The 57,671-nt window shown below is 28.2% G+C and carries 55 protein-coding genes and 1 riboswitch (2 of these 56 running past the window's edge); of the genes, 5 read left to right on the top strand and 50 right to left on the bottom strand.

Annotation, left to right across the window (positions count from 1 at the left end):
* The 5 genes from CSBG_RS03025 to CSBG_RS03005 all read right to left on the bottom strand — a co-directional run.
* A protein-coding gene (locus CSBG_RS03025; RefSeq protein WP_008676949.1) for an HsmA family protein crosses the window boundary here: on the bottom strand, positions 1–133 show its 5' end (the start). It extends 260 nt beyond the left edge of the window; the window shows 133 of its 393 coding nt (coding positions 1–133); its start codon is at positions 131–133; its stop codon lies beyond the left edge, outside the window.
* 111 nt (positions 134–244) lie between these two features.
* Complete coding sequence (locus CSBG_RS03020; protein ID WP_008676948.1) at positions 245–682, bottom strand: MarR family transcriptional regulator; 438 nt, start codon at positions 680–682, stop codon at positions 245–247.
* Positions 683–810: 128 nt separating this feature from the next.
* Positions 811–1,362 (bottom strand): GNAT family N-acetyltransferase, encoded by a 552-nt coding sequence (locus CSBG_RS03015; protein ID WP_008676947.1) that lies wholly within the window; start codon positions 1,360–1,362, stop codon positions 811–813.
* Between the two features lie 280 nt (positions 1,363–1,642).
* Entirely contained in the window at positions 1,643–2,626 is a 984-nt protein-coding gene (locus tag CSBG_RS03010; protein ID WP_008676945.1) for an alpha/beta hydrolase, read from the bottom strand.
* Positions 2,627–2,712: 86 nt separating this feature from the next.
* A complete protein-coding gene (locus CSBG_RS03005) occupies positions 2,713–3,303 on the bottom strand; it encodes an NUDIX hydrolase (protein ID WP_008676943.1) in 591 nt (196 codons plus the stop codon).
* Between the two features lie 209 nt (positions 3,304–3,512).
* On the opposite strand from CSBG_RS03005, the gene CSBG_RS03000 reads away from it, so the two are divergent.
* Positions 3,513–4,649: an AI-2E family transporter gene (locus tag CSBG_RS03000; protein WP_008676941.1), complete on the top strand. Its 1,137-nt coding sequence runs from the start codon at positions 3,513–3,515 to the stop codon at positions 4,647–4,649.
* A 247-nt stretch (positions 4,650–4,896) separates the two neighbouring features.
* Here the strand turns inward: CSBG_RS03000 and CSBG_RS02995 are convergent, their stop codons facing one another.
* The 25 genes from CSBG_RS02995 to CSBG_RS02875 form a co-directional block, all read right to left on the bottom strand.
* A complete protein-coding gene (locus CSBG_RS02995) occupies positions 4,897–5,586 on the bottom strand; it encodes a Gfo/Idh/MocA family oxidoreductase (protein ID WP_242825264.1) in 690 nt (229 codons plus the stop codon).
* Positions 5,587–5,662: 76 nt separating this feature from the next.
* Entirely contained in the window at positions 5,663–7,363 is a 1,701-nt protein-coding gene (locus CSBG_RS02990; protein ID WP_008676940.1) for a diguanylate cyclase, read from the bottom strand.
* 56 nt (positions 7,364–7,419) lie between these two features.
* On the bottom strand, positions 7,420–7,554 hold the full coding sequence (locus CSBG_RS02985) for a cyclic lactone autoinducer peptide (RefSeq protein WP_008676938.1): 135 nt from the start codon (positions 7,552–7,554) through the stop codon (positions 7,420–7,422).
* Positions 7,535–8,212: an accessory gene regulator B family protein gene (locus CSBG_RS02980; RefSeq protein WP_008676937.1), complete on the bottom strand. Its 678-nt coding sequence runs from the start codon at positions 8,210–8,212 to the stop codon at positions 7,535–7,537. The genes CSBG_RS02985 and CSBG_RS02980 overlap by 20 nt, the downstream gene beginning before the upstream one ends.
* A complete protein-coding gene (locus tag CSBG_RS02975) occupies positions 8,209–8,670 on the bottom strand; it encodes a hypothetical protein (protein WP_008676936.1) in 462 nt (153 codons plus the stop codon). Before CSBG_RS02975 ends, CSBG_RS02980 begins: the two co-directional genes overlap by 4 nt.
* 29 nt (positions 8,671–8,699) lie before the next feature.
* Entirely contained in the window at positions 8,700–9,251 is a 552-nt protein-coding gene (locus CSBG_RS02970) for a DUF5317 family protein (protein ID WP_008676935.1), read from the bottom strand.
* A 267-nt stretch (positions 9,252–9,518) separates the two neighbouring features.
* On the bottom strand, positions 9,519–11,246 hold the full coding sequence (locus CSBG_RS02965) for an NADH-dependent [FeFe] hydrogenase, group A6 (protein WP_008676934.1): 1,728 nt from the start codon (positions 11,244–11,246) through the stop codon (positions 9,519–9,521).
* Positions 11,247–13,151, bottom strand: coding sequence for an NADH-ubiquinone oxidoreductase-F iron-sulfur binding region domain-containing protein (locus tag CSBG_RS02960; RefSeq protein ID WP_008676933.1), 1,905 nt, complete (start codon positions 13,149–13,151; stop codon positions 11,247–11,249). It lies immediately after the preceding gene.
* Between the two features lies 1 nt (position 13,152).
* Positions 13,153–13,629 carry an NAD(P)H-dependent oxidoreductase subunit E gene (locus CSBG_RS02955; RefSeq protein WP_035284950.1) on the bottom strand — a complete coding sequence of 159 codons (477 nt, stop codon included), beginning with the start codon at positions 13,627–13,629 and terminating at the stop codon, positions 13,153–13,155.
* A gap of 281 nt (positions 13,630–13,910) precedes the next feature.
* The gene (locus CSBG_RS02950; RefSeq protein WP_008676931.1) at positions 13,911–14,369 is read right to left on the bottom strand and encodes an S-ribosylhomocysteine lyase; all 459 of its coding nucleotides are present in this window, start codon (positions 14,367–14,369) and stop codon (positions 13,911–13,913) included.
* A 62-nt stretch (positions 14,370–14,431) separates the two neighbouring features.
* Entirely contained in the window at positions 14,432–15,325 is an 894-nt protein-coding gene (gene metF / locus CSBG_RS02945) for a methylenetetrahydrofolate reductase [NAD(P)H] (RefSeq protein WP_008676929.1), read from the bottom strand.
* 167 nt (positions 15,326–15,492) lie between these two features.
* A riboswitch (SAM riboswitch) is annotated at positions 15,493–15,616 on the bottom strand.
* A gap of 162 nt (positions 15,617–15,778) precedes the next feature.
* Positions 15,779–16,312 carry a GNAT family protein gene (locus tag CSBG_RS02940; RefSeq protein WP_008676928.1) on the bottom strand — a complete coding sequence of 178 codons (534 nt, stop codon included), beginning with the start codon at positions 16,310–16,312 and terminating at the stop codon, positions 15,779–15,781.
* Positions 16,313–16,517: 205 nt separating this feature from the next.
* The gene (locus CSBG_RS02935; protein WP_008676927.1) at positions 16,518–17,471 is read right to left on the bottom strand and encodes an MraY family glycosyltransferase; all 954 of its coding nucleotides are present in this window, start codon (positions 17,469–17,471) and stop codon (positions 16,518–16,520) included.
* A 244-nt stretch (positions 17,472–17,715) separates the two neighbouring features.
* Positions 17,716–18,357 (bottom strand): V-type ATP synthase subunit D, encoded by a 642-nt coding sequence (locus CSBG_RS02930; protein ID WP_008676926.1) that lies wholly within the window; start codon positions 18,355–18,357, stop codon positions 17,716–17,718.
* Between the two features lie 2 nt (positions 18,358–18,359).
* Complete coding sequence (locus CSBG_RS02925; RefSeq protein ID WP_008676925.1) at positions 18,360–19,742, bottom strand: V-type ATP synthase subunit B; 1,383 nt, start codon at positions 19,740–19,742, stop codon at positions 18,360–18,362.
* A complete protein-coding gene (locus CSBG_RS02920; RefSeq protein ID WP_008676924.1) occupies positions 19,735–21,516 on the bottom strand; it encodes a V-type ATP synthase subunit A in 1,782 nt (593 codons plus the stop codon). The genes CSBG_RS02925 and CSBG_RS02920 overlap by 8 nt, the downstream gene beginning before the upstream one ends.
* Before the next feature lie 17 nt (positions 21,517–21,533).
* On the bottom strand, positions 21,534–21,845 hold the full coding sequence (locus tag CSBG_RS02915; protein ID WP_035285596.1) for a V-type ATP synthase subunit F: 312 nt from the start codon (positions 21,843–21,845) through the stop codon (positions 21,534–21,536).
* Positions 21,838–22,839 (bottom strand): V-type ATP synthase subunit C, encoded by a 1,002-nt coding sequence (locus tag CSBG_RS02910; RefSeq protein ID WP_008676922.1) that lies wholly within the window; start codon positions 22,837–22,839, stop codon positions 21,838–21,840. Before CSBG_RS02910 ends, CSBG_RS02915 begins: the two co-directional genes overlap by 8 nt.
* A gap of 12 nt (positions 22,840–22,851) precedes the next feature.
* Positions 22,852–23,442, bottom strand: coding sequence for a V-type ATP synthase subunit E (locus tag CSBG_RS02905; protein WP_008676921.1), 591 nt, complete (start codon positions 23,440–23,442; stop codon positions 22,852–22,854).
* An 18-nt stretch (positions 23,443–23,460) separates the two neighbouring features.
* Positions 23,461–23,946 carry a V-type ATP synthase subunit K gene (locus CSBG_RS02900; RefSeq protein WP_008676919.1) on the bottom strand — a complete coding sequence of 162 codons (486 nt, stop codon included), beginning with the start codon at positions 23,944–23,946 and terminating at the stop codon, positions 23,461–23,463.
* A gap of 13 nt (positions 23,947–23,959) precedes the next feature.
* Positions 23,960–25,915, bottom strand: a complete 1,956-nt coding sequence (locus CSBG_RS02895) for a V-type ATP synthase subunit I (protein ID WP_008676917.1) — start codon at positions 25,913–25,915, stop codon at positions 23,960–23,962.
* Positions 25,902–26,228, bottom strand: a complete 327-nt coding sequence (locus CSBG_RS02890) for an ATPase (protein ID WP_008676916.1) — start codon at positions 26,226–26,228, stop codon at positions 25,902–25,904. Before CSBG_RS02890 ends, CSBG_RS02895 begins: the two co-directional genes overlap by 14 nt.
* A gap of 188 nt (positions 26,229–26,416) precedes the next feature.
* Positions 26,417–28,102 carry a B12-binding domain-containing radical SAM protein gene (locus CSBG_RS02885; RefSeq protein WP_008676913.1) on the bottom strand — a complete coding sequence of 562 codons (1,686 nt, stop codon included), beginning with the start codon at positions 28,100–28,102 and terminating at the stop codon, positions 26,417–26,419.
* A gap of 22 nt (positions 28,103–28,124) precedes the next feature.
* Positions 28,125–28,622: a hypothetical protein gene (locus CSBG_RS02880; protein ID WP_008676911.1), complete on the bottom strand. Its 498-nt coding sequence runs from the start codon at positions 28,620–28,622 to the stop codon at positions 28,125–28,127.
* Between the two features lie 156 nt (positions 28,623–28,778).
* Complete coding sequence (locus CSBG_RS02875) at positions 28,779–30,071, bottom strand: hypothetical protein (RefSeq protein ID WP_008676909.1); 1,293 nt, start codon at positions 30,069–30,071, stop codon at positions 28,779–28,781.
* 173 nt (positions 30,072–30,244) lie between these two features.
* Between CSBG_RS02875 and spoVB the strand changes: the two genes are divergently transcribed.
* Positions 30,245–31,744 (top strand): stage V sporulation protein B, encoded by a 1,500-nt coding sequence (spoVB, locus tag CSBG_RS02870; RefSeq protein WP_008676906.1) that lies wholly within the window; start codon positions 30,245–30,247, stop codon positions 31,742–31,744.
* Between the two features lie 127 nt (positions 31,745–31,871).
* Here the strand turns inward: spoVB and CSBG_RS02865 are convergent, their stop codons facing one another.
* From CSBG_RS02865 to CSBG_RS02835, 8 genes are all read right to left on the bottom strand, one after another.
* The gene (locus tag CSBG_RS02865; protein WP_008676904.1) at positions 31,872–32,948 is read right to left on the bottom strand and encodes a DUF4179 domain-containing protein; all 1,077 of its coding nucleotides are present in this window, start codon (positions 32,946–32,948) and stop codon (positions 31,872–31,874) included.
* The gene (locus tag CSBG_RS02860) at positions 32,945–33,505 is read right to left on the bottom strand and encodes a sigma-70 family RNA polymerase sigma factor (RefSeq protein ID WP_008676901.1); all 561 of its coding nucleotides are present in this window, start codon (positions 33,503–33,505) and stop codon (positions 32,945–32,947) included. Before CSBG_RS02860 ends, CSBG_RS02865 begins: the two co-directional genes overlap by 4 nt.
* A gap of 497 nt (positions 33,506–34,002) precedes the next feature.
* The gene (locus CSBG_RS02855) at positions 34,003–35,622 is read right to left on the bottom strand and encodes a polysaccharide biosynthesis protein (RefSeq protein ID WP_008676898.1); all 1,620 of its coding nucleotides are present in this window, start codon (positions 35,620–35,622) and stop codon (positions 34,003–34,005) included.
* A gap of 13 nt (positions 35,623–35,635) precedes the next feature.
* Positions 35,636–36,607 carry an RluA family pseudouridine synthase gene (locus CSBG_RS02850; protein ID WP_008676895.1) on the bottom strand — a complete coding sequence of 324 codons (972 nt, stop codon included), beginning with the start codon at positions 36,605–36,607 and terminating at the stop codon, positions 35,636–35,638.
* A gap of 67 nt (positions 36,608–36,674) precedes the next feature.
* Positions 36,675–37,865 carry a M20 family metallopeptidase gene (locus tag CSBG_RS02845; protein ID WP_008676893.1) on the bottom strand — a complete coding sequence of 397 codons (1,191 nt, stop codon included), beginning with the start codon at positions 37,863–37,865 and terminating at the stop codon, positions 36,675–36,677.
* 37 nt (positions 37,866–37,902) lie between these two features.
* On the bottom strand, positions 37,903–39,927 hold the full coding sequence (locus CSBG_RS02840) for a cell division FtsA domain-containing protein (protein WP_008676891.1): 2,025 nt from the start codon (positions 39,925–39,927) through the stop codon (positions 37,903–37,905).
* Positions 39,928–39,963: 36 nt separating this feature from the next.
* Positions 39,964–40,128, bottom strand: coding sequence for a hypothetical protein (locus CSBG_RS18185; RefSeq protein ID WP_008676888.1), 165 nt, complete (start codon positions 40,126–40,128; stop codon positions 39,964–39,966).
* 63 nt (positions 40,129–40,191) lie between these two features.
* Positions 40,192–42,183 (bottom strand): ATP-dependent helicase, encoded by a 1,992-nt coding sequence (locus CSBG_RS02835; protein WP_008676886.1) that lies wholly within the window; start codon positions 42,181–42,183, stop codon positions 40,192–40,194.
* A gap of 358 nt (positions 42,184–42,541) precedes the next feature.
* Between CSBG_RS02835 and CSBG_RS02830 the strand changes: the two genes are divergently transcribed.
* A complete protein-coding gene (locus tag CSBG_RS02830; RefSeq protein ID WP_008676884.1) occupies positions 42,542–44,008 on the top strand; it encodes a nicotinate phosphoribosyltransferase in 1,467 nt (488 codons plus the stop codon).
* 34 nt (positions 44,009–44,042) lie between these two features.
* Here CSBG_RS02830 and CSBG_RS02825 read toward each other — a convergent pair whose 3' ends face one another.
* The 3 genes from CSBG_RS02825 to CSBG_RS02815 all read right to left on the bottom strand — a co-directional run bounded on the left by CSBG_RS02825 (position 44,043) and on the right by CSBG_RS02815 (position 46,081).
* Positions 44,043–44,264, bottom strand: a complete 222-nt coding sequence (locus tag CSBG_RS02825) for a hypothetical protein (protein WP_008676882.1) — start codon at positions 44,262–44,264, stop codon at positions 44,043–44,045.
* Positions 44,265–44,380: 116 nt separating this feature from the next.
* Entirely contained in the window at positions 44,381–45,586 is a 1,206-nt protein-coding gene (locus tag CSBG_RS02820) for an HDOD domain-containing protein (protein ID WP_008676880.1), read from the bottom strand.
* A gap of 162 nt (positions 45,587–45,748) precedes the next feature.
* Positions 45,749–46,081: a hypothetical protein gene (locus CSBG_RS02815; RefSeq protein ID WP_008676878.1), complete on the bottom strand. Its 333-nt coding sequence runs from the start codon at positions 46,079–46,081 to the stop codon at positions 45,749–45,751.
* 308 nt (positions 46,082–46,389) lie between these two features.
* On the opposite strand from CSBG_RS02815, the gene CSBG_RS02810 reads away from it, so the two are divergent.
* Positions 46,390–46,797 (top strand): Fur family transcriptional regulator, encoded by a 408-nt coding sequence (locus CSBG_RS02810; protein WP_008676876.1) that lies wholly within the window; start codon positions 46,390–46,392, stop codon positions 46,795–46,797.
* A 93-nt stretch (positions 46,798–46,890) separates the two neighbouring features.
* Positions 46,891–47,820: a hypothetical protein gene (locus CSBG_RS02805; RefSeq protein ID WP_008676875.1), complete on the top strand. Its 930-nt coding sequence runs from the start codon at positions 46,891–46,893 to the stop codon at positions 47,818–47,820.
* 168 nt (positions 47,821–47,988) lie between these two features.
* Here CSBG_RS02805 and CSBG_RS02800 read toward each other — a convergent pair whose 3' ends face one another.
* The 9 genes from CSBG_RS02800 to tig form a co-directional block, all read right to left on the bottom strand.
* A complete protein-coding gene (locus CSBG_RS02800) occupies positions 47,989–48,543 on the bottom strand; it encodes a hypothetical protein (RefSeq protein WP_008676873.1) in 555 nt (184 codons plus the stop codon).
* Between the two features lie 108 nt (positions 48,544–48,651).
* Positions 48,652–48,897, bottom strand: coding sequence for a hypothetical protein (locus CSBG_RS02795; RefSeq protein ID WP_008676871.1), 246 nt, complete (start codon positions 48,895–48,897; stop codon positions 48,652–48,654).
* Between the two features lie 25 nt (positions 48,898–48,922).
* Positions 48,923–49,279, bottom strand: coding sequence for a hypothetical protein (locus tag CSBG_RS02790; RefSeq protein ID WP_008676870.1), 357 nt, complete (start codon positions 49,277–49,279; stop codon positions 48,923–48,925).
* A 154-nt stretch (positions 49,280–49,433) separates the two neighbouring features.
* Complete coding sequence (gene yihA, locus CSBG_RS02785) at positions 49,434–50,036, bottom strand: ribosome biogenesis GTP-binding protein YihA/YsxC (protein WP_035285595.1); 603 nt, start codon at positions 50,034–50,036, stop codon at positions 49,434–49,436.
* Complete coding sequence (lon, locus tag CSBG_RS02780; RefSeq protein WP_008676865.1) at positions 50,032–52,362, bottom strand: endopeptidase La; 2,331 nt, start codon at positions 52,360–52,362, stop codon at positions 50,032–50,034. Before lon ends, yihA begins: the two co-directional genes overlap by 5 nt.
* Before the next feature lie 326 nt (positions 52,363–52,688).
* Positions 52,689–54,362, bottom strand: coding sequence for an ATP-dependent protease LonB (gene lonB, locus CSBG_RS02775; RefSeq protein WP_008676863.1), 1,674 nt, complete (start codon positions 54,360–54,362; stop codon positions 52,689–52,691).
* 195 nt (positions 54,363–54,557) lie between these two features.
* Positions 54,558–55,853 (bottom strand): ATP-dependent Clp protease ATP-binding subunit ClpX, encoded by a 1,296-nt coding sequence (gene clpX / locus CSBG_RS02770; protein WP_008676861.1) that lies wholly within the window; start codon positions 55,851–55,853, stop codon positions 54,558–54,560.
* A gap of 35 nt (positions 55,854–55,888) precedes the next feature.
* The gene (gene clpP / locus CSBG_RS02765) at positions 55,889–56,485 is read right to left on the bottom strand and encodes an ATP-dependent Clp endopeptidase proteolytic subunit ClpP (protein ID WP_008676860.1); all 597 of its coding nucleotides are present in this window, start codon (positions 56,483–56,485) and stop codon (positions 55,889–55,891) included.
* 156 nt (positions 56,486–56,641) lie between these two features.
* Positions 56,642–57,671 carry the 3' portion of a trigger factor gene (tig, locus tag CSBG_RS02760; protein WP_008676858.1) on the bottom strand. Its footprint extends 254 nt past the window's final position, so 1,030 of the gene's 1,284 nt are visible here — the last part of the coding sequence; the start codon falls outside the window, past its right edge; the stop codon is at positions 56,642–56,644.

The following is a 57,671-nucleotide window of genomic DNA, read 5'->3' as shown; positions in this document are numbered from 1 at the left end:
TTAAACCTAACCAAAATATAATTACATGTTTTTTGTTTAAGCTCTTAGCCTTTCTTTCTCCAAATACACCTATTGTGTAAAATACTAGTGCTAATGTTATAGTTACAATAGCTAAAATTAATTCTGAATTCATCTTTCATCCCTCCAAATAAGTTTGCATACAAACTATTTAGTTCGTATGCAAACTATTATACTTTTCAATATTCCTTATGTCAAGACTAAAAAGAGATTAAATTTAAAATCTCTAATTAATCTTTTTTATCTTATCTTTTATTCTTCTGAGCTCTTCTATTGCACGTTCCCCCTCTTCATTAGTAAACTTATCAAAAACTATATCAAAGCTATTATTTATTTTCATTCTGAATTCCTTTGAAAACTCTAATCCCTTATCAGAAAACCTAACATATGTATTACGTTTATCACTATCATATTTTATTTTTTCTAAATAGCCTATACTTTCTAACCTTTGTACAATCCCTGATACTGTTCCCTTTGCAAGGTGCATTTCTTCACAAAGCTTTGATATCGTTACCTCTTTATTGTGACCTATTATCTTTATAACCATTATTTGTTGATGAGTTAATCCACTTTCCTTCAAACTACTACTTAAAATATTCATAGTACTTGAATATATCTCTTTTATAAGCATCGCCATTTCAAATGAATCAAATTTATTTTTCATATTTTCTCCTTTAAATATATTTTTCTAATTAATATAGTTTAATAATATTATAACTTATATTTATATTACAATACATATAACTTAATGAATTTAAAATAGCTACTGCAAAACTCAGTAGCTACATTAATTTATAATTCTTTAGCTAATACATATCTTCTTAATCCTCCATACTTAATTTTATCTTTTTTAATTTTATATCCTAAGTTTTCAAATGTACTAACACTATACTTATTATATGGTGATGCTGTCGATGTTAATAATTTAACATTATCTTCTTTAGCTATATCTTCAATCTTTTCACAAAGTATTCTTTGAAGCCCATTTCCCCTATAATCACTTCTAACTACAGTTGATTCAACTTGACCAACTTTAAGTAGCTTTTCTCCTTCTAAATCTAGATCATAACCATAATTGCCTTTTTCATAACCTTTTTTTATATAAACAGCCATAGCAATTAGCTCTTCTTTTTCATTTAAATAACCTATTATTTTAGCACCCTTTTTGAAATACTCTATAAATTCATTTTTTTCTGTAGGAGCATATAATTGCTTATCTTCTAGTCCGTCCATTATTATATCTTGTAGACCCATTATTTGATCTATATAACTTAAATCTAATTCTCTATATTTAGCATCAACCAAATTTCCACTTTTATCTTTTAACCTTAGTATCTCCTGCATTTTAATATACCTCCTTATTTACTATATATATTATTTAAATTTTTATATAAGTTACTAAATTACTAACTTTATTTTTACACTATCAATTCCTTAGATATTTTATTTAAATGTTAAGTTTTCTTGTAACTTATATAATATCATATTTTTATAATAATATTATTGTTAATACTAAAAGCAGGCATATATTTATATATATCCTGCTTAATATTAATAATCATAATAATTACATATTTTCTAATAATTATATTAATTAATTAAATAATATTTTTTTATTATTATTTCAGCTTTCTAAAAAAATAAATATTTTTTCTAAATACGGTACTAATACATCATCATTTTCTAAATAAAGTTCATGTTTCGCATTTTCAAATCTAACTAATTCACATTTATCACATTTTTTTGAAAATCTTTTTTCTCCCTTTTCACCAACTAAAGTATCATTGCCAGCTTGAAATATTAAAACTGGTATCTTTATCTTCTCTATATTTTTCTTCTTAAATATATACTTAATTGCTTTTAAAGATTCATATAGCCATCTAAAGGATCCCCCACCTCTTTGTATCTTTTCATTGCATACTATTTCTTTATAATAAGCTCTATACCTACTTTCATTTGATGTTGATGCTAACATAAAATCGTATGTACTTTCATAAGGTATATTACCAAATATAAATTCATCACCTTTTCCAAATAATATACTTATTTTTGCTATACTTCTAGCAAGAAAACATGGAACTTTTCCTATTGCTATCTCTAGCATAGGACATGATAAAATAGCTTTATTAAAATAATCTGGATATTTTTCTATAAACATAGCACCTATTGCTCCACCCATAGAGTGAGAAAATAAATATAAACTTTTATTATTTTTAATTACTATTTTATCAATAAATTTTTTCAAATCTTCTATATAATAATTAAAATTTTCTACATTTACTTGTGTATTATCTTTCACTCCTAATTTCCCAGATCTCCCATGTCCTCTATGCTCCATTATATAAACAGAATATCCTTCTCTTGTGAAATAGTATATTATCTCTTTATACTTTTCTATACATTCTGTAAATCCGTGAGAAATAACTATTTTAGCTATTTCTTTTTTTACTTTATATTTTTCATAATATATTTTTATATTATTTTCTCCAGTAAAACATCCTGATTGTTTTATATATGAAAGCTCTTTTTTAACCTTTTCTACTATATCTTCATCCATCCCAAAATTATTAAAATATTCTCTTTTATTGCTTATAATTTCGTCTCTCATTTTAGCACTCCTATACACAATAGTCCTTAATATTTTATCTCATTTTAGAAAATTTATTAAAAAAGGTAGGGATATTCCCTACCTTTTTAGCTTAATATAAAGTTTTGCATTGCAAGCAGTGCTTTAACATCTATATTTTCATTAGAATCTATAAGTTGTCTAGCTTCTTCTTTTGAAACCATTATCACTTCTATATCTTCATCATCCTCTAAGTTATCTGATGATATATCTCCATCACATGTACATTGAACTAGAGCTACAGACTCATCAGTCATACCTACTGAAACATAAACTCTCTCTTTAGTATTTTTATAATCTATGCTAATAAGGTCTAAACCTGTTTCTTCTTTTAATTCCCTCTTCACTGCATCTTCAAAACTTTCATTATTATCTATAAGTCCAGCTGGTAATTCAATCACATAGCCATTTATAGGAACTCTAAATTGTCTTATTACAACCAACTTATCTTCTGTTATATGCTTTGCAACTATTACAACTGCATCTATTTTATCTTCTTCTCCACGAAAAAATTTATTCTTTATAGTTTCTAAATCCTTTCTTGATGCTATACTCCAATTTCTTAAATCACCCTTTTTATTTATGTAATCTGCATTATACAACTTTAAATATTTTGTATCTGCTAATGTTGTTATATTACTTATCCTTACCTTACTCATACCCTCAACTCCATTACAATTTTAATTTACAGTTATTATTATATATATTTCATATTTATTTTACAAATGATTTAACTTTTATTACTGGTATTAATTCACTTATTGATTTAAAATTATATTATATTTTCTATATAGTACTAAAAAATAATCTAACTTAAACTTGGTTCTAATTTTTTATTATATTTTAAGCAATTGGAGGATGTATAAATTTGAAAGAAATAAACAACAAATTTAAACAAAATATCTTACTTGGAACATATTTGATCGTTTTATATTTTGTACTTTTAAATATAAAATATGTAGTTGTTTCATTTGGAAATGTTATAGGAATTTTAAGTCCATTTATCATAGCCTTTGCAATGGCATTTGTATTGAATTTACCTATGAAATTCTTTGAAAAAAACGTATTTTATTTTTTAGATAAAGAAAAATCAAGTTTTGTAAGAGGCTTAAAGAGACCTCTATCTATTTTAACAACATTTATTACTGTTATTGGGCTTATAATAGCTTTAGCTTTATTTGTTATTCCACAATTAGTATCAAGTGTTTCAACACTGCTAGATACTGTTCCTGAATATATAAAATCTTTCGAAGCATTAATAAATGAATTTGTTTCATCAACTGAAATTTTACAAAATTTATATAATACTTTAATGAGCACATGGAAAGAATTACTTCAATTCTTTGGAGGATTATTAACTACTTCTCTCACTGGTATATTGAATACTACAATGAATATCACTAGTGGTGTTGTTAATTTTGTTCTTTCTATAGTATTAACAATTTATATGTTAGCTAGCAAGGAAACTCTAATATATCATTTTAAAAAAATATTATATGCTTTTTCAAAGAAATCTATAGCAGATAAAATAATAGAGATTGGTAGACTTGCTAATGTTACTTTTGCAAAATTTATAACAGGTCAGTGCATAGAAGCTGTTATATTAGGAGCACTTTGCTTTGTAGGAATGAATATATTCTCAATGCCTTATTCATTACTTATTAGTGTTCTTATTGGAGTAACAGCATTAATTCCAGTATTCGGGGCATTTATTGGTACTATTCCAGCTGTATTCTTAATACTTATAATAAATCCTATACAAGCTTTATGGTTTATTGTATTTATTTTATGCTTACAACAATTTGAAGGTAATATCATTTATCCTAAAGTAGTTGGAAACTCCGTTGGACTATCTGCAATATGGGTTATGCTTGCCATGTTAGTTGGCGGTAGTACGCTGGGATTAATAGGTATGTTAATTGGAATACCAACATTTAGCGTAGCTTATCAACTTATTAAAGAATATACTAATAAAAGATTAATTAATAAAAATATAAAGATTTAATAAGGAAGTGAGATTAATCTCACTTCCTTATTAAATTTCATTTATCTTGTTTAAAATTTCATCACATATTTTATGAGTCTTTAATGCATCTTCTATTGTTGGAGTTGCCTGAACTCCTAACTTTACAGAATTAATAAACTCATTTATTATATTTTCAAATCCTCTTCTATATAAAATGGTATCCCAATCTTTAAAAGATTTATTTTCTTCTACATTTTTTATTAGTACCTTTGAATCTATTAAATTTCTAACTATTACTTTTTTTCCTTGATGATGTATATTCTAGCTCCTCTTCATTAGCTCCACTATCTCTATTCATCATTGCTATACACGTTGTATTTTTACTTGTCATTGTAACAACAACATTATAAATTAACCCATCCCTCTTTAGCCCATTTACGTTTATACTTTCTATCTCTTCATCCATTAAAAATCTTAATGTATCTATAACATGAATGAAATCATCTAAAACAAAAACTACTGGATCTTTTGGACTATTTACTCTATTTTTTTCTAGCTTTATAACAGAAGGTGTACCATAGTTTTTTAAGTTTGAATACATTGGTGCAAATCTTCTATTAAATCCCACCATTAATATTTTATTAACTTCCTTAGCTAAATTAGAAACTCTTATACTATCCTCATAACTATAACTTATAGGCTTATCTACATAAACATGAATATTATTATTTAAAAGCTTTTCTATTATTTCTATATGACTTTCGGTAGCTGTATGAACAAAGGCCGCATCAATATTCATATTAATTAACTCATCTATAGTAGATACTGCTTCATTTATCCTATATTTTTTTGATAAACTATTTAATCTTTCTTTATTACGAGTACAAAATACTATTTCTATTCCCTCTATAGCTGTAATAACAGGTAAATAAGCCTTTTCACATATATTTCCTAAACCAATTATTCCTATTCTCATTAAATTCACCTCTTTAAAATATATTTTGATTCAATTTTATCATAAAATAAAAGCGAGAAGATACCAATCCCCTCACTTAAATAAGATTATCTAACCTATCTTTATTTTCTTTTATTACTTCTATAAATTTATCTGCAATAACTGGATCAAATTGACTTCCACTAAATTTTCTTAGTTCTATTATAGCTTCATCATATGTTTTTCTTTGATTATAAGGTCTGTTTGAAGTCATTGCATCAAAACTATCCACAACAGTAAGAACTCTCGATAAGTAAGGAATTTCCTCGCCCTTCAATCCATCTGGATAACCAGTTCCATTATATTTTTCGTGATGATGCAATATAATTGGAACCATCTTTTCTAATGATTTTACAGGTTTTATTATTTCAGCTCCACTTTCTGGATGCTGCTTTAATAACTCCCATTCTTCTGTCGTTAATGGCATTTTCTTCATCAATACATCTTGAGCTATATTTATTTTTCCAATATCATGCATATAAGCTCCATATATCAAAGTATCTGTATCAACTTTATTTAGCTTTAGCTTTTCTGCTAACAATCTACTATATAAGACTACCCTCTCAGAGTGTCCATATGTATATCTATCCTTAGCATTAATTACACTTATTAAAGTTTTAATTGATGTAACTAATTCTATATCTTTTTCATCTATGTCATTCTTAAGCTCATCTAATATAGAAGTATATGTCTCAACTCTATTTTTATTAAAAAACTTTGCTCTATATAACGCATCATCTGCGCTCTTTATAAGTTCTACATCACTTTTAGCTTTGTCTGGATAAACAGAAACCCCCATAGAAGCTGTCAAAACTCCTCTTGGTTGATTTTCCTCTCCATAAAATTTAGTTTTCTCTATAGTGGACCTTAATTTGTCTGCTAGGGACAAAGCTTCTTCTTCTTTCGTATTTGGTAATATCACTGCAAATTCTTCTCCCCCGTATCTCGCTGCAATATCACCTTCTCTTATATTATTTTTTAATATATCGCCTATAGATCTTAAGACTTCATCTCCCTTTTGATGTCCATATAGGTCGTTATAATGCTTAAAATAATCTATATCAACAAATATCATAGAAGTATGTTCTTTATCCTTCTCTGATAATATTATTTTCTCTTTCAATGCATCATGGAAATACCTATGATTATATACCCCTGTTAATCCGTCCTTATTTACTAATTCCTCCAACTTGTTAATATGCTCATCTTCAATTTTAACATAAAATCCCAAAGGCCAAGCTGTAAGAAGAAAAATACCTGATAGTATTAAATCATTTTGAAAATATTTATTAACTGCTCCTGCATTTGGAAAACAAAAAATATCAATTCCTAATATTAAAACGGAAGAAATAAAAGCAACTGTTATTCCATCCTTTAATCCCAACTGTATAGTTGAGCTAGTTATTATAAATAAAAATATATATTTATACTCACTTGCATAAGCCCCCGAAAGTGTTATTGCTAAAAAGAATATTGCAATAAAAAACAAGTTCTCAATAAATATAATCTTTCTATATTTACTTTTGTTTATTCTGTCATTTAATGAAAATGACCATACAAGATATATTCCTAATAATAATAACATTACAATCCCTAATGCCATAAACATAATTTGTTGATATACTAAATTATTTAAAAATTCATTATCATTAAAAATATATTGAAAAAATATAATAGCTGTGAACATTAATGATGCTAATTTTACTATTGAAACCATATCATTTATTTGTTTTCTTTTATCTTTATTTATTTTGTTCAAATTGTCCACCTCTTAGTAACTTAAATAAAGATCGGATAACTCCGATCTTTATTTAATTATTCATCTCTTAAAGCCTTTGGCTCTTCTGGTTGATATACAGCCCAGAAACATGCTGAAGTAGCTACTACTGATGCAATTACTGTAGCGAAAGTTGCAACTGCCATTAAAATTTTATTGTTTAATCTTTTCATTTTTTTCAACTCCTATCATTTTCATAATTTTTATTAATAAAGAGTCTAATATACCTACTAAAATATGACCATATCTGGTTAAAGTAAATACCTGCCATAATATACCAGCATATATACAAACAGAGTAAATTAAAAAAATCTGACTATTGCTGATATAATACATTACTATATTATAACATACTATAATCATATAAATAGATAATACTATTAAAGAGCTCTTTTTTAACTTTTTTATTTTTTGTTCTTTTTTTATTGGTTTATTTGGACTATCTACAGGAGCTAACTTATAAATAATAATTAATGAAATTATATATGTAATAGCTCCAATAAAAACTATATAATTAATATTTAAATTAATACTTTTAATTAAATATCCTGGTAATACCGCTACTATTATACCTATTAATATACAGTTAAATGGCGTACTTGCATGAACTCCCCCAGAATATTTTCTTAATATAGCTTCAACGAATGATATAATTAAAGCTTCATACATTACTCCAAATATTTTTCCAAATATGGCTACTGTTAATATTGATATAGCCATATGTATAACAGCATATAAACCATATTCTATGATACTTCTTTTATCATCATCCAAATTTAATTCTTTTTTTAAATTATAAGATATATTTTTACATAATAGCTCTAAATTCATTTTTTAAGCTTCCCTCTTTTTTTATTTATTAAATAAAATATAATAATTATTATTAATGTAATTAATAATGATGGCAATCCTAAAATTGATTTTTTTATTGGATCTTTAAATAACTTATCCAAATCAAGATTCATTAAATTAAGTCCTAAAACATTAACTGCTTCTGATATTAGTTGAATTAAATATAAGATTATAATACTTTTTATTGCACGAATTACATCAATTTTGTTATATACTATAGATATAAACAATAAAAATAGTACTGATAAAGTCATATGTACCCCATAATTTATTGGAAGCAATCTTATTATATACACTGAGCTAGAAAATAATAAGCTAGATATTATATAATTTTTTCTAGTTATATTAATTTGTGAAAATACATAAATAGCAAATATAAAAAGAAATCCTTCTGGTATTACTCTTAAGAAAAATTCTATCGGTTGTAATTTTAACATGTCATATCTCCCTTTTTTATATGAATTAACTAATTCATCTTATCATTTGTTACATTCAAAGACTTTACTACATTATAAATTATAAGAAATGCATAAAATCTAATGAAAATATCGCCTATACTAAGTACACTAAATCCAATATCAAATATATCTGTTAAAATCTTCAATTTAGTCGTTTCGTCCCCCAATATATGTATATCGTTTACCTTACTAAAAGCATCTAATTTTGCGTACCCAGTTAAATATGATAATGTTGGAAAAACAGGCATAAATCCATTATTAGCTGCAATTGCTATATCATTTAATATTCCTCCAATTATAACAAAAATAGAACCAATAATAGCAACTATATACTGCCTAAAGATAAAAACTAATGGTAAATATGAACATAAATATATAGTTTTTAGTACATTTGCATACTTAATAACTTCATAATTTTCCATAAATATATTAGCTTGTACAATAAAATAAACTACCTCCATAAATAATACTGGATATATAGCCCAACTTTTAAATAAAGGTTTTATTTTTAACTTCTTTATTTTACAAAATATTAGCGAAATTAATATAGTTTCAATCATATATTGTCCTTTCAATAATCTCTTTAATAAATCAATATACTCCAAAAAGATTTTATATTCTTGTTTACGTAGTAATTATACTATTATATGTTATTGTTTTCCATAGTTTTTTTGAATTAAAACGTTTTATTTGATATTTTTCCCAATATTTTATTTTTTTTGATTAATTTTATTAGAATAAAAGGGAAACTTGATGTTTCCCTTTATATATAACTAAATTTTAATATATTTTTTATAATATAATTAATCTTATTATATATTATTTAGCTAGATTCTTTTATAATTAACGTGTAAAATATGGTGCGCAATATAGCTATTTGGCTTTTGTAAATAATCTTTATATAGCTTCTGTATCATAGGATTTTCATGAGATTTTCTAATAACTTTATTTTTATCTTCATTATATATTGAATTCATTCTCTTTTTTAGCACATCTCTATTTGACTTTATAAAAGGCTGACCACCTCCATCAATACATCCTCCAGGGCAAGCCATTACCTCAATAAAGTGATATTTTGAATTTCCATATTTAATTTCATCCATTATTTTTTTTGCATTTCCTAATGAACTAACAACTGCTACATTAACTTCTTTTCCATTTAAATCCACTTTAGCTTCCTTAATGCCTTCTAGTCCTCTTACATTTTCAAAATCTATTTTCTCTAATTCTTTACCGGTTATCCATTCATAAGCGGTTCTAAGCGCTGCTTCCATTACCCCTCCACTAGTTCCAAAAATAGTACCTGCACCACTTGACATTCCTAAAGGATTATCAAATTCTGAATCATGTAAATTAACTATATCTATTCCAGCTTCTTTTATAATTTTAGCAAGCTCTCTTGTAGTTATAACTAAATCTACATCCTTTATACCATCAATGTCTTGCATTTCTTTTCTATTTGCTTCATGCTTTTTTGCTATACATGGCATAATAGATACTACCGCTAAATTTTCTCTTTTTATAGATAACTCCTGTGGAAGGTAATTTTTAGCTATAGCTCCAAACATTTGTTGAGGTGATTTACAGCTAGATACTAAGTTTAAGTTATCATAATAATTAGATTCAGAATAATTTATCCAAGCTGGACAACAACTAGTTATAAGCGGCAAGTTCTCACCCAAAGTAAATCTCTCTATAAATTCATTTGCTTCTTCCATTATAGTTAAATCTGCTGCAAAATTAGTATCAAAAACAGAATCAAAAGATAGCAATTTTAGTGCAGTTACAATTTTTCCTGTTGATAATTCACCTGATTCTAACCCAAATTCTTCAGCAAGTGCTGACCTAACAGCAGGTGCAATTTGAACTACAACATACTTATTATTATCATCTAAAATTTCCCATACTTTTTTATAATCGCTTTTTTCTCTTAAGGCACCTGTAGGACAGACAGCTACACATTGTCCACAATAAGTGCAATTAGTCTCATTTATTGAGTCATTTGAAAATGTCGATATATTTGTCTCAAAACCTCTATTAGCTACTGTTATTGCATGAACTTTTTGAATATCATTACAAGAAGTTACGCATCTTCTACATAAAATACACTTTTCTCTATCCCTAACAAAACCATCTGAAACATCTAGATCGAATTTTACTTTTTCGCCCTCATATTTATTCTCTTCTACCCCTAAATCTGATGCTAATTTTTGCAACTCACAATTCATATTTTTATCACAATTTAAGCAATCTTTTGGATGATTTGATAATAATAGCTCAACTATAGTCCTTCTTGCTCTAATAGCTTTTAAAGAATTTGTTTTTATTGACATCCCTTCGCTTACTTCAGTTGCACATGCTGGTACCAATCCATGCCAACCTTCTACTTCAACAACACATACCCTACAAGTTCCCTTGCAATTTCTTGTTTTTCCATCCACCATATACATATGACATAATGTAGGTAAATTTATATTAAGTTTTTTTGCAGCATCTAAAATACTAGTTCCTTTTTCTACCTCTACATTAACTCCATTTATCTTAACACTTATCATCTAGAATTCACCTCCTAAGCTAGTTTTTATAATAGCTTTAGTCGGACATGCTTCGTAGCATAAACCACATCTTATACATTTATCAATATTAATAATATGTTTTTCTCTAATTTTACCTTTAATAGCTAATACAGGACATGCCCTTAAACATTTAGTACATCCAATACAACTATCTGTAACCTCATATTTCACTAATCCTTTACATACTCCTGCAGTACATTTTTTATCTATTACATGCTCTTTATACTCATTGTTAAAAAACTTTAAAGTACTTAATACAGGATTGGGAGCTGCTTCTCCAAGTCCACAAAGAGATGCGTCTCTAACAACTTCACATAATTCATTAATTTTTTCTAAATCTTCTTCTACTGCCGTACCATCAGTAATTTTCTTTAATAATTCTAATATTCTTTTATTCCCTATCCTACAAGGAGTACATTTGCCACAAGATTCATCAACACTAAATTCTAAATAAAACTTGGCTATATCAACCATACAGTTATCTTCATCCATTACTATCATCCCTCCAGAGCCCATCATTGATCCAATTGATGTTAAAGTATCATACTCTATAGGTAAATCTAGGTACTCTACTGGTATACAACCACCTGAAGGTCCTCCTGTTTGTATAGCTTTTAACGCTTTATTGTTAATAATTCCTCCGCCTATCTCATAAACTATATCTCTTAATGGCATTCCCATTGGGATTTCTACTAAACCTACATTATTAATGTTTCCTGCTAAAGCAAAAACCTTAGTTCCAGCAGATTTTTCTGCTCCTATTGAACTATACCATTTAGCACCATTGTTAATTATTTGACTAACATTTGCAAAAGTTTCCACATTATTAACACAAGTTGGTCTTTGCCATAATCCTTTTTCTGAAGTCCTTGGTGGCTTCATTGTTGGCTCTCCTCTTAGTCCTTCAATTGAATGAATTAGCGCTGTAGCTTCACCACAAACAAAAGCTCCTGCTCCATACTTTATTTCAATATCAAAATTGAATCCTGTATTTAATATATTGCTTCCTAAAAGTCCTATATCTTTCGCTTGCTTTAATGCTACTTTTAATCTATGAACAGCTAATGGATATTCCGCTCTTATATAAATATATCCTTTACTAGCTCCAATTGCATAACCACAAATAGCCATTGCTTCTAATACTAAATTAGGGTCTCCCTCTAATATTGCTCTATCCATAAAAGCTCCCGGATCTCCTTCATCAGCATTACAAATTACATATTTTACATCTCCATTTGCTCTTCTAGCAGCTTCCCACTTTCTTCCCGTTGGAAAACCTCCACCGCCTCTTCCTCTAAGTCCAGATTCACTTACTTCTTTTATAACTTCTTCTTGAGTCATAGTTGTTAATACTTTGCCTAGCGCTGTGTAAGCTCCTACACCTAAAGCATCCTCCATATTTTCAGGATCTATCACTCCACAATTTTTTAATGCTATTTTCACTTGTTTTTTATAAAAAGGTATCTCTTCTTTTACTTTTATTTTTTCCTTAGTTTCTTCATTTTCATAAAGCAGCCTGTCTACAACTCTACCTTCAAGAATATGACTTTCTATTATCTCTTTAACATCTTCTTCTGTTACCTTTATATAAAATACTTTATCTGGCATAATTTCTATTACAGGACCTTTTGCACAAAATCCAAAGCATCCTGTCATTATAACTTTTACATCTTCTTGCAAATTTAATCTTGTTATTTCTTCATTAAATGCCTTTAAGATATTGTCAGAATTTGATGCTTTGCATCCTGGTCCTCCACAAATTAATATATGCCTTTCTTTTATTTCATCATTATTAAATTTTTCTGGATTTTCTCTAACCTCTATTTTCTTTTTACATTCTTTATATTTTTTTAATAAAGCATTATAAGTACTTATTTTCTCCATATTAACCTTGCTCCCTTAAATTATTTATTAATTCGTTTACTTGAGGCTTAGTAAAATATCCATAAACTTTATCGTTTACAAGTACAACGGGTGCTATAGCACATGATCCAACACATCTTAATGTATCTAAAGTGAATAATCCATCATTGGTTGTTTCCCCTTCTTTTATTCCAAGTATCTTTTTAAAATCCTCTAATATATCACATGCCCCTCTAACAAAGCATGCTGTACCAGTACATATACTTATTACATACTTTCCTTTTGGTTCTGTAGAAAAATATGAATAAAAAGTTATTACCCCATATACCTTAGATACTGGTATATTTAATCTATAAGCTATATACTCCTGAACCTCTCTTCCTAAATACCCATATAATCCTTGGGCATGATGTAATACAGAAATTAATGAACTTTCATCATCATTCCCTTCTTGGATAAATAGTTCTAAATCTTTAAATTTACCACATTTATCTCTCAAATTATCTCCCCCATCTTTAACTGAATTTTTAAAATATTCTAACAATTAAATAGTATCATATTTCTATTTTTTTTAAAATATATAAAATACCTGCCACTATTGATTTATTTTACTGGCTATTAAATCTCATTTCATTTATACTTACATAGGAAATAAAAAAGTTGTATTCTAATCCTTTCATATTAGAATACAACTCCTATATCTTATAGTATATTTTTATTCATTAATAAATTATTATATGTCTTATACTTAAAATCAACTTATAATTCTGCATAAAACACTTATTTTTCTCCATATATATTTAATGAAAAACCTTTTTCTAGAGCTTCCTTAGCATACTCTTTTGCTCCAAATAATGATAAGTCTCTGTAGTTTCCACATTGAATTTCATTAGCAGCAGGTATTTCTGTCGCCTTTAAAACTTCTCTTAAAGATAATTCTAATGCTTCTTTTATTTCATAAGCTTCTCTATCTCCCCATATACTTAAATAGAATCCAGTTCTACATCCCATTGGTGATAAATCTATTATTCCTTCTAATCTACTTCTTAATTCATGTGCCAAAAGATGCTCTAGTCCGTGCATCGCAGCTGTTCCAAAGGCTTCTTTATTTGGTTGTAAAAATCTAATATCAAACTTTGTTACATTATCTCCCTTTTTACCTGTTAGCAAACAACACTTTCTTATATATGGTGCCTTAACTATTCTATGATCTAATTCAAAACTTTCTACTTTTTCCATATTACATCCTCCACATAACTATCTTATTTATCTTTAAATATCTACCCTCATTAATATATCAACTAGTTTATTAATCTTTCACAATTATTTATAGTATCTAATATAGAAAATATACTTGTGCTTATTCTTTTAGCAACATACGAATTATTCATAGTATATAAATGAATTCCATCTACTCCATTTGATATCAAATCTACTATCTGCTCTGTAGCATATGCGATTCCAGCATCTCTTAATGCCTCAGGATTAAATTCGTATTTATTCATTATCCTAATAAATTTCTTTGGTAGCTTAGCTCCACATAATGAAACAATTCTATTTATTTGTTTAGTATTTATAACTGGCATTATTCCTGCTTGTACTGGAATATCTATATTGTACTTTTCTTTTTCTTCTAAAAAACTATAAAAGTACTCATTATCAAAGAATAATTGTGAAATTAAGTGTGTAGCACCAGCTTTTTGTTTTTTCTTTAGATTAATTATATCTTCCTCTAAGTTTTTACTATCTAAATGTCCTTCAGGATAACATGCCCCAACTATATTAAAATCTCCCCTTTGCTTTATATGCTTTATAAGATCACTTGCATGATCAAATTCATTACTTCCCTTATAACCTAACGGAATATCACCTCTTAAAGCCAATATATTTTCTATTCCTGACTGCTTTAAGTTATCTAAAATGGAATTTACTTGGTTTTTATTTGAGTTTATACATGTTAAATGAGCTAATGGTTCTATTTTATATTTATTTTTTACTATTGATGAAATCTCACATGTCATGTTCTTAGATAAGCTTCCACCTGCCCCGTATGTTACACTTATAAAATCTGGCTTTAAATCTTTTAATTCCTCTAAAGTATTGTAAATAGTATCAATTTTTGATTCTTGTTTTGGTGGAAATATCTCAAAAGAAAAAACCACCTCTTTTTTATCAAATAAATTATTTATATTCATGTTTTGCCCCCTTTTTTCAATGAATAATTGATAATATATAGATAATTTACAATTTCTATTGATAGTTTATATTTAACAATGGATATTGATAGCTGAAAGTTATTCTTTATACATAAAAAAATACCTAAAGGATAACCTTTAGGTATTAATATACAGCCTATGAATTACCCTTATCTAACAGGAATTAGCACCACACAATGAGGTTATATAAGTGAAAATCATTCATTATAATTAACCTACGTAGGTTGCTGGGTTTCTTAGGGCCAGTCCCTCCACCACTCTTGATAAGTTTTAAATATTCTTTTTCTATATTATATTTTATTTACAAACATTTGTAAATATATATTGAAATTATATATTTTAAATTAAAATTTATAAATACACTTCTTTAGCTATTAAATTATATAGACAAATTCACAAAAGAATTATCTATAAGTTTCATATTTGATGATTTCAACTATCAAAGTCATCTTTAAAAATTGCCATTGGTATTACATCGTAATATTTTCCACTTCTATATAATTCTTTTTTCAATATACCTTCTTCTTTAAAACCAACTTTCTTGTAGCATGCAATAGCTCTATTATTAAAAGAAAAAACTTTAAGCTTTATCTTATTCATATTTACTTCTTCAAATATAAACTTTATTAGCAATTTTAGTGCATCGCTTCCATATCCCTTGCTCCAGTATTCTTTATCCCCAATCATTATTCCTATTTCACAAGTTCTATTTTTCACATTACATTCATTAATGCTACATCCACCTATATACTTTCCAGTTTTTAAATCCTCAATTGCAAAATCATAAGTAAAATCGGTATTTGCTTTTCTACTTTTTACCCACTCTTCTTCTTGCCATTTAGTCATTGGAAATGGAATGTTAGAATCTAATAGTTTTTTCACTTCTTCATCATTTATAAACTCTACTGCTTTTTCTATATCCGCTTCCTTATACGCCCTTAATTTTACTAATTTACCACTATACATGATAATACCCCCCTTTTACAATTTATAATGGATAATTGAAACTGGATAGTTGATGATCTCTTTTTGAATCTTCAAACTATTTTTCTTTAAAAGAAATTCAGCCTTTTGGCTGAATTTTCTAATTAATTATTTTATTTCAGTAATTATATACTTATTTTATATATAAATCAAATCCTTTTATTATTTTTATAATAAATATTTTATTCTAGTTTTTTATTAAAAGTAATATTATAGAAATTATACTAAAGGCTAAACTAACCATATTTATGTACGTTACAACTTGCTTTGGAGTAAACCCCTTAGCTTCCAATCTATAATGTATTTGGCTTCTATCCGCTTGATATACTGGTTTTCCATCCATAAATCTTTTTATTATAACAAACAAATTATCAAATATAGGAATTGCTAGAGCTAGTATTGGAATAAATAAGCTCATTAAAGTTGCTTGCTTAAAGGCACCATCTAAAGCTATTATACTCAATATAAATCCTAAAAAATTTGCTCCTGAATCTCCCATAAAAATCTTTGCTGGATATTTATTATACATTAAAAATCCTAAAGTTACTCCTGTTACTATTAGTGACATACTTATAGATTCACTTTGTCCTAGAATAATTGCAGCTGCTGCAAATGTTATTGATGAAATCAATGATAATCCACCGGCAAGTCCATCCATACCATCTGACCAATTTATAACCGTTGTTACTCCAAATATCCATGTAATTGTAAGTATAAATTGTATTACTCCTGATAACTGTATATAAACCCCTGTAAACGGATTTGTAAATCCTCTAAAAACTATTCCTGATTTAAATATAATAAATGCAGCCAATAATTGAATTATTAATCTTGGATATATAGGAAATTCCTTTCCTCTAGTTTTGAAACTATCATCTATTAATCCTATTAATAATATTAAAGCTGAGCCTAGTAATATCCATGATTTTTCTTTAATCGATGTATAATTGTTAACTGTAAAATATACTGTAAAAAATCCTATAAACATAGCTAATCCGCCACAAAGTGGAGTTTCACCTTTATGTTTTTTTCTTTTTGTAGGTTTGTCTGTAAAGCTATATTTAAAAGATAATTTAATCAAAATTGGTGTTATTAAATATACTATTAAAAATGCTAATATAAAAGATAATATATATCGCATAATTTCTCCTTAACCTCTTAACTGTAATATTATTCAAATTCATTATGTCTCTTAAATTCATTATCTTATTATACTATTTATAAATATTATTATCAATGACAAAACTATGACGATTTCTATCTCCTACTTTAAAATAAAAAATATAAAAACATATAATAGATTTACTTATTGTATAAATCTCATTTAAAGCCAACGTACCTATTTCTGCTTTAATATAAAAAAAGTCCCCAAAAGGGGACATTTTTTAATTTCTTGCTTGTATCATATCTTTAACTTTCATTAATCTAGTTAAAGCTCCTCTTTCATTTTCATCAAGTTTCATTCTTATATACTTGATAGTTTCTTGCAGAGAAGGAATTGTCATATATTCAAGAGCATTAACTCTTCTTCTAGTCTTCTCTATTTCATCTGCCATAAGTTGAGTTGACTTTTCAACTTCTGCAAGTTCCAATAACTTTGGTAAGATTCCATAAAGCTTAGCAATTGAATCATCTAATTCAGATGACGTACTTGCAAAACCATAAGGGAATATACTTCCTTCATCTCCTTCAAGCTGTCTATGGAAATTCATCTCCGGAACATTAACACTCATTATATTTTTAGTTCCTACTTCAACAGATATACTTTCTTTAGGATAAGCTACTGCTTCCTCTAGAAATTCTGAGCTCATAACAGCTCTAGCCATAACAAAGTCCTTAAGAGATCCTTGAAGCTCTGCTTCTACAGACTTTCTCAATTCATTATTATATTTGACAAGATTAACGAATTGTCTCATAAGCTCATCTTGCTTATCCTTTAAAAGTTTATGTCCTCTTGTAGCTGTTGCTAATCTCTTTTTTAGCTTAGACATCTCCATTCTAGTAGGATTGACATTTAATCTTGCCATGGCTATTCTTCATCTCCCTTTGGCATATACTTTTCAAGATACTCATCTCTTATTCTCTTAAGCTCTGTTCTTGGAAGTATCTTTAAAAGCTTCCATCCTAATTGTAATGTTTCTTCTATACTTCTGTTTGTTGTAAAACCTTGAGATACATATTGTTCTTCAAATGCTTCTGCAAACTTAGCATATTGCTTATCTATATCTGATAAAGCTGATTCCCCTAAGATTGCTGATAATTCTTTAGCTTGCTTACCTTGTGCATAAGCTGAGAATAATTGGTTCATTGTATCAGCATGATCTTCTCTAGTCTTATTTTTACCAATCCCTTTATCTTTAAGTCTTGAAAGTGATGGTAATACATCTATTGGAGGAATAATACCTTTCTTATATAGCTCTCTTGAAAGAATTATTTGTCCCTCTGTTATATATCCAGTTAAGTCTGGAATTGGATGTGTCTTATCCTCTTCTGGCATTGTTAAAATAGGAATTTGAGTTATAGACCCATCTCTTCCTCTAAGTCTACCTGCTCTTTCATATAAAGTTGAAAGGTCAGTATATAGATATCCTGGATATCCTCTTCTGCCTGGAACCTCTTTTCTAGCAGCTGAAACTTCTCTTAATGCTTCTGCATAGTTTGTTATATCAGTCATTATAACAAGTACATGCATTCCTTTTTCATAAGCTAAGAATTCCGCTGTAGTAAGAGCCATTCTTGGAGTTGCTATTCTTTCGATAGCTGGATCAGATGCAAGGTTCATAAATAATACTGAATTATCTATAGCACCTGTTTTATTAAATTCATCAACGAAAAATTGTGATTCTTCGAATGTAATACCTATTGCAGCAAATACAACTGCAAAGTTAGCATCTGAATTTAAAACTCTCGCTTGTCTTGCTATTTGTGCAGCTAATTGTGCATGAGGAAGTCCTGATGCTGAGAAAACAGGTAACTTTTGTCCTCTTACTAATGTATTAAGTCCATCAATAGCTGAAATACCAGTTTGAATAAATTCTGATGGATAATCTCTTGATACTGGATTAATAGCTTCACCATTTATATCTAATCTTTTTTCTGGAATTATATTAGGCCCATTATCAATTGGGTGTCCCATACCATCAAATATTCTTCCTAGCATATCTTCAGAAACACCAAGTTCAAGTGGTCTTCCTAAGAATCTAGCTTTTGTTTCCTTTAAGTTTATTCCTGATGAACCTTCAAAAAGTTGAACCATAGCTCTTGTTCCATTTATTTCAAGAACTCTACCTCTTCTTTTTTCACCAGTTTGAAGCTCTACTTCAACTAGTTCATCATACTTAACGCCTTCAACACCTTCAACTACCATCAAAGGTCCTACAACTTCTGTAACTGTTTTATATTCCTTAAGCATTTAGAACCCCTCCCTTTTCGTTGATTAATGCATCTATAGCAGCTTTTAATTCTACTTCTATTTCATCTATCTTATTTATATTATCTTCATGAATATATTTACTTCTTGCAATTTTATCTCTAACTTCACTTAAGCCTAAAATCTCATTTAAGTAAACACCTGCTTTTAATGCTCTTTCTGCTTCTTTTCTAAATAGAAGAATTAACTTTAACATCTTATATTGCTTATCTAATGAAGCATATGTATCAACTTCATGGAATGCATTTTGTTGAAGGTAATCTTCTCTTATTGATTTTGAAACTTCAAGCTTTAATCTATCTACTTCTGATAAAGCATCTATACCAACAAGACTTACTATTTCTTGAAGTCCTGATTCCTCTTGAAGTAAAGTCATTGCTTCTTGTCTTAAAGTTGCCCAATCTGATGCAACTTCATTATTCATCCACTCATCTATAGTATCTGCATATAATGAATATGAATTTAACCAGTTAATTGATGGGAAATGTCTCTTATATGCAAGTTGAGCATCTAGTCCCCAGAAAACTTTAACTATTCTTAATGTAGATTGTGTAACTGGCTCCGAAAGGTCTCCTCCTGGAGGTGAAACTGCTCCTATTGCTGTTACAGCTCCTTCTCTACCATCATTACCTAAACAAATAACCTTACCTGCTCTTTCATAATAATCTGCAAGTCTTGATCCAAGGTATGCTGGATAACCTTCATCACCCGGCATTTCTTCAAGTCTACCAGACATTTCTCTTAAAGCTTCTGCCCATCTTGAAGTTGAATCTGCCATTATTGAAACAGAATATCCCATATCTCTGAAGTATTCTGCAATTGTTATTCCTGTATATATACAAGCTTCTCTAGCTGCAACTGGCATGTTTGATGTATTGGCTATAAGAACTGTTCTCTTCATTAAGCTTTCACCAGTCTTAGGATCTTTAAGTTCTGGGAATTCATTAAGAACATCTGTCATTTCGTTTCCACGTTCACCACAACCAACATATACAACTATTTCAGTATCTCCCCATTTGGCCACTTGGTGTTGAACAACTGTTTTACCTGCTCCAAACGGACCTGGAACTGCTGCTGCTCCACCCTTAGCAACTGGGAAGAATGTATCTATAACTCTTTGACCTGTAGTCATTGGGGCATCTGGTTTTAACTTTCTTGCATATGGTCTACCTTTTCTTGCTGGCCATTTTTGCATTAATGTTAATTCCTTATCACCTTTTTCAGTTTCTACTACACATACAGTATCAACTATTGTAAATTCTCCAGCTTTAATTTCTTTTATTGTACCCTTTACCCCATAAGGAACCATTATCTTATGAAGTACTACTGTAGTTTCTTGAACTGTTCCTATTATATCTCCAGCTTCAACTACATCTCCTACCTTTGCTGTAGGTTCAAATTTCCAAAGTCTTTCTCTATTTAATGACTTAACTGCTACACCTTTTTTTAAAAATGGTGAATTTGCTGCTTTAGCAAATGCATCAAGTGGTCTTTGGATACCATCGAACATTGATTCTATAAGTCCTGGTCCTAATTCTATACTTAATGGCTCTCCAGTTGTAACAACTGGGTCCCCTGGTCCTATTCCTGTAGTTTCTTCGTAAACTTGGATAGATGCCTTATCATTTCTCATTTCTATGATTTCTCCGATAAGACCTTTTTCTCCAACCTTAACCATGTCGAATATATTTGCTTCTTCCATTCCTTCAGCAACAACTAAAGGACCTGCAACCTTAATTATCTTTCCGGTCTTCAAATCAATAACCTACCTTCCTATAAAATATTAACGCCAACAGCTTTTTCCACACTATCACTAATTCTCTTTAGTCCAATATTTAATGAACCTTGATTACTTGGAATTAATATTACAGCCGGAAGTACTTGTTCATTGTAACGTGCTATCGTTTCTTGAATATGTTGTGCTATTTGCTCTGTTACAAAAATTACTGCGTAGTCATTTCTTGCACAGCTATCAACTGCTTTTCTTGCTTCATCAGCTTCAACTACTGGGAATACATCTATTCCTAAAGCTTTGAAAGCTAAAACCGAATCCTTATCGCCAACAACACCTATTTTCTTATGCATATATATCACGCAACCTTTCTCTTATTACTTCCTCAGCAATATTATTAAGCTTGCCAACCATTATAATTCTTATTACTTTTATCTCTGTTTCTTTAGCATAAATATAAGATAGTATTTTTTCTGGTCCAAATGTAACTAACTTAGAATTTTTCATTAACTCCATGATATAATTATCACTTAACTTTTCTAAAAGACTTGCAGATTCTGTAGCGATATAACTCTCAAATCCTTCTTTTATTAAGTCAGAATAAATCGTACTTTGTAATTTAGCCATTATGTTTTCTGGGGATTCATTTAGTAAAGCTATAAGCTTGCTACTATCTATTTCTCCACCATTAACCATAACTTCCCCAGCGAAATCTCTTCCTTTATTTTGCTTCTTTATTCTAAGTAAAGTTCTTATGTTAGTAGAATCTATCATAGCTTTTACTAAATTATCTATGAATTTATAATTCAATGACTTCTTTATATCTACTAACTCTTTATACATATATTTATCTATTATTATATCTATCTTTTGAGGATCTTTAGTTTCCTCAAAAGATTTCATTGCTTCTTGAACTCCTTTTCCAAGGTTTCCGTTTAAGCTTTTAAAATTATCTCCATCTATCTTACGTTTAATTTCCTGTAAATCTAGACTACCTAATTGTATAAGCATTGAAGATAAATCCTTACCTAATACTTTTCCCTTTAGAAGTACCTTTATATTATGATAGTCATATTTTAAACTCATTAACTTCACAACATCTTTTACAGGGCTTATTTCGTAGACTAGTTCATATACCCTTTTTAATTCTGCTGTTAATATTTCTTCATAATCTTCTGGTCTCTTTACATTAGCTGAAACATTTGAATACTCTGTTTCATTTAATATTCTTAGTACTTCATTTGCTGATGGAGCTTCTATCATTCTATCAATTTTAGGCTTATCAAGAAGTCTAGTTTCTAAAACCCATATTCTTGATACAGCTTGGGTAAATTTCATTACATCCATCTCTTACCCTCCTTAATTAAACAACACTCTTGCTACTTCAAACTCCAATTCATCTTTTAATGAACTTACTAAAGCTTCATATGTGTTGTTGATTTCTATACCATTACTTTCAAGAATAAATCCACCTTTAAAATTTCCAGTATTAGGACTTAACTTAATGTTTCCTTTATCTCCTAATGATTGATTTAAATCATAAATAAAAGTAAGATCTACTACTTCCATTCCGTCTTTATTTAAAATTAATGTTTGCTCTCCTATTTCACCTAGAGAAAGTATTGAATTTTTTATAAATCTTAAAAAATCATCTCCAGATATAGTTGCTAACATATCTATACTTTTTTCAAATACTTCTTTTATAACTTCTTGCTTTGCAGATAACTTATTGTTTCTAACCTTAAGCGAAGCAGAAGATAGAATTCTTTCTTTCTTAGTTTTAGCTTCAAGCTCAGCCTTTTGTATAATTTCCTTTTCAAGTTCTTTGGCTTTAGCTATTTTCTTTGAAAGAATATTATTTTTCTCTTCTTCAGCAGAAGCTAAAATACTTTCCTTTCTATCTTCAGCATCCCTAAGGATCTTAGAAGTCAGATTATTTACACTTGCCATAGCCTATTCTCTCCAATCCTAGAATCCTTTATTTACTAACATGAATGAAATAACGAATCCTAATAATGCGTATGTTTCAACCATCGCTGATAATATTATACCTTTTGTGTTATGTTCTGGGTTTTTAGCTAATATTTGAATACCAGCTGCTGCAACTTTACCTTGTGCTATTCCAGACCAAAGACCTGCAAATGCTATTGGTAAACAAGCACCTAATAAATATAAACCTTGATCTAATGGCATTCCTGAAGCCATTTTAGTAAATACTAAGAATCCTATAACGAAACCATATAAACCTTGTGTACCTGGTAATAATTGAAGAACTAATGCCTTACCAAACTTTTCTGGTTCTTCTGTAACTAATCCTGTTGCTGCTTCACCAACTATACCAACACCTTTAGCTGATCCTATACCAGATAAACCAACTGCTAAAGCTACTCCCATAGCTGCAAATATTAATCCACCGTTATTTTCCATAAAAAATTGAATCCATGACATTTCCATTTTATAATTCCTCCTAATTTCTTTTAATCTTTATATACTTTTCTGAAACTTTAAATGCTTTAAAAGGTCTTCCGCCACCTTCATAGAACTTACCAAAATACTCAACATATTGAAGTCTTGCTGTGTGAACATAAGCTCCAAGTAATGATAAACCTAAGTTGAATATATGGAATAGAACAAATAATATAGGTCCTATTACTATTGCTGCTACACCTGGTAAAGTATGAATTAATAGGTTTAAAGCACCTGCAATTGAACCACCTGCTAATCCTAAAGCCATAAGTCTCGTATAAGAAACTAAATCTCCTACATATCCTGTTATGCCGTATAAGGAATATAACCCTTGACCTATCTTGGCTCCTGTAGATTTTTCTTCTCTTCCTCCACCTATAACTATTAATATAGCACCAATAATTGCTGTACCAATAAATATATTACCTAATATATTAGGTAATTTTAAAAATTTAACTGCTGCAATTCCACCTATGGATAATAATGTTATTATCCATGAACCTGGATCTAATAATGCATCTTTTACTTTTCCAATTCTAATTAAACTATAAACCTTTATAAATAGTCCAAAGAAGATTTGAATAACTCCTAATGCTAAAGATAAAATTACTATAGTCATAACATCTTTATTGGTATCTATTATTTGGGTTGGTAATGTTATAATATCTCCAAAAAATGATCCATAAATTGCTCCAAAAAATATTGTTGGAAAACTTAAGTATAAAAAGAATTTTGCAAAATCTTTTTTACCTTCATCTAGTTTTAAGAATTTAAGAGCTAATGCTGCTCCTATTAAAACTAATAGTCCATATCCTACATCTGCTACCATCATTCCAAAGAATATTAAATAGAATGGTGCAAGTAACGGTGTTGGATCTATTTGATTATATTTAGGATAACTATACATTCCAGTTACACTTTCAAAAGCCGAAACAAGTTCACCATTCTTAAGTTTAATTGGAACATCATCTATTTCATCTTCCTTAACATCTTCAAATTCTATATAGTAATCATTTTTAAGAGTATTACTACATATAGACTTTAATTCCTCATTATCTTCTTGTGCTATCCATCCTTGAATTGCACATATATTTTTTGTCTTTAAGAAATTCGTTGAAACTTTAACACGTTCAACTTTACTTACAAAATAATCATAAGCTAATTCTAACTTCTTTAAATCTTCTTCAAAGCTTGCAATTTCTTCTTCAATAAAGAATTTCTTTGATTGAAGTTCCTCTATCTGATGCTTAAATTCTAAAATAAGCTTCATCGGAACATCTTTATGTTCGGTTTTAAAGGCGCTAAATCCAACTCCCCTTAGAACTTCTGATACATTTTCACTATCTTCTTTATTAGATAAAATTAAAAGATTAATATCATTGCTACTTCTTGATATTATTTCAACATATGCATTTGATAACTCTTCTAATAAAGTATCTTCATAAGATTTTGCTATAGTTCCTAGGAAATATGATGTATTTTTCAAATCTTTTATTTCACTAAAAGCTACATCTAAATCCTGCCAAGGAATTAAAGTATCTATTTCAGCCTGTAACTTTGTTATATTTGAATCTAAATTAGCCAGCTCTGCCTCTTTTTCTTTTGCTTTATTATAGCTTTCTTCCCACTTAGAGGCTTTAACTTTTTCATCTAATTCATCTAAAGTTAATGTTAGCTTTTCTTCTTGTAATGACTTTAATCCTGATTTTTTAGGAACATATTTTTTAAGAAATTCTAGGACAAATTTAGCTTTTGATAAATTTTCTTCATACTTTGAATACTCTAAATCTATATCGTCTTTAGCTAAGCTTTTTAATTCTTCATATTTTTCAAGGAACTCATCATCTTGTAAATTAATAAATTCTACATTAGATAGTCCTTGTATTTCCCTTAAAAGTTTTTGCTTTTTAGATTCAAAGGTAAGCAAAGTGAATTTGTTCATCTTAACTATTGCCATGAATCTTCACTATCCTCTCAACGATTAAATTAATAGCATTATTCTTTTTCTCTTCAGAAATATTTTTAATGCTTGCTACTTCTTTTTCACCTTTTTCTAATATAGGCTTTGCTTCTGAATTTCCTTCCTCTTCTGCTTTAGCTATAATTTGTGCTTTTTTTGAGTTTGCTTCACTTAGAGTTTTACTATACTCCTCTTCTGCTTGAATGCTTGCATTTTTTACTATTTCTTTTGAGTTATTCATAGCTTCTTGAATTAGCTCTTCAGCTTTCTCTTCAGCCTTTTTAATTTCATTTATTGCTTCTAATGCCAAAATCTCACCACCTTTATTATTGTAAATAATAATATAGAAATTAATACTTTATATAGTATTAATTACTCTTTCATATCTTCCATTATACACCGCTTGACGTTTTTTTCAATATCTTTAATCTTGATTTGGAGAAACAAACATAATTTTTCAACTATTGTAAATGTTTTCTTGCTTGTTTAATATAAATTTTATATTTTCTTAAATTTCTGTTTTTTATCTGTAATATGTACTATATCACCTCCATGACCAAATAAGTAATAATCCTTTTCTTTAACTACAGTAGAATTTTTTATAAATTTACTTATGTTTATATCAAATATTTCTAGATGATAATCTTTAAAAGAATATACACCTTTAAATTGATCTTTTATTTTTAGCTCCTCATCTTTATCTAAATTCCTTTGTATAAACTCTGGCATTCCCCTTTTTTTATTAAATCTAAGATAATCAAATTTTAATATTTCTTTTAATATAGAGTTATCTCCTTTTAATATTTCCATATTAAAATCTAAAAATACTCTATAATACTCACTATTTCCTATGTTTCTATCAAAATATCCTTTAGAGTCAAAATATGTCCCTAAAGTATAGTAAAAATCAAAAGGTGTATCAAACTTGTTTACTAAATATTTTATTATGTTATCAAACTTTTGGGAGTTATAGTATTTATCGACCATTTCTTCCACTTTCTTAAGCTTTATTAATTCATCATAACTTATATCTTTAGTTTTCAGTATTTCATATGGCGGATATGGCGAGTATTTCATTCCATACTCTTCTGCTTCTTCCCTCATTGATGATCCTCTTAAAAGCTTTAAAAATCCTAATTGAATTTCTTCTGGGCTTATACTATAAACATCATTAAATGAGTTTTTGAATGAATTATAATCTTCTCCTGGAAGTCCTGCTATTAAATCAAGATGTTGTTTTATATTTCTAATTTGAATAAGTTCTTCTACTTTTTCTTTTATATCGCTAAAATTTACAAATCTATTTATTCTATTTAATACATCATCATTTGTAGTTTGTACTCCAACTTCAAATTGGAATCTATCCTTTGGTGCTTTTCTTAATAGTTCAAGTTCAGATTTTTTTAATATATCCGCTGATATCTCAAAATGAAATTGAGTTTTAGTATCTTGATTAATAAGAAACTCCCAAATAGCCATGGTAAATTTATGATTACAATTAAAAGTTCTGTCTACAAACTTTACAAGTCTAACTTCCTTATCTATAAAATATTTTAATTCTTGCTTTACTCTATCTATATCCAAGAATCTAACTCCATGAGTCGTTGATGATAAACAATATTTACAATTAAAAGGACACCCTCTTGAAGCCTCATAATATACTATCTTATTATCTAAATTTTCATCTTCTTCATAGGGAAATATTAATTCATTCATATTCATAAGAGGCCTTTTTCCATTTGATATTACTTCACCATCAGCTTTGTAATATAAACTTCTTATTGAGTTTATTTCTCTTTCTCCTAATTTATATTCCACAAACTCTCTATATGTTTTTTCTCCTTCTCCTTCAATGATATATTCTCCATTTAATTCTTTTAATATGTTTTGACTATCATAAGATACTTCTGGACCTCCATACAATATCTCTATGTCTTCATCTACTAGTTTTATAAGATTAGAAAGTCTTTTTATTATTTCTATATTCCAGATGTAAGTTGAAAAGGCCACTACATTCGGCCTTTCTTTTATTATTTCTTCTAATATTTTTTCATCTCTATCATTAATAGAAAACTCTCTAATCTTACAATCATAATTCATATCTTTAGTAAAGGCCCTTAAGTATCTAACAGCTAAATTACTGTGTACAAATTTAGAATTTATAGCTGTAAGCAAAATTTTCATACGTATCTTCTTCCTTTCAATATTAAAGTTTTATACCTTTTATAAAATGTATATCCTCCCATAATTTAGTTTCTTCTATTTTATAGTATTTTTCAAGTAATTTTTTATTATCCTCTATATTTGACTTTATTATTGGATTTAAATTTTTAAATTCAAATTCTCTTACTTTACCTGAAGGTAATACTGCCATTATTTTATTATTAATCATATCCTTCACTTCTTTATTTATGTCCCATATAAATATTTCTCCACCAACTTTAATGTACTTTGTCACTTCTTCAATCAGCTTTAATCTACTATAATTATTCCACATTTTACTTAGATGAAAAAACATTGTGCAAGTATCATATTCTTCTTCATTAAGAATAATACTTGAATTATCTACTCCCACATAATCCACTGAAATTTCATCCATTACATCTTTTGATATATTGTAAATAACACCAAAACTCTCCCCAACATCTAGTATATCTCCATTTAGCTTTACATCTGATAAATTAAGTACTATAGTTTTTCCCATCTCACCTTACCTCCTAATTACATAAGTTATATTATATTTATATTTATCACTTCCATAATTTATTAATAAATTTAATAAAAAAGAAGAGATTTCTTTAAAATATATAAATAGAGTATACCTATATATCTTTTAAGACTTTCTCTTCTTTACTTATAATTATTTACTATTAATTTTTACATTTTTACTTTTATTCTTTATTAATACACATATAATTATCACTATAATAAATACTATAGAAAAAATCCATAATATCTTCGGAAGCCTAAATAATTTTCCAGCCTTATTGTACTCAAGATTATATAAACATCCAAGTTTACTGTCTAAAATATAAAAACTATCTTTATAAAATAATATTTTCTCTATCTTACTCTTATCTCCTAAATCTACTAAATCTCTTGCTACTCCATCCTTACTTAATGCATAAATAAATCCTTTTTTATTATTTCCAAAGACAATAGTATTCTTTTCAAAGCATATTCCATCCTTATCTATGGCTAATCCTTGTAATGATGAAACATCATTATCTTGATATATCGGAGCACTTGGATTTTTATCTGGATGATTCTTTATTAAAAATTCTTGTCTTACTGAATCTGTAAATCTTGGAGATGTTATAGGATCTCCACCACTATAATCAGGCCATCCATACCAATTTTCTTCTTGAAGATTATATATATAGTCCTTATCATCCTTTATATTTCTAGGCGGTAAATCTTCCATTCCTCCAACTATTGCCTTAATTTTCCCTTCATTATCTGTATCCCATCCATTTATATTTCTTATTCCATGAGCATATAATTTTATTTCTTCAGTTTTAATATCATAAGATAATATAGCGGCATTACCTATTTTTTGAGATTCTACCTTTTCCCCTACCTCATTACTTACTGAATAGGGAGAAAAAGCACCAGTTTTCCCATCTCCATAATTATTTCCTGTTACAATCCATGGACTAGTTGCAATATCAAATGCTTCACCTTTTGAATTAACTACACCTGAGTTAGTATTACTTCCAACAGAAAAATATAATTTATCATTATTTAAAAGTAAATTCACTTTCTTGTTCATACCATTATTAGGTATATCAGTTATAAGCTCCTTATAAGATTTTGCATCTAAGTTGTATTCTAATATCCTATTATCTGTGGCTATGTATAACTTTTTATTATAATACAGTATATCTAAAATATTAAATTTACTTTCCCTTATTATAAGTTCATCATTTCCATCCTTATTAAGTACTCTAATTGTATCTTCAAATGCTAAATATAAATTACCTTCTTCATCAAAAGCAAAACTTTTAGCTCCTTCACACCCTTTAAGGCTTATTGACCAATCTATATTTTTATTTAAAATATCTAAATCATATTTATTTGTAACCTTAAAAATTCCAAAGGCGATAGTCACTACTATAATTGAAACAAGCAAAAATTTAATAAACCTCTTCATGCGCTCCCCCTTATTTTCTATTTATGTTTAATTTATATTTTGAAATACATAAATTATTACTTTTAAAATAATTTAATTTTTCCTTTAACTATTTATTTTCTTAATATTTAGCAGAGTCATATTTCCTTTTATTTGGGAATAGATATAAATGTACTGATTGGGGGTGATAAACTTTGAAAAAGGATAGCTTTGTAAGAAATTCATTTCTTCTTACAGCATCTAATATAACCACTGGGATTTTAGGATTTATTTTTTCAATTTACTTATCAAAACTTATAGGCCCTGTTGGGATAGGACTATATGGCTTAGTAATGCCTATATACAATCTTTTTATCTGCTTAATGACTGCTGGAATTATAGCAGCTATATCCCAAGTATCTGCAATATATAAATCTAAAGGCCAATATAATAACATAAGTAAGACTATACGAACAGTTGCAAGTTTTAATGTAATATGGGCAATTGCTATAGGAATTATGGTATTCTTTTTAGCTCCCTACATAAGTAAATACGGTATACATGATATGAGAACTGTTAATGCTATAAGAATAACCTGTCCAGCAATGGTATTCATAGCTTTATCTAATATATTAAAAGGTTACTTTTATGGAGTTTCTAAAATAGTAGTTCCTTCGTTTATTGACATTCTAGAAAAAGCTATGCGTATTATCACAATTGCTTTATTAATTTATATGTTTAAAGCCACAACAATTACATCTATGGTAACATTAGCTTATGTTTCTTTAGCAATTGGAGAGCTACAAAGTTTACTATTATTGTATGTGTATTATAAAAATATTTCTAAAAAAGCTCCTCCATCATTTGATAAACCAGAGAGAGCCTCACAATTATTATTTAATGTTTTTATAATCGCATTCCCATTATGTCTTAATGGGTTCCTTGGAAATCTATTTGGTACAGCATCTACCTTACTAGTTCCTAGAAGATTAGCTGCTGCTGGTTTTGATACTGTAACAGCCTTAGGAATGATAGGAAAATTTACTGGAATGGCATTAACAATAGTCACATTTCCAATGATTGTTATTGGATCTATTAATTCTCTTATCGTTCCTGATTTATCAGAAACCTTAAGTAGGGGTGACTACTATAATGCTACTGTAAGAATAAAGAAAGTTATGAAACTAGCATTTTTACTTGGACTTGCTACAGCCATAATTTGTAATATAATTCCTGATTCATTAGGTCAAATGTTTTACAGTAGAGATGACTTAGGCGAGTATATAAAGATTGCATCATTAAGCGCTCCTATTTTCTTTACTGCCAATACTATGTTTGGAATACTAAATGGATTAAATAAACAAGGAGTGATACTTAAAAACTCACTAATCGTATCAATCTTAGAGCTTATTTGTCTATTTATATTTATTGGTCTTCCAGGTGTTAATATAATGGGGTATGGTATAACTATATTTATAACCTCTAGTGTAAGTTTATTTATAAATCTTAGAGAAGTTCAAAAACACATATATCTAGCCTTATCAAAAAGCAATATAAGTATATTTTTACTGTTATCAGTATTAATATTTATGATCCTTAAATTATTTACAGCTAAATTTCTAAATGATTTGTTTATAACTAAAAATCTAATAATTATTTCATTAACATTTATTATTTTTACTGTACTTAGCTTCTTTGGGATTGAAGATGAGTAATTATAAATTGTGGATATATAGGCAATACTAACTTATATTTCTAATTTATAATAGCAGTGAAAAGTGAAAGAGTTATTGCATATAAAAATAAGGGATGTCGCGAAACGCGACTCCCTTATTTTTATTGCTAATTAATTTGAATAGAAAATTCCTCACCTATTTGTGTCAAATCATTATCATTTATTTGTTCTATATTATTATCACTTTTATTATTTTCTATAGGAAATTGTATTGCATAAGGTGCGAGAGTAATAGATGTAGCTGTTTCACTGATTTTATATTCTTTATTATCTAGTTTTAATACTCCCCAGTTGCTAGTGCCCTTACTAAGTGTAAAGGCTATTTTATTCCCCTCATTATCTTGACCTTTTAATTTTATATAATAGGGTGTTTCATCTTTCCCCTTACGATCTATGGAATAGTAAATCTTCTCGCTAATTACATTTGAAGTATATTTATTTAACTTTATCTCCTCACCACTTGCTAATGTGAAGGTGTTATTTAATTCTATTTTCTTAGTATTATTTGCTAGTTCTTCGCTACTTGTAGTAAACTCAAAAGTAATAGGCTCAGTACGTTTAAATTCTTGATTTATAAACATATCTCTATAAGTAATTTTTATATCTAAGTCCCCATTATACTCCTCTTCTTTAAAAGAACATTCCATTGCTGTGGAATAGCCAGAGTCATCTATTATTATTCCTCCTAATCCACCTGCCATAGTTACTCCCAAGGAACTCCCATTTACAAATACCTCTGGTATAAGAAAAATTGATTTTCCCTCTAATTTTTCATCTTTAGGTTTAAATGTAGAAGATATTATTAACTCATCATTATCTAAAATAATCTCATTTAATTTAATTTCCAATTCATAATTACTTAAAGTTTTATTTACAACTGTTTTGTAAGACGATAGATCTTTTTTTATTCCTAAAAATGTTGCTATTTCATAACTTGCCATCTTTATACCATAAACCACTGTAGCTCCAACATCAGTTCCTATAAATCCAATAAAAAGTGCTCCTATGAATGTTGCTGCTATGATAGTCTTTTTTCTCTTATTGCTTTTCTTATTTTCTTTATTAATGGATTTTTTAAAATTATATTTTATTTTCTTTTTCTCTATATCATTAAATCCTTCTTCTTTAAGTTCATCAAAATTAATATTATAATCGTTTAACATATCATAGATATTTTTACTCATAATTTACACCTACTTTCATTCAATCTAAATAAGCTTCTAATTTTATTCTTTCCTCTAGATATCCGATTATAAATTACTTCTCTTTTTAAGCCAGTCTCACTACTTATATCATCAATATTCTTTTCCTCAACATAAAGTTTCATAAATAAACTTTTGTCATCATCTTTAAGGTTATTTAGCAGATCTTCAACTTCATCATTCAACTCATTTTTCATTATCTCTTTATTAGCTGTATCTTCAACACTTATATTTAAATCATCAATATTCTCATATAACAATTCCTTCAAGTATTTTCTCTTATAATCTAGGCATTTAAACTTTGTTACCCCAGCAAGCCAGTTTTTAAATTGACCTCTATCCTCATCAAAACTTTCTATGTTATACCAAACAGCTAATAACACATCATTTATACACTCATCCTGAAAGTTTTCTAAATTATATAAATGTTTCTTTACAATAGCCTTAATTATCCAATCATAATTATCTAAAACGTAATCTATAGATTTTTCATTTCTCATTTTCATCTGAATAATGAAGTTCTCTTCTGTAATCCTCATTATTTACCCCTTCTTTCCATACATGCCTGCCTTTTTAAATTTCTCTTACACTTAATATTTCGTAAATAAAACATGTATATCTATCAACAAATAAACTTTTCTCAAACTTTTTAAAAATCTTTATTAATAGAAACATTATTACTCCAAAATAAATTACTTTTTAATTTTCATGCAATTTTAAATTTCACTTCATTCTTTTAATTATTTAAATAAATTCCAGAAATTCAGATCTATCTGAATTTCAATCTAAATTATGCATTATCCATTACCAATTATCAATTAAAAAAAGCCCTCTGTAGTCTCCATAACTACAAAGGACTTTTCTTTTATCTACAACTAAATATAAATTATATTCTAGCACTTTAATTCTTGATTTAACTCTTAAAATAATACTTTCAAAAACCCATTCTTTTATCTAGCCTAATCAATTCAAGAAATTCAGCACCATCTGAATTTCAACCTCAATTATCTATTTTCAATTGTCCATTATAAATTCTTTATATAAGTTCTTTTCTAAGACTTCTAGGTAAGAATCTAAATACCTTTGGTGAAATTAAATCTAAATCCTTCTTTCTTATTCCTCCAAAGTAAACCATTGTATATAAATATACTACTCCACCTATACCTATTAAAACTAGTGTTGCTATAGCAATGATAACTCTTCCGCCTCCAAGCATATCTGCCACTTTAATAACCGGAAACTTTACTAAAAATATTACAATTGCCATTAACATGGAACAAATAGTCGGTACTATTGCTTGCCTTATTATAGGTATTCTAACTTTAAAAAATCTCTCTATTTTTCTATGATTTATTACTGCTGGAATAATAAATGATACAAAGGTTGCTACTACTGCTCCCATTATATTTATGCTTGGGATTGGGATTAATATTAGATTTATAACTATTTTTGCTATTAATCCTGCACTTGCAGACACTATTATTAAGTACAATTTATTAATTCCTTGAAGAATAACATTTTGTATAGTTGTTATTGACATAAATATAAGTAAAGCTGATCCATACATAAGTAAGGTATATCCTGTAGATGTGTTATTAAATAAGAATTTATATATCTCTTTACTTAATATAGCTAACCCAAATGTAGCTGGCATTATTATTATGTATGTTATTCTAAATGCATAGCTTGTTTGTTGCTTTAAATCTTTTTTATTCTTATGTACAAAAGCCTGTATTACCTTAGGAAATATTGAAGTTCCAAGCGCAGTTACTATAGCTAAAGGAACATAAACAAGAGTTTTATAATATGATAAGACAGCTCTTAAATCATTGACTTGTTCTTGATTAAATCCTGCCGAACTCAAGCCTCTTCCTAGAGTCATGGTATCTATAACACCCGCAAAATTTTGGACTCCTGCAACTAATGTTATAGGAAGGGCATACATAAATAACTTTTTAACTATTCTTTTATCTGATACTCTTCTTCTACTTGGATCATGATTTTTTTCAGCTTCTTCTTTATAATTTCTTTTTTCATATATATATATTATATATATTATTGCTATTATAGCACCTAAGGAAGTTCCAACAGTTCCCCCTGCACTTCCCCACTCATCACTACTTGTTACAGCAATTAATACAGCTGCAAAGACTAAACTAAGTATAACATTTACTAACTGCTCTATAATTTGAGATATAGCAAGCGCCTCCATCTCTTCAACTGCTTGCATATACCCTCTATATGCTGCTAATATAGCTGCAAAAATTATTGCAGGTGCCAAAAACACAAAAGTCCAGGCTGATTGCTCCGCACTAATTATTTTTGAAAGTGGAAATGCTAAAACCATAAAAATTCCAGCAATTGCTATACTTATCATAGCTAAATACCTTATAGCTAGTTTCATAGCTCGCAGTGCATCTTTATGATTCCCTATTGCTCTAAGCTCTGTAACAACTTTTGTAACTGCAGGTTGTGCACCTAAGCTAGTTACTGCAATTAAAAAAACAAATATATCATATCCAGCAGTGTATATTCCATAACCTGTTTCACCTAAAACAGCTGTTAATAAAGGAACATATATTGCTGATAATAACTTACCAGCAATACCTGCAATTGATAATATTAAAAAGCCACGTCCGGCTGATTTTTGCTCCATACCCAATCACCTTTTATTTTATTGTGAATTTAAACACATCATTTTTAATCTTCTTAAATACTGGTGGTAAACTTTCTATTATAGTTTTATTGTTTAAATAGCTTAATTTATCTGGTGCATCTCTAAAAATTAATTTATATGCATATAAGAACTGGCAATCAAGTCCAAACTTATTTGCAAAAAATGAATTTAATTTTCTATCTCCGTATTTATTATCACCAATTATAGGAGTTCCTAAATGTGATAGGTGTGCTCTAATTTGATGACTTCTTCCTGTTATTAAATCTATTTCTAAAAATGAATATGCCCCATTTGTTTTTAAAGTTTTAACTTCCATTGCTATTTCTTTTGAATCAGTTATTTTTTCATCATATATTCTTGAAATATTAGCTTCCTCATTTTTATGAATATATCCCTTATATAATCCATCTTTAATCTTGCCTTTTACCAATGTATTATAATATTTTTCAACTTTACCTTCTCTAATCATTTCATTCATTGTTCTTAATGCTTCAAAGTTTTTACCGAATATAACTATTCCTGAAGTATTTCTATCTAATCTATTACATGGTGCAGGAGTAAATGTTAATTCATTTTCAGGTAAGTAATCACCTTTTTCGTTTAAATATGATAATACGTAATCAGTTAAACTTGCCTCTTTTCCCTTTTCATCAGGGTGCACTAAAATATTAGGCCATTTTTCAACTATTAGCATATTAGAATCTTCATAAGTAATCTTCATTCCTCTAGCATTAACTTTAATAAACTTTTCTTCTGGCTTTTCCTTATTACTTTGTATATATTTAATTTCTACTACATCATCTATTTGCAAAGAATAATTTTCTTTTTGTTTCTTTCCATTAACTTTTACATCGCCTTTTCTTAAAGCTTTAAATATTTTACTTAAAGGAACATCTTTTAATAATTTTCTTAAAAATTTGTCTAATCTTTGACCTGCTTCATTTGTGCCTATTTCTATTCTCAAACTAATCACTCCTAGTTTTTTTAGTATTCTAACTATATTTTCCCCATTTTTATAGATTAATATTAAATTAGCTTCTTGTCAAATACTCAAACACCATTTGACATTGCATTGCTACGCCTAATGGCAGGCAATCTTCATCTATGTCAAATAAGCTACTATGGGCAGGATAAATTATATTTTTACTTTTATTTCCTGATCCTAAAAAATAAAAAACTGCTGGTCTTTCATTTGCAAAATATGCAAAACTTTCAACACCCATTTTTGCATTTTTTTGAATTAGTATATTTTCTTTTCCTATAACTTTCTCAGCTCCTATCTTAAATAAATCAACCATAAAATCATCATTATATAAATTAGGATAAGATTCTTCTATCTCTATCTTTGCAGTTGCTCTTGAAGATTTGCATATTCCATCAACGATTTCAACTAATCTTTCTTTTGCAAATACTCTGTCTTCTTTACTCATAGTTCTTATAATACCACTTATTTCAACTTCTTCTGGTATTATATTTTGAGCCGTTCCACCATGAATACTTCCTACCGTTATAACTGCTGGGTTGGCTGTATTTATTTCTCTGCTTACTATAGTTTGTAATGCTAATACAATGTGGCTTGCTATAACAATTGGATCTACAGTTGTATGAGGATAGGCTCCATGACCACCAGACCCCTTTATAGTAATAGTAAATGGATTAGATGCAGCATTTACTACGCCACCCTTTAACATTATAGTTCCACACTCCAGAGTTTCTTCAACATGAAGACCACATATGCAATCAACTCTTGGATTCTCAAGTACTCCCTCTTCTATCATGAACCTAGCTCCACCTATAGTTTCTTCCGCTGGCTCAAATAATAGTTTTATATTTCCACTAAATAAATGTTTATTTTCATTTAATATCTTAGCTGCTCCAAGTAATATAGTTGTATGTGCATCGTGCCCACATGCATGCATTTTTCCATTAACCTTTGATGAATAATCACATACTTTTTTATCTACAATTGGTAATCCATCTATATCTCCTCTTAAAGCTATAGTTTTTTCTTTACCTTCATCATTTTTCTTAGTTCCTCTTATTATTCCACATACACCTGTCTTAGAAACCTCTTCAAACTTTATTCCTTGATTTTTTAAAAAGTTTTTTATAAATCTCGAAGTTTGGTATTCTTCCATTCCTATTTCAGGATACTCATGTAAAGTTCTTCTTATATTTATCAACTCATTTTTTATGCTTATTGCCTCATTTTTAAAATTCATATTATTGCCCCCTATTTTCATGCAGAATTTAGCTTTATTAGCTCCAAAAAACTTGAATATTATCCCCATCTTTCAACTTTTCTGTATATCCCACTTTATTTCCGTTAAGTAACAAATTAATTATTCCCTTTGCTTCTTTTAAATCAAAGTCTATATAATTAAAGATATCAACAAAGATATAATCTTTTTGTCCACTAAGTGTTATTAACTTATCATTAAATGTTACTTCTATCTCAGTACCACTACTTAAATTTTTTTTATCATCATTCACTTGAACTTCTTCTTTATTAGCATCTTTATTAATTTCACCTTTTGGCATATCTTTAAAACTTATATTTCTATAAGATATTAATTTGTCACCTTCGTTAACTATATAATCTTCTAATAATTGCACTCCATCTTTTTCTAATGAGACATCTTCTTTTATTATATATTCCTTTATATCTTTAATTGATTTAGGAAATATTATATTTATATCATCATCTTCTTGTATATAATAGTCTATGCTCTTAATTTCATTATTAACAATAATCATTGGCTCTAAATTTATCAATTCATCATTTATATATATGCTAATACTATTAAATTCTTTTATTTGTTCAATCACTTTAGGTCTTGCATCTTTTCCTAACACTGCATAGGCTATCTCTATTATATCGCCATCTTTAACTTTCTTATCCATGCTTTCTATTTTATCATTAAGTCTTATTGTAGGATTTTTTCCTTTTTCTCCAAAAGCTATTCTTTTCACGCCGTTTAATTTGTATCTTAAATTCTTTCCATTTTTTCCTATAAGCATACTTGGATTTATACCTGCCTGTATAATAACATCCATAATAGTATGATTATGAGAATTAAACATACTCACAGGTGTTCCATTTAATATAACATCTATAAAATCTTTTTCTCCATTTTTTAACGCTATAAGAGCAATTCCTAGTACTGTTACTCCTGCTGATCCTAAATTATTATCACTTATACAATCAACTACAGCTTTTCTATCTTTTATTGCTATTCTTTGAACCGGAATATTTAATTTTTCACTAAGCTCTTCTATCATCCAAGGAGTATGTGCCCCTCCCCCAACTAAAAACAATGCACTTGGAGATTTATTTCCATTAAGCTCGATGATTTTTGAAGAAATACCTTCTGCAATTTTTTTCACTACAGGTCTTATTATTTTTTTTATATTTTCAGACTTAATTGTATTTTCAAATCCAATTATATCTGTATATGTTATCTCTTCTTTTAAATCTAAATTTCTTTTTATGTATTCAGCAGTATTAAAATCAACTAAACATTCCTGCACTACAGCCTCTGTTACTTCGTCGCCAGCCTGTGGAACCATTCCATATGAGGATATGCTTTCCTTTGAGCTTATAGCTATATCGGATGTTCCTGCTCCAATATCTACTAAAGCTATATTTAGAAGTCTTAAGTTTTTAGGAACTACAGCTTCTATGGCAGCAATAGGTTCTAAAGTTAAATTACTTACTCTTAATCCAACCTTTTTCATAACTGTATACAGTGAATCAATTACTGAGCGTGGTAAAAACGTTGCTATTACTTCTACAGATACGTTTTCACCTTTATGTCCAATTAAATTAGATATAACAAATCCATTTAAATAATAGTTTTTTACTGAGTAACCTACACAATATAACTTTCCATCTGTAGTTTTATTTATTTCACATTCTGCTTCTTTTAAGGCAATCATCTCTAAGTTTCTTATGTCTTCTTTTTTTATCTCCTCTTCAGAATTAAGCTCCATTTTCCCTTCTGAATTTATAGTCTTTAAAAATCTACCAGCTGCAGCAATAGATACATTATCTAACTTTATTCCAAGTTCTAACTCTATATCATCTACTATTTTTTTTACGGATTTTGCTACTAATTCTATATCATGAATCTGTCCATCTATCATTGCTCTTTCTTCATGCTCTAGATATCTTTCACATATTACTTTTAACTTGTCATTTTCTACTATTCCTACACTTCCAATAATAGATCTTGTTCCTACATCTAGTGCAAATTTAATGTTCTTTGAATCTACATTATTCATTTGCTAACACCTCATAATTTAATATAATAAACCTCTTTATTTAAAATAATTTTCATCATTATAATTTTTCATTATATCCTCATCTTTTCTTCTAACCTTATCAAATTTTATTAAGGCATAGTAAACTCCACTTTCTACTGCAAATGTTATTACAAAATAAAGTATAACAAATATTAATATTCCTACTAAAATATAAGCCAATTACAAATCCCCCTTATATTACCATAATAAGATTATACATCCTAAAAAAGTAATAGTGAACAATTAGTTCACTATTATAATAAGATTATTTTCAATTAATACCTTAAGAGAAAAACTTTTACTAAGATTATCTCCAAAATCAATTTTAATTACATCTTTATCTATTGATATAACTTTTCCATCCCCATAGGCTCTATGATGAATCATATCATTAACTTTTATTCCGTAATCCTCATTTGAATTTATATCCTCAAATCCACCTTCCTGCGTAAATCTAGATGCATCTTTAAACCTTCCTCTTTGAGTTTTAGGAGAAAATATATACAAATTATCTATTGCTCTAGTTATTCCAACATAAAATAATCTTCTTTCTTCTTCTATATTTTCATCCATTGAAGATTTATGTGGAATTGTTTCTTCTGTAGCATTTATTATAAAAACATTTTTAAATTCCATTCCCTTAACACCATGAATGGTACTTAAAATTACTCCTTCTTGTACCTCTTTACTCTCTTCTATTTTTTCTTTTACTCTTTCAACATGCCCCAGCAACTCTATTATAGTTTTTAATCCATCTGCTGCACTCTTAAATTCTTCTATTATATCCTCAAGTTCCTCTATACTTTGATTATACCTCTCTCCATACTCTTTTAGATAATCTATATAATTTAGTCCTGAAACTATATATTGTATTGCACCTGATAAAGACAGTTTATTTAAATATAATATATCTCTTCTTAATTCATCTAACTTTTTAGCTTGATATGGAGGAGTATCTTTTTTATCTATTAATATATCAAATGGAGATTTATCCTCTAATGAATTTCTTATATATTCTAAATTTGATTTACTAATATATCTAAAAGGTTTATTAATTATTCCTAAAAAGCTTTCCTTATCTTTTATGTTTATTGAAAGCTTTAAATATGAAAGTATATCCTTACATATAAAATGTTCAAAAAAATTATACCCCTTATCTAATAATACAAATGGAATTCGTCTACGAGTAAATGTATCTATCATACTCCTTGCTTCCATATTAGTTCTATATAAAACCGCATTATCACTTAAATCATCAATTGATTTTTCAATTATCCCTGCTATTTCATCTCCTTGGATTTTCTCATCATAAGGCCTTGTAAATTTTATTACACCAATAGAATCTTTATATGAATTTATAACTTTATCATTTCTGCTCTTATTATTCTTTATTACTTCCTTTGATACTTCTACTATATTATCATTACTTCTATAATTTATAGAAAGATATATCTTTTTAGCTTTTGGAAATGTTTCATCAAATCTTACCATATATTCCGGTTTTGATCCCCTAAAACTATAAATACATTGATCCTCGTCTCCGACTGCAAAAAGTGAATTTTCCTGATTTATCATTTTTAAAAACTGAATTTGTAATTCATCACAATCCTGAAACTCATCTACTAAAATATATTTAAATAACTCTCTATATTTTAGTAAGATATTAGGATTATCCCTTAATAAGCTTATTACTTTAACTGATAGGTCATCAAAATCCCAAAGTCCATTTTTAGACTTATATTCCTCATATTTTTGTAAACATTCAATAAAAATATCTTTTGCCATAGTAGGTTTAAATTCTTCTATAGCTTTTAACGAGGTTTTAAAAAATGAGATATTATTCAATGCCTCTTTTATTTTATCTTCACTTACTTCATCTGAATACTTTGATAAAACATACTTTATTATTCTATGAGAAACACCTCCAGAAATTATAGATATATTAAATCCCTCTCTAAGAAGAATTTTATAAAACAATCCATGAAATGTTCCAAAAAAAGGCGCAATTTCTTTATTAAATACATTTTTATATCTATTTCTCATATTATCAGCTGCGGCTCTCGTAAAAGTTATTATGATAATATTACCTAATCTCACTTTAAGCTCATTTACTAAATAATTTACCCTATTTATAATAACTGTTGTTTTTCCTGAGCCTGGTGCTGCAACAACTAGTACATTTTTCTCTTTTATATAAACAGCTTCTTTTTGATATTTATCTAAATAAATTTTCATGCATGCTCCTTTTTATATTATATTATTGACTTTTTTATGCTATAAATAACTATATTGTAATAATTTATTTATAGATGTACAATATATTTATATATTCTAATGTATTCTACAAATAAATTCATCTACTATTTTAAACGGATATAAGCTGTTCTCAAAACTTAATATTCAAATAAAATATCTAAGTATTTGATAATAAATGAAGTTGGTATTTCATTAACTTATACCAAAGATTAAATACTATGTGATTTGAATTTTGCCATATTGATAAAATTAATCATACTTACTATTTAATATAATACTAACTTTTATTATGTATATTATTAATTGAAACATATATAATTTATAAGAGGAGAAAAACATGGAAAACTTAATTAGATTTGATGTTACTAATGAACGTAACCTTACTATGTTAGTAGACTTTTATGAACTAACAATGGCAAATGGATATTTCAATAAAGAAATTGAAAATAAAATTGCATACTTTGATATGTATTTTAGAAGAGTCCCAGATGGTGGTGGATACTGTATAATGGCTGGAGTAGATCAACTTATACAATATCTAAACAACTTAAAATTTACTCAATCTGATATAGAATATCTAAGAAGTAAAAATATTTTTTCTGAAGAGTTTTTAAATTACTTGAAAAATTTTAAATTTGAGTGCGATGTATGGGCAATCCCAGAGGGAAACTTTGTTTTTCCAAATCAACCATTAGTAATAGTTAGAGGACCTGTGGTTCAAGCTCAATTTATAGAAACAATGATCTTGCTTACTATAAACCATCAAACACTTATAGCTACTAAAGCTAATAGAATTTGTAGAGCTGCTGCTGGAAGAACAGTTATGGAATTTGGTTCTCGTAGAGCACAAGGTTATGATGGAGCAATTTATGGTGCTAGAGCATCAATAATTGGAGGTTGTGATTCAACAGCTTGTACTATAGCTGATAAATACTTTGATGTTCCTGCCGTTGGAACAATGGCTCATAGTTGGGTTCAATTATTTGATACAGAATATGAAGCTTTCAAAGCTTGGGCTGAGGTGTATCCAGATAATTGCTCACTTCTTATTGATACATATAACGTGTTAAAATCTGGTTTACCAAATGCAATAAAAGTATTCGATGAAATATTAAAACCTATGGGTAAAAGACCTAAAGGAATTAGAATAGACTCAGGTGATATAACTTATTTAACAAAGAAATGTAGAAAAGCTTTAGATGCTGCTGGATATCCAGATTGTAAGATAATAGTATCTAACTCTTTAGATGAACATATTATAAGGGATGTTTTAGAACAAGGAGCTTGCATAGATTCATTTGGTGTTGGAGAAAGATTAATCACAGCTAAGTCAGAACCTGTTTTTGGCGGAGTATACAAACTTGTAGCTGTAGAAAACAATAATAAGATCATACCTAAAATAAAAATAAGTGAAAACACTGAGAAAATTACTAACCCTGGCTTTAAAAAGATATATAGAATTTATGACAATGAAACTCATAATGCAATAGCTGATGTAATAGCTTTAGATCATGAAGTAATCGATGAAAAAAAACCACTTGAAATATTCCACCCTATTGAAACATGGAAAAGAAAAACAGTTACTAACTTCTATGTTAAAGATTTAATGGTGAAAATATTTGATAAAGGTCAACAAGTTTATGAAAGTCCATCAGTTTTAGAAATAAAGGAATTTTCAAAGAATGAAAGTTTAAAAATGTGGCCTGAAATATTAAGATTTGAAAATCCTCATAATTACTATGTAGATTTATCACAAGATTTATGGACTCTAAAGCAAGACTTACTTCATAAGTGTATAAAATAAAAAAGAGTGATTTAATCACTCTTCTTTATTTATTTTAATAATTAATAACTTTATCATCCATATTATAATTTAAATATCTATCTTGTGAATAAAATAAGTCTTCATCCATATTACCAACAAATTCTGATTTGTTATTGGAAGATAAAAACTCCTTAAATGGACAAATATCAGCTTCATTATTTTTAGGATACATAGGACATGTATTATAACAACTTGTTTTTTCTTTATTGTTTGACCAAAACGGACACTTACTCATACTTCTCCCCCCAATACCTAAAATGTGAAAACGAAATCACAATTTTCTTATATTATATTATATCTTTTTGCTAAAATAAAGCATTTTATATCCATTCTTGAAAAATAAATATCGACTTAATTCCCTATATTTTTACACCACTCAATGGAGCTATAGTATACATCAACTAACACTCCCTCATCTATTTTTAAATTAGTACATTGCTCTTCTATTTTTTTATTATCAAGCACTTCGTAAGCTAAAGCCAATTCTAAAATATCTCTTAAAATATTTCTTTTACCAATTAAAGCCTTCTTTATTTCTATATTAACAGGTAAATTTTCAACAACGTAATTAATATCTTTCTCCATCATTAAATGCAAATTTGAGAACAATCCAACCATAAAAGCTGACGATAAATCATTATAGTGTACTATCTTAGATATCCCCTCACAAAACTTAGCTCTTATTACTATATTCTTAGCATACTCATCACTTTTACCAGATGATATTTCTACAACTGATAATATTGATAACCACTTTCTAAGCTCTTCTCTTCCAATTAACATTATAGCTTGCTTTATGGATTTAACTTCTTGAAGAAAACTAAAATAAGACGAATTTATAAATCGTAAGAATTTATATGTTAAAGCAATATCTGTCTTCATTGTACACTCAACTTTATCTATATCATAATCTTCTCTTATTAGTTCTATCAAAAGTGTAAAAATACTAGTGTTCTTTATTGCCATATCTTTTCCTAAGAATATAGATGGCTTACTATAATAGAATCCTTGAAAATAATCGTATTCGAGGTTTTTGGCTTCTTCCAAGTCATCTAATGTCTCTATTTTTTCAGCTAGCATTTTAATTTTAAACTTTTTGCAAATTTGTGCAATCCTTATTCTCGATTCTTTAGATGAAAGAATAAAATCAACTTTTACTATGTCTATAACCCCAATAAAATTTATAATATCATTTATATCTACTACATCATCTAACGCTATATAATATCCTAATTCCTTTAAATACGATAATTGACTAATTACATCTTCCGATGGACTAACACTTTCAAGTATTTCTATTACTACTCTTTCTTTTGGTAATAATGTTGCAATATTCTTCTTTATTAACTTTTCCGGAAAATTAACAAAAGCTAGTTTATTATCAGTTAATATATCTAACCCAAAAGACGATATATTATCTATTACCTTATATGTAGCCTCATCATCTTCAATACTGTTATTAAAATTATTTTTTAAAGAATTCCTATAAAGTAATTCATAAGCTACTACTTTTTCTTCTTTATTATATATACCTTGTCTAGCTATAAAAATATCCATTTTCTTATCCTCTATTATTAATTTATAATTATTATATACTAATAATACATAATTTCAAATAAATTAAATAAATTTAACAAAAAGTAAAAGATATGGAACTAGAGCATATATTCTGCACCTTATTCCATATCTATAAATAGTATATTTAAATCATTAATTGTCTTATCTTTTGCAATGCCCGCTATTCTTAACTACTGATATATTTATTATTTCATTAGTAAATGCTTTAAGAAGTGCCTTTTCTAAAACTTTTTCTTGATCAAAATTTTCTATATCTCTACATTCAGCAAATACTTTATTTATTTCTCCATCTACATTTCTATATGTTAAAGTTACATATGGCTTTTCATATTCTACTTTAATTATCTTTAATCCCCATGATATTTGTGCATAATCACCATCTGTAGTAAGTTGTGTTAATTCTCTTAATTTTACTTTCTCCTCTGAAGGATCAGTTATTTCAATCAATTCGTCTCCAACTTTATATTTTGCCATTTTATTTCCTCCTCATAAAATATAATTTTATCTTTATTATATATTATTGCTAGTTTTTATGATATTATTATTTTATAAATTTAAATAATTTAAACCTTACAAGTTTGTTAATTTATTAACAACCTCACTATTATAATATCATATCTAATTTATAAATACAATAGTTATACGGAAATTTTACTATATAATGAAAATATTTCAACAATTAATATTAATTATTCTTTACTATTAATTACTAAAAAGTATATATTGACACTTAATATCTTATATTATATAATTACATTAATAATAAAAAAGGATGGTGTATTATGGAGAATATAACTTCTATCTTCAGAGAAAAGAAATTGAAACTTACTCCTCAAAGATTAGCAGTTTATAAATATTTAATGAGTACAAATGAACATCCTTCTGCAGAAATTATATACAAAGCACTTCAACCAGAGTATCCTACTATGAGTTTAGCTACAGTTTATAAAGCATTAAAGACTTTAGTAGAAGTTAAATTAGTTCAAGAAATTAATGTTGGAGAAGGCAATTTTAGATATGATGCTAATTCACATGAACATGCTCATATTCAATGTATCAACTGTAGTAAGGTAACCGACTTAGAAAATATATCATTTACGACTCTTAATCGTACTGCTGAGGAGTGCTCAGAATATAAAGTTCTATCAAATAGAATATTCTTTTACGGATTATGTAAAGATTGTCAATAAATGATTAAGCTAGAAATTTTAATTAATTTCTAGCTTTTTATTTATTTTGTATTAATCATCAATAAGCCTCATATAATAAATTGAGGTGATTATATGGCAAGATTTATAATTATTAAAAAGAATGTTGTACTCTCTTATATAATAAATTTTCTTATACTTTTTGTAGTTATCTTATCGACTTATTTTTTTCTTACTAATAATAATTCTATAGAAACATTTACGCCCATTACTTCAAAAAACTATACTGATTTTGACTTAGATGGAGATGGTGAAAATGATAAGATTGAAATATCCAAAGAAAATAATAGCTACATATTAAATATAAAAAGTAAAGATAAGACTTATTCCCTTGTTAATAAGGATGGATCGAATTTACTTGGAGATTCACTTATAAAATGGCCCATTAAAGTGAATATTATAGATTTATCCAGAAATAACATTCCAGAAATCATTGTACAACTATCCAAAGATAAATCTCCTGTAAACTATGTATTTTCATGGAATGGTTCTAAATTTGTAAATACATTTGTTTCAGCTGATAATATAATTGGAATACTTGATTCCAACAATAACAAAACACCCAAACTACTCTCTCTTTCTTCAAGCAAAGGTGATGGGTCTACAAAAAGTTCTCTCTTCTTGGGAGATAACATAAAAGATATAACATTTTCAAAAATAAAAGTTCCTGGACTATCTGCCATTCAAGGGTTTATAGACGTAATTGAAGCTCCTTATGAATTATCTGAAGCACCTAATATTTTCACTTCTAATATAGATAGTACTGAACTTTCAATATTATGGGGGTTAGATAAGGATAATACAAGATATTCCTTCCAAAATGGCTATTTTTCAGATTTTAAATGGGATTCAAATGGAAATATATTAGGAGTAAATTGGACATTATCATTTGAATCTGTAAAAAATACAAATGCATCTTCTCCTGCTAAAGAGCTATTATTATATTTATCAGTAGAAGATGATGGATATGGTTCACTCAAAATATCATCAATAAAAAAAATATAAAATTAAAAGGCCGCTATAAGCGGCCTTAAAAGGGGGATGGGGGGGTTTTAGCTTAAACGAAGATTTCTCATCGCTTGCTATAGGAGAATACTTCTCCGGTACAATAATATTCTTTACATCTGCTTATCTTTTTATACACTTCTTTAATAATTTTTCAAGTTTTAATTATTATTTAAAATATCCATTATTATAAGCTTCTATAACCTTATCTATAAAATTAGCTTTTCTTGAGTCAACTATACTTTTTATAGCTATTAACATTTGTATGTTCTCATCCTCATCTAGTAAATCATCACCAAAGTTGTCACTATTTCCATCAGTTATATCCAAATCTTTATCATTGATATCCAAACCCTTATCGTTGCTAGAAGTAAAGCTTGGGTTGCTATTTAAGGAACTATTATTACCTAAGCTAAAGTTTCCCATTCCTAAATTATTCATCATACCTTGTAAGGCTCCTAAATCAAATCCATTTCTATTATTCGTACTATTTCTACTTTGTTGATTATTTCCAGACTGACCTAAATTAAAGTTATTTAAATCTAACCCATCCATCTTCATAGATGAAAGCATATTTCCAACTTGCCCCATATCCATATTACCACCAAGCATACTCATAAGTTGGGCGGGGTTTATACCAAATGGAGCATTATTATTTATTCTATTATTGGAGCCTTCATTAATCTCTCTATCCCCTTTATGTCTATGTCTCTTTCTTGACATTTAGGTTCCTCCTATTTATATTTCTGTTGCTTTATTATATGTAAAAAAATCAAATATGTTTATAATTTTAGGCATTTTTTTGGAGGGCTAAGCCCTCCATCCTCTACACTAGCAGCAGCAACCGTCTCCGCCAAATAAGCTTCCTAAACAGCCTCCACATAGTAAGAATAATAAAATTATTAAAACTGAACAGTTATTATTTAAAAGACCTGATCCGCATGCGATTAATAAGAATATAATAGGTGTAATACAACTATTCATTCCCCCAAATATATTTCCAGTTCCACAACATGGCATTGGTTCACAGCAGCAGCAATCATCATAATCTCTTTTATGGGAATGTTTCTTTGACATAACTATCTCTCCTCTCTAATTTAAATTAGCAGCATCCGCCAAATATATTTCCGTTTCCACAGTTACCGAATCCTGAGCAACCGTTGCAAAGGAATAGAATTACTAATAAGAATAGATAAGGTGAACAGTTTCCAGATCCACCATATCCGCCGCCATATCCTTCACAGCAGCAATCGCGTTTACGTTCTTTCTTGCAGCAACACATATTGTTTCCGCCGCCGACTCCTCCACTATAGAATAGTATCAATAGTATCCATATCCAACTTCCAAATCCACAGCCAGCTCCTATATTATTAAAAGGGCCTTGGTTTGAACATTGGGGTGCAATATTATCACTACAACCGCATGAATTTAAACCATTTAGAATTTCATTCATTTCCATAATTTACTCCTCCTTAGGGTTTTTTGTTTTTTTTGTTTTATAGTATATACTATTCTCTCGAATAATAATTGCCACTGTTTTTTATTGTAATATTTTAAATTTTTATAAATAAAAAAAGGAACTTATAGTATTTAATATAAGTTCCTTTAATATATTATTCTTCTATCTTCTGAACTATAGGCCCAAAAAGGTTATCTACTAATTCATCTTTTCCTTTTTTATTAAGTGAAGAAAAGAAGTATAGTTTATCTTCTTTTCCTAAATTTAACGTTTCTCTAATCACTTTTTCGCTTTTTCTCAATTCATTATTAGACAGCTTATCGCTTTTAGTTGCTATAACTACTTCATCATACCCATAAAACTTAATCCACTCATGCATTTGTATATCATCAGCTGTAGGCTTATGCCTAGAATCTACTAAAAGTACTACCCTTTTTAATTCTTGCCTTCCATTTAAATAAGTTTCTATTGTTTTTCCCCAACTTGCTTTTTCAGTTTTAGATACTTTAGCATATCCGTATCCAGGCAAGTCAACTAGATAAAATTCATCTCCATTTATTATAAAGAAATTAATTAATCTTGTTTTTCCTGGTGTTTGACTAACCTTTGCAAGCTTTTTCCTATTAGTTAAAGCATTTATTATAGAACTTTTACCAACATTAGAACGTCCCACAAAGGCTATTTCTGGAAGCCCAGTAATTGGGTATTGCTCTTTTTTAACTGCAGATATAACAAAATCTGAATTTTTAATTTTAATCAATAGTATCAACTCCAATTATAGCTTTATTTAACACTTCATTAACATGATCAACTGTAATGATATTAAGCTTATTTTTTACTGTATTTGGTATTTTAATTGTATCCTTCTCATTTTCTTTTGGTATTATTATAGTATCAATTCCAGCCCTATATGCAGCAATTGATTTTTCCTTTAATCCTCCTATTGCAAGTACTCTACCAGTTAGAGTAACTTCTCCAGTCATAGCAACATTACTTCTTACCTTTTTATTAGTTAATGCTGAAATAATAGAAGTAATTATAGTGACTCCTGCAGAAGGACCATCTTTCTTTATTGAACCCTCTGGAAAATGTATATGAATATCAGTATTCTTATAGAATTCTTCATCTATACCATATTTTACTGCATTAGCTCTTACAAATCCAAATGCAATCTTAGCTGATTCTTGCATAACATCACCTAACTGACCTGTAAGAACTAATTTACCTGTTCCCTTCATAGTCACAGATTCTACTGGCAACGTATCTCCACCAGCGGCAGTCCACGCCATTCCTTTTACTACGCCTACTCTATCTTCTTTTTCTTTTATATCAAAACTATATATCTTGTTTCCTAAATACTTCTCAATCCTATTAGAAGATATTGATATTGACTTCTTATCATTCTTTATCATTTCAGTAAGAGATTTTCTTATTAGCTTTCCTAAAACTCTTTCTAAACTTCTTACTCCAGCTTCCCTAGTATAAGAATTTATTATTTCCTTTATAGCACTTTCAGATATCTTAAATTGATCCTTTGTTAACTTATGGTCTTTTAATAGTTTTGGTATAAGATAGTCTTTAGCTATATGATATTTTTCTTCATAAGTATATCCGGATACTTCTATAATTTCCATTCTATCTAATAGTGGTAATGGTATTGTATCTAGTGAGTTAGCTGTAGTTATAAATAATACTTTAGATAAATCCATATCTAATTCTAGATAATGATCTCTAAATGTATTGTTTTGTTCGCTATCTAATACTTCTAACAGAGCATCTGCAACATTTCCCCTGTTATCTGATCCTAATTTATCTATTTCATCTAATAAAATAAGCGGATTATTAACTTTAGCTTCCTTTAAAGCATAAGCTAACCTACCTGGTATCGCTCCAACATAAGTTTTTCTATGTCCCCTAATTTCGGCTTCATCTCTAACCCCGCCTAGAGACATTCTTGTATACTTTCTATTAGTTGCATTTGCAATTGATTTAGCTATTGATGTTTTACCTACTCCTGGAGGCCCAACTAAACATAATATTGGTCCTTTTAAACTATTTGTATATTGTTTTACTGCTAAATACTCTACTATTCTTTCTTTTACTTCTTCTAGACCATAATGTTCATTATCAAGTATTTTTTCTGCTTCCTTTACATCAAAAGCATCCTTTGTTGATTTACTCCAAGGTATATCAAGTATCCAATCTAAATAACTTCTTATAACATTACTTTCAGAACCTTGACCAGATGCTGACTTTAACCTTGAAAGTTCACTTTCAGCTTTTTCTCTAACATGTTTAGGTAATTTAGCCTTCTTAATTCTTTCTTCATATTTAGATATTTCTTTTTTATCTTCATCATCTTCTCCAATTTCTTCTTGGAGTACTCTTATTTGTTCTCTTATATAATATTCACGCTGAGACTTATCAACACTTTCTTTAAGCTTCCTACCTATTTTCTTTTCAACATTTATTATATCTATTTCATTTTCTAATATAACAAGTAGCTTTTCTATCCTATTAATACAATTAATTTCTTGTAATATTTCTTGTTTTTTATCTTCATCTACAATTACATATGAAGCAACTACATCTACAAGCTCACTATAATTTTCTATTGTATCAAATATAGATATAACATTATTTCTTATGTTTCCTGAAGCTTTAATATATTTACTAAAACTCTTTCTTAAAGAATTTATATAAGCTTCAATATTTTCATATTCTTCATTTGAAGGCTCTTCTATTCTTTCGACTGATACCTTTAAATATTCTTCACTTGAATCTAATTCTTTAATTTCTCCTCTATCTAATCCTTCGACTAAAACTCTTATTACATCATTAGGTAGTTTTATTATTTGTTTAACCTTACATATAGTTCCTATATCATAAATATCACCAATTTCTGGATCTTCTATTTCATAATCCTTTTGAGTTGCTAAGAATATATCTGTTTGCTTTTCCATCGCTGCTTCTATAGCTGCCTTAGACTTTTCTCTTCCTACATCAAAATGTATTATCATATTAGGAAAAATACTAATTCCCCTTAGAGGAATTAAAGGTAGAGCCATTAATTTTTCACTCATCTATTCCCATCCTCCTTACATTATTATGTAACTTTTATAGTATACACATAAAATTATTATTTTTCAATCTATTTTAATATATACAATACATAATACTTAAATTTCCATATAAAATAAATAATATCAATTATTATATTATATTTATTATTATAATTATAATATAAACTTAGAATTTAGCAATGGACAATATTAGTAAAGGGTACTACTATCAAATTAACTTATACTATTTAGCTTTATAATTAAAAGAGCCGTCTTTCGACAGCTCACTAAAAATTATGAATATAAATTTATTGATGTAACTTTTTCTAAATTACTAAGGTGGTATGCTATTCCTCTCCTTTGGCTGATAATATATCTATGTTGTTATTAACAATCATATCTTCAACAATTACATCTTTTAATATAGCTTCTTCTATCACTTCATTTAAGCTTTTAACAGCTATAACTTTAATTCCTGCTATATCTTTAAAACTATCCTTCCAATTTTCAATTGGTATGATAACTTTTGTTGCTCCAGCCTTTTGTGCTGCATTTATTTTTGCATTTACTCCTCCAATAGGCTTAACTTCTCCCAAAAGGCTTATTTCTCCAGTCATAGCAACTTTATTACTTACCCTAACTTTATTTATAGCACTATATATAGCAGTTGCAATTGTTATTCCTGCTGATGGTCCATCAACCGGCATACCTCCTGGAATATTTATATGTATATCATAATTTTCACATTCTAAATTAAAAATATTATTTAAAACTGTAAGCACATTTTGTATTGATGAATATGCTGTACTTTTTCTTTTGATTTTTCTATTATTACTGCTTATTTCTTCTTCTTCAACAATACCCGTAACTTTTAGATTTCCTATTCTATGCGTTACTTTCTTTGCTGTTGCTTCTATTTCCATTAATATACCTATATTAGCTCCATGCACTGCTAATCCATTAACTACTCCTATTTCTGATCTATCCTTGACTTTTTTATCAGGAATTTGAGTATAATTTCCATTTTCTATAACCCACTGTATATCATCTATACTTATATCACTTCTATTTTCATTTATTGCTACTCCAGAAGAAAGCTGTATTAAATTAACAACATCTCTTCCATTAGTGCAATACTTTGAAATTAAATCTAAACATTTATCATCTATTTCTAATCCAACCTTATTAGCTGCATTCTTACCTATTGTCTTTATCTCCTCAGGATGTAAGGATCTAAAGAATATCTCAACACACCTTGATCTTATAGCAGGAACTATTTCTTCTGGGCTTCTTGTAGTAGCTCCTATTAGTCTAAAATCTGCTGGCAAGCCATTATCAAATATTTCTTTTATATAATCTGGCATATTGGGATTTTCACTACTGTAATATGAACTATCCAAAAATACTTTTCTATCTTCTAGTACTTTAAGTAACTTATTTAGTTCTATAGGATGTAATTCACCTATTTCATCCATAAATAACATTCCTCCATGTGCCTTTGTAACAGCACCTGGTTTAGGTTGCGGTATTCCTGCAACACCTAGAGAGCCAGCCCCTTGATAAATCGGATCATGTACTGAACCTATTAAAGGATCTGCTATTCCTCTTTCATCAAATCTTATTGTTGTTGCATCAATTTCTATAAATTTTGCATCTTTTTTGAAAGGAGATTTTTCCACCTTCTTAGCTTCTTCTAATACTAGCCTTGCCGCAGCAGTTTTCCCTACCCCTGGAGGTCCATATATAATAACATGTTGTGGATTTGGTCCACATAAAGCAGCTTTTAAGGCTTTTATTCCATCTTCTTGCCCTATTATTTCTTCAAACTTAGTCGGTCTACTTTTTTCGGTTAACGGTTGTGTTAATTGAATACTCCTCATTCTATTTAACTTATCCATTTCCTTAACATTTTCTCTTTCAATAACAACTTTATTATTACTATGGCCTTTATTATTGTTTACCATATAATAAATAAATATTATCATAGTCGTTATTTGCAATACTACTAATAATTCAGTCATAAATTTTGCATTACCATTTAAAGGTTAATGCTCCCTCCCTTCTTTTAGTCATATCAATATTATTAACTTAATCAAAGGTTAATATTCCATAAAAAAAGGGATAATTACCATTACTTTTCTTGAAAATATTTTATTTTTAATGTTTAAAAATAAAAAACATCTTATAGTTAAATATAACAATAAGATGTTTTTTTATTATGCAGTTTCTATGCCTTTTCTTTTTTTAGTTTTCTTAGCTTTTAATTGAGGTCGTACTTCTCCCTCAGCTAATTTAATAATTTCCGGACTATTTTTTTCTTTTATACAATCTTCATTTATAATAACTTTAGAGATTGTTTCATCAGAAGGAATATCAAACATAACCTCTGTCATCATTTCTTCTACTATAGATCTTAACCCTCTAGCACCAGTTTTTCTTTCAATAGCTTCATTTGCTATTGCTTTTAATGCATCATCAGTAAAATCTAATTCAACATTGTCAATCTCAAAAAGCTTTCTATATTGCTTAACTAAAGCATTTTTAGGCTGAGTTAATATATTCACTAATGCATCATTATCCAATGATTCTAAAGTTACTACAACTGGTAATCTACCAACAAATTCAGGTATAAGTCCAAATTTTAATAAATCACTTGGCATTATATCTTTAAGTAGTTTACCAACATCTTTAGTATGTCTAGATGTTATATTAGCGCCAAATCCTATAGAACTCTTTTCAGTTCTTTTTTCTATTATTTTATCTACACCATCAAATGCTCCACCACAAATAAATAAAATATTAGAAGTATTTATTTGTAAGAATTCTTGATGTGGATGTTTTCTTCCACCTTGAGGTGGTACTGAAGCTGTTGTTCCTTCAAGTATTTTTAATAACGCTTGTTGAACACCTTCACCTGAAACATCTCTAGTAATAGAAGGATTTTCAGATTTTCTTGCTATTTTATCTATTTCATCTATATAAATTATTCCTTTTTCTGCTCTTTCTATATCGTAATCAGCACTCTGGATTAACTTTAATAGAATATTTTCAACATCTTCTCCTACGTATCCTGCTTCTGTTAATGTTGTTGCATCTGCTATAGCAAATGGAACATTTAAAAACTTTGCTAATGTTTGAGCTAGAAGCGTTTTACCAGATCCTGTAGGCCCTAATAAAAGTATATTACTCTTTTGTAATTCAATATCATCATCTATTAGATTAGAGTTTATTCTCTTGTAGTGATTATAAACAGCAACAGATAATGATTTTTTAGCTTTTTCTTGACCAATTACATATTGATCTAAATAATTTTTTATTTCATTTGGTTTCGGAACACTTGTTGTATCTAATTCAATTCCGTCCTCAAATTCATCTGCTATTATTTCTGAACATAAATCTATACATTCATCACAAATATATACACCAGGTCCAGCTATTAATCTTTTAACTTGTTCTTGATTCTTACCACAGAAAGAACACTTAAGTTGTTTCTTCTCATCGTACTTAGCCATAAATTCACCTCGCTTGGATTAAGATAGAACTTTACTTAGTTGCTACCTTTATCATTTTTCGTAATCACCTTATCTACTAATCCGTAATTCATAGCTTCTTCTGCTGTCATAAAGTAATCTCTCTCAACATCTGTTTTTATTTTTTCTAGAGGCTGATTAGTATTCTCACTTAATATTCTATTTAATGATTCCTTAATCTTTATTATTCTCCTTGCGTGTATATCAAAATCAGTTGCTTGACCTTGGAAACCGCCTAAAGGTTGATGAATCATAATTTCACTATTTGGTAATACAAATCTTTTTCCCTTTGCTCCAGATGAAAGTAAAAATGACCCCATTGAAGCTGCCATCCCTATACATATAGTAGATACATCCGGCTTAATATATTGCATTGTATCATAAATAGCCATACCTGCAGTTATTGATCCACCTGGACTATTTATGTAAAGATGGATATCCTTATCAGGATCTTCACTTTCTAAAAATAATAGTTGTGATACTACTAAATTAGAAGTGGTATCATTAATTTCTCCACTTAACATAATTATTCTATCTTTTAATAATCTTGAGAAGATATCATAAGATCTTTCTCCTCTACTAGTTTGCTCTACGACCATAGGAACTAAACTCATTTTTATTCCCTCCTTCTCTATTTTCTACCTTCTTTTATAATATATCCATATTCTTAAAAAACTAATTATATTAAATTATATAAAATTTTATTTATTTTGTTAATGAATATTTGAAATAATTGCCAGAATTTCATTCTGGCAATTATTTTTTGTATATTATTTATTATTTTCAACTAAGAATTTTATAGTCTTTGATACTTTAACATCAGCAAGAAGTGCTGCTCTTTGGCCATTCATTAATAAATCAACCATTTTGTCGTCTTCTTCTGCTGAATACATTTTTGCAACTTCCTTAGCTTTTTCTTTTAATTCTTCTTCTGTTGCATCAATATTTTCAGCCTTTTCTACAGCTTCTAAAACTAAATCTGTCTTTACTTTAACTTCTGCATTTTCTTTCATATATTCTCTCATTTTTGCTTCGTCTGTACCAGTAAATTGGAAATATTGTTCTAGATTTAAGCCTTGATATTGAAGTCTTTGTTCTAAGTTTCTTACCATTGTATCAATTTCTTTTTCAACCATAACTTCTGGAACATCGATCTTAGCATTTTCAACAACAGCTTTTATAATTGCATCTTCATATTCTCTTTCTGCTCTATTGTTGTTTTCTTCTTCCATTTTTTTAACGATATCTTCTTTTAATTCTGCTAATGTATCAAATTCTGAAACTTCTTTAGCAAATTCATCATCAATTTCAGGTAATTCTTTTATCTTTATTTCTTTTACTAAAACTTCAAATTTAGCTTGCTTATTATTTAACTCTTCTCTTCCATAGTTTTCTGGGAAAGTTACGTTAACTTCTACTTTATCTCCAGCTTTTGCTCCAACTAATTGATCTTCAAAAGTATCTATGAAAGTACCTGATCCTATTTCAAGTGAATAATCTTTACCTTCTCCACCTTCAAATGCTACATCATCAATAAATCCTTTGAAATCAATAACTGCTGTATCCCCAGTAGCTATTTCTCCATCTTCTTTAGTTTCGATTCTAGCATTTTTTTGTTGCATTTCTTTTAATTTTTCATTTACTGCATCTTCTGTAACTTCATAAGATGGCTTTTCAACTTTTAAGCCTTTATATTCTCCTAATTCAACCTCTGGATAAACTGTAACTTCTGCAGTATATACAAACTCTTTTCCTTCTTCTGCTGTTATTACGTCTACCTTTGGATAATCAACAGGAATT

This window comes from Clostridium sp. 7_2_43FAA (genome assembly GCF_000158375.2).
GTDB lineage: Bacteria > Bacillota > Clostridia > Clostridiales > Clostridiaceae > Clostridium > Clostridium tertium.
Note: the sequence above shows the minus strand (reverse complement) of the source record. Positions and strands in the feature narration are given on the sequence as shown.

What these genes read in the sequence shown, in the direction of transcription:
- CSBG_RS03020 (WP_008676948.1), bottom strand. Translation starts at nt 682, where the DNA reads ATGAAAAATAAATTTGATTCATTTGAAATGGCGATGCTTATAAAAGAG.
- CSBG_RS03015 (WP_008676947.1), bottom strand. Translation starts at nt 1,362, where the DNA reads ATGCAGGAGATACTAAGGTTAAAAGATAAAAGTGGAAATTTGGTTGAT.
- CSBG_RS03010 (WP_008676945.1), bottom strand. Translation starts at nt 2,626, where the DNA reads ATGAGAGACGAAATTATAAGCAATAAAAGAGAATATTTTAATAATTTT.
- CSBG_RS03005 (WP_008676943.1), bottom strand. Translation starts at nt 3,303, where the DNA reads ATGAGTAAGGTAAGGATAAGTAATATAACAACATTAGCAGATACAAAA.
- CSBG_RS02995 (WP_242825264.1), bottom strand. Translation starts at nt 5,586, where the DNA reads ATGAGAATAGGAATAATTGGTTTAGGAAATATATGTGAAAAGGCTTAT.
- CSBG_RS02985 (WP_008676938.1), bottom strand. Translation starts at nt 7,554, where the DNA reads ATGAAAAGATTAAACAATAAAATTTTAATGGCAGTTGCAACTTTCGCT.
- CSBG_RS02980 (WP_008676937.1), bottom strand. Translation starts at nt 8,212, where the DNA reads ATGAATTTAGAGCTATTATGTAAAAATATATCTTATAATTTAAAAAAA.
- CSBG_RS02975 (WP_008676936.1), bottom strand. Translation starts at nt 8,670, where the DNA reads ATGTTAAAATTACAACCGATAGAATTTTTCTTAAGAGTAATACCAGAA.
- CSBG_RS02970 (WP_008676935.1), bottom strand. Translation starts at nt 9,251, where the DNA reads ATGATTGAAACTATATTAATTTCGCTAATATTTTGTAAAATAAAGAAG.
- CSBG_RS02965 (WP_008676934.1), bottom strand. Translation starts at nt 11,246, where the DNA reads ATGATAAGTGTTAAGATAAATGGAGTTAATGTAGAGGTAGAAAAAGGA.
- CSBG_RS02960 (WP_008676933.1), bottom strand. Translation starts at nt 13,151, where the DNA reads ATGGAGAAAATAAGTACTTATAATGCTTTATTAAAAAAATATAAAGAA.
- CSBG_RS02950 (WP_008676931.1), bottom strand. Translation starts at nt 14,369, where the DNA reads ATGGAAAAAGTAGAAAGTTTTGAATTAGATCATAGAATAGTTAAGGCA.
- metF (WP_008676929.1), bottom strand. Translation starts at nt 15,325, where the DNA reads ATGAATATAAATAATTTATTTGATAAAAAAGAGGTGGTTTTTTCTTTT.
- CSBG_RS02940 (WP_008676928.1), bottom strand. Translation starts at nt 16,312, where the DNA reads ATGTATAGTGGTAAATTAGTAAAATTAAGGGCGTATAAGGAAGCGGAT.
- CSBG_RS02935 (WP_008676927.1), bottom strand. Translation starts at nt 17,471, where the DNA reads ATGCGATATATATTATCTTTTATATTAGCATTTTTAATAGTATATTTA.
- CSBG_RS02930 (WP_008676926.1), bottom strand. Translation starts at nt 18,357, where the DNA reads ATGGCAAGATTAAATGTCAATCCTACTAGAATGGAGATGTCTAAGCTA.
- CSBG_RS02925 (WP_008676925.1), bottom strand. Translation starts at nt 19,742, where the DNA reads ATGCTTAAGGAATATAAAACAGTTACAGAAGTTGTAGGACCTTTGATG.
- CSBG_RS02915 (WP_035285596.1), bottom strand. Translation starts at nt 21,845, where the DNA reads ATGCATAAGAAAATAGGTGTTGTTGGCGATAAGGATTCGGTTTTAGCT.
- CSBG_RS02910 (WP_008676922.1), bottom strand. Translation starts at nt 22,839, where the DNA reads ATGGATGTAATGAAATTTACCCAAGCTGTATCAAGAATATGGGTTTTA.
- CSBG_RS02905 (WP_008676921.1), bottom strand. Translation starts at nt 23,442, where the DNA reads ATGGCAAGTGTAAATAATCTGACTTCTAAGATCCTTAGGGATGCTGAA.
- CSBG_RS02900 (WP_008676919.1), bottom strand. Translation starts at nt 23,946, where the DNA reads ATGGAAATGTCATGGATTCAATTTTTTATGGAAAATAACGGTGGATTA.
- CSBG_RS02895 (WP_008676917.1), bottom strand. Translation starts at nt 25,915, where the DNA reads ATGGCAATAGTTAAGATGAACAAATTCACTTTGCTTACCTTTGAATCT.
- CSBG_RS02885 (WP_008676913.1), bottom strand. Translation starts at nt 28,102, where the DNA reads ATGAAAATTTTGCTTACAGCTATAAATTCTAAATTTGTACACAGTAAT.
- CSBG_RS02880 (WP_008676911.1), bottom strand. Translation starts at nt 28,622, where the DNA reads ATGGGAAAAACTATAGTACTTAATTTATCAGATGTAAAGCTAAATGGA.
- CSBG_RS02875 (WP_008676909.1), bottom strand. Translation starts at nt 30,071, where the DNA reads ATGAAGAGGTTTATTAAATTTTTGCTTGTTTCAATTATAGTAGTGACT.
- CSBG_RS02865 (WP_008676904.1), bottom strand. Translation starts at nt 32,948, where the DNA reads ATGAGTAAAAATATCTATGATATGTTAAACGATTATAATATTAATTTT.
- CSBG_RS02860 (WP_008676901.1), bottom strand. Translation starts at nt 33,505, where the DNA reads ATGAGGATTACAGAAGAGAACTTCATTATTCAGATGAAAATGAGAAAT.
- CSBG_RS02855 (WP_008676898.1), bottom strand. Translation starts at nt 35,622, where the DNA reads ATGGAGCAAAAATCAGCCGGACGTGGCTTTTTAATATTATCAATTGCA.
- CSBG_RS02845 (WP_008676893.1), bottom strand. Translation starts at nt 37,865, where the DNA reads ATGAATTTTAAAAATGAGGCAATAAGCATAAAAAATGAGTTGATAAAT.
- CSBG_RS02840 (WP_008676891.1), bottom strand. Translation starts at nt 39,927, where the DNA reads ATGAATAATGTAGATTCAAAGAACATTAAATTTGCACTAGATGTAGGA.
- CSBG_RS02835 (WP_008676886.1), bottom strand. Translation starts at nt 42,183, where the DNA reads ATGAAAATTTATTTAGATAAATATCAAAAAGAAGCTGTTTATATAAAA.
- CSBG_RS02830 (WP_008676884.1), top strand. Translation starts at nt 42,542, where the DNA reads ATGGAAAACTTAATTAGATTTGATGTTACTAATGAACGTAACCTTACT.
- CSBG_RS02825 (WP_008676882.1), bottom strand. Translation starts at nt 44,264, where the DNA reads ATGAGTAAGTGTCCGTTTTGGTCAAACAATAAAGAAAAAACAAGTTGT.
- CSBG_RS02820 (WP_008676880.1), bottom strand. Translation starts at nt 45,586, where the DNA reads ATGGATATTTTTATAGCTAGACAAGGTATATATAATAAAGAAGAAAAA.
- CSBG_RS02815 (WP_008676878.1), bottom strand. Translation starts at nt 46,081, where the DNA reads ATGGCAAAATATAAAGTTGGAGACGAATTGATTGAAATAACTGATCCT.
- CSBG_RS02810 (WP_008676876.1), top strand. Translation starts at nt 46,390, where the DNA reads ATGGAGAATATAACTTCTATCTTCAGAGAAAAGAAATTGAAACTTACT.
- CSBG_RS02805 (WP_008676875.1), top strand. Translation starts at nt 46,891, where the DNA reads ATGGCAAGATTTATAATTATTAAAAAGAATGTTGTACTCTCTTATATA.
- CSBG_RS02800 (WP_008676873.1), bottom strand. Translation starts at nt 48,543, where the DNA reads ATGTCAAGAAAGAGACATAGACATAAAGGGGATAGAGAGATTAATGAA.
- CSBG_RS02795 (WP_008676871.1), bottom strand. Translation starts at nt 48,897, where the DNA reads ATGTCAAAGAAACATTCCCATAAAAGAGATTATGATGATTGCTGCTGC.
- CSBG_RS02790 (WP_008676870.1), bottom strand. Translation starts at nt 49,279, where the DNA reads ATGGAAATGAATGAAATTCTAAATGGTTTAAATTCATGCGGTTGTAGT.
- lon (WP_008676865.1), bottom strand. Translation starts at nt 52,362, where the DNA reads ATGAGTGAAAAATTAATGGCTCTACCTTTAATTCCTCTAAGGGGAATT.
- lonB (WP_008676863.1), bottom strand. Translation starts at nt 54,362, where the DNA reads ATGACTGAATTATTAGTAGTATTGCAAATAACGACTATGATAATATTT.
- clpX (WP_008676861.1), bottom strand. Translation starts at nt 55,853, where the DNA reads ATGGCTAAGTACGATGAGAAGAAACAACTTAAGTGTTCTTTCTGTGGT.
- clpP (WP_008676860.1), bottom strand. Translation starts at nt 56,485, where the DNA reads ATGAGTTTAGTTCCTATGGTCGTAGAGCAAACTAGTAGAGGAGAAAGA.